This window comes from Streptomyces sp. NBC_00090 (assembly GCF_045160815.1).
Classification (GTDB): Bacteria; Actinomycetota; Actinomycetes; order Streptomycetales; family Streptomycetaceae; genus Streptomyces.
In genome coordinates, this window is record NZ_CP108224.1 from 9020858 (window position 1) to 9076721 (window position 55864).

At 72.0% G+C, this 55864-nt stretch carries 53 protein-coding genes, 1 tRNA gene and 1 pseudogene (2 of these 55 cut by a window edge); 31 read left to right on the forward strand and 24 right to left on the reverse strand.

Going from position 1 to position 55864, the window contains the following annotated elements:
* The 10 genes from OG361_RS39965 to OG361_RS40010 form a co-directional block, all read left to right on the forward strand.
* A protein-coding gene (locus OG361_RS39965; RefSeq protein WP_405862690.1) for a Rossmann-like domain-containing protein crosses the window boundary here: on the forward strand, positions 1-202 show its final stretch. 701 nt of this gene lie to the left of the window's left edge; 202 of the gene's 903 nt are visible here — the last part of the coding sequence; its start codon lies beyond the left edge, outside the window; its stop codon occupies positions 200-202.
* Positions 199-1407, forward strand: coding sequence for a PLP-dependent cysteine synthase family protein (locus OG361_RS39970; protein ID WP_405861641.1), 1209 nt, complete (start codon positions 199-201; stop codon positions 1405-1407). The genes OG361_RS39965 and OG361_RS39970 overlap by 4 nt, the downstream gene beginning before the upstream one ends.
* Positions 1404-2462, forward strand: coding sequence for a dipeptide epimerase (locus tag OG361_RS39975; RefSeq protein WP_405861643.1), 1059 nt, complete (start codon positions 1404-1406; stop codon positions 2460-2462). The genes OG361_RS39970 and OG361_RS39975 overlap by 4 nt, the downstream gene beginning before the upstream one ends.
* Positions 2459-3841, forward strand: a complete 1383-nt coding sequence (locus tag OG361_RS39980) for an MFS transporter (RefSeq protein ID WP_405861645.1) — start codon at positions 2459-2461, stop codon at positions 3839-3841. Before OG361_RS39975 ends, OG361_RS39980 begins: the two co-directional genes overlap by 4 nt.
* Positions 3838-4707 (forward strand): class I SAM-dependent methyltransferase, encoded by an 870-nt coding sequence (locus OG361_RS39985; protein ID WP_405861647.1) that lies wholly within the window; start codon positions 3838-3840, stop codon positions 4705-4707. The genes OG361_RS39980 and OG361_RS39985 overlap by 4 nt, the downstream gene beginning before the upstream one ends.
* Positions 4704-6287: an ABC transporter substrate-binding protein gene (locus OG361_RS39990; RefSeq protein ID WP_405861649.1), complete on the forward strand. Its 1584-nt coding sequence runs from the start codon at positions 4704-4706 to the stop codon at positions 6285-6287. The genes OG361_RS39985 and OG361_RS39990 overlap by 4 nt, the downstream gene beginning before the upstream one ends.
* A complete protein-coding gene (locus OG361_RS39995; RefSeq protein ID WP_405861651.1) occupies positions 6284-7231 on the forward strand; it encodes an ABC transporter permease in 948 nt (315 codons plus the stop codon). Before OG361_RS39990 ends, OG361_RS39995 begins: the two co-directional genes overlap by 4 nt.
* Positions 7228-8037, forward strand: coding sequence for an ABC transporter permease subunit (locus OG361_RS40000; protein ID WP_405861653.1), 810 nt, complete (start codon positions 7228-7230; stop codon positions 8035-8037). The genes OG361_RS39995 and OG361_RS40000 overlap by 4 nt, the downstream gene beginning before the upstream one ends.
* Positions 8034-9575: an ABC transporter ATP-binding protein gene (locus OG361_RS40005; protein ID WP_405861655.1), complete on the forward strand. Its 1542-nt coding sequence runs from the start codon at positions 8034-8036 to the stop codon at positions 9573-9575. Before OG361_RS40000 ends, OG361_RS40005 begins: the two co-directional genes overlap by 4 nt.
* A gap of 44 nt (positions 9576-9619) precedes the next feature.
* Positions 9620-9707: transfer RNA gene (locus tag OG361_RS40010), tRNA-Leu, on the forward strand.
* 218 nt (positions 9708-9925) lie between these two features.
* Here the strand turns inward: OG361_RS40010 and OG361_RS40015 are convergent.
* The 7 genes from OG361_RS40015 to OG361_RS40045 form a co-directional block, all read right to left on the reverse strand.
* A complete protein-coding gene (locus OG361_RS40015) occupies positions 9926-11170 on the reverse strand; it encodes a cytochrome P450 (protein ID WP_405861657.1) in 1245 nt (414 codons plus the stop codon).
* Positions 11167-12396, reverse strand: coding sequence for a cytochrome P450 (locus OG361_RS40020; RefSeq protein WP_405861659.1), 1230 nt, complete (start codon positions 12394-12396; stop codon positions 11167-11169). The genes OG361_RS40015 and OG361_RS40020 overlap by 4 nt, the downstream gene beginning before the upstream one ends.
* Positions 12393-13010 (reverse strand): GTP-binding protein, encoded by a 618-nt coding sequence (locus tag OG361_RS40025; protein ID WP_405861661.1) that lies wholly within the window; start codon positions 13008-13010, stop codon positions 12393-12395. Before OG361_RS40025 ends, OG361_RS40020 begins: the two co-directional genes overlap by 4 nt.
* Entirely contained in the window at positions 12991-13344 is a 354-nt protein-coding gene (locus tag OG361_RS40030) for a DUF742 domain-containing protein (RefSeq protein WP_405861663.1), read from the reverse strand. Before OG361_RS40030 ends, OG361_RS40025 begins: the two co-directional genes overlap by 20 nt.
* On the reverse strand, positions 13341-13742 hold the full coding sequence (locus OG361_RS40035) for a roadblock/LC7 domain-containing protein (protein WP_405861665.1): 402 nt from the start codon (positions 13740-13742) through the stop codon (positions 13341-13343). The genes OG361_RS40030 and OG361_RS40035 overlap by 4 nt, the downstream gene beginning before the upstream one ends.
* Positions 13739-15385 carry a sensor histidine kinase gene (locus tag OG361_RS40040; protein ID WP_405861667.1) on the reverse strand — a complete coding sequence of 549 codons (1647 nt, stop codon included), beginning with the start codon at positions 15383-15385 and terminating at the stop codon, positions 13739-13741. Before OG361_RS40040 ends, OG361_RS40035 begins: the two co-directional genes overlap by 4 nt.
* 280 nt (positions 15386-15665) lie before the next feature.
* On the reverse strand, positions 15666-16037 hold the full coding sequence (locus OG361_RS40045) for a DoxX family protein (protein WP_405861669.1): 372 nt from the start codon (positions 16035-16037) through the stop codon (positions 15666-15668).
* A gap of 172 nt (positions 16038-16209) precedes the next feature.
* Here OG361_RS40045 and OG361_RS40050 point away from each other — a divergent pair, with 172 nt between their 5' ends.
* On the forward strand, positions 16210-16788 hold the full coding sequence (locus OG361_RS40050) for a fasciclin domain-containing protein (protein ID WP_405861671.1): 579 nt from the start codon (positions 16210-16212) through the stop codon (positions 16786-16788).
* A gap of 71 nt (positions 16789-16859) precedes the next feature.
* Here OG361_RS40050 and OG361_RS40055 read toward each other — a convergent pair whose 3' ends face one another.
* Together OG361_RS40055 and OG361_RS40060 are read right to left on the reverse strand one after the other, a co-directional pair.
* Positions 16860-17549, reverse strand: a complete 690-nt coding sequence (locus tag OG361_RS40055) for a hypothetical protein (protein ID WP_405861673.1) — start codon at positions 17547-17549, stop codon at positions 16860-16862.
* A 331-nt stretch (positions 17550-17880) separates the two neighbouring features.
* A complete protein-coding gene (locus OG361_RS40060; RefSeq protein WP_327416995.1) occupies positions 17881-18780 on the reverse strand; it encodes a GNAT family N-acetyltransferase in 900 nt (299 codons plus the stop codon).
* 415 nt (positions 18781-19195) lie between these two features.
* Between OG361_RS40060 and OG361_RS40065 the strand changes: the two are divergent.
* Positions 19196-20434, forward strand: a pseudogene (locus OG361_RS40065) (IS701 family transposase).
* A 139-nt stretch (positions 20435-20573) separates the two neighbouring features.
* Here the strand turns inward: OG361_RS40065 and OG361_RS40070 are convergent.
* Both OG361_RS40070 and OG361_RS40075 read right to left on the reverse strand, forming a co-directional pair.
* The gene (locus tag OG361_RS40070) at positions 20574-21782 is read right to left on the reverse strand and encodes an IS701 family transposase (protein WP_405861675.1); all 1209 of its coding nucleotides are present in this window, start codon (positions 21780-21782) and stop codon (positions 20574-20576) included.
* 122 nt (positions 21783-21904) lie between these two features.
* The gene (locus OG361_RS40075) at positions 21905-22279 is read right to left on the reverse strand and encodes a hypothetical protein (protein WP_405861677.1); all 375 of its coding nucleotides are present in this window, start codon (positions 22277-22279) and stop codon (positions 21905-21907) included.
* Positions 22280-22469: 190 nt separating this feature from the next.
* Between OG361_RS40075 and OG361_RS40080 the strand changes: the two genes are divergently transcribed.
* Positions 22470-24779, forward strand: a complete 2310-nt coding sequence (locus OG361_RS40080; RefSeq protein ID WP_405861679.1) for a SpoIIE family protein phosphatase — start codon at positions 22470-22472, stop codon at positions 24777-24779.
* Positions 24780-24891: 112 nt separating this feature from the next.
* Here OG361_RS40080 and OG361_RS40085 read toward each other — a convergent pair whose 3' ends face one another.
* From OG361_RS40085 to OG361_RS40095, 3 genes are all read right to left on the reverse strand, one after another.
* Positions 24892-27858: a HAMP domain-containing protein gene (locus tag OG361_RS40085; RefSeq protein WP_405861681.1), complete on the reverse strand. Its 2967-nt coding sequence runs from the start codon at positions 27856-27858 to the stop codon at positions 24892-24894.
* A 97-nt stretch (positions 27859-27955) separates the two neighbouring features.
* Positions 27956-28402 (reverse strand): ATP-binding protein, encoded by a 447-nt coding sequence (locus tag OG361_RS40090; RefSeq protein ID WP_405861683.1) that lies wholly within the window; start codon positions 28400-28402, stop codon positions 27956-27958.
* On the reverse strand, positions 28399-28854 hold the full coding sequence (locus tag OG361_RS40095; RefSeq protein WP_405861685.1) for an STAS domain-containing protein: 456 nt from the start codon (positions 28852-28854) through the stop codon (positions 28399-28401). The genes OG361_RS40090 and OG361_RS40095 overlap by 4 nt, the downstream gene beginning before the upstream one ends.
* A 235-nt stretch (positions 28855-29089) precedes the next feature.
* Here OG361_RS40095 and OG361_RS40100 point away from each other — a divergent pair, with 235 nt between their 5' ends.
* Genes OG361_RS40100 through OG361_RS40110 form a run of 3 tightly spaced genes read left to right on the forward strand, consistent with a single transcriptional unit; the run spans position 29090 to position 30596 of the window.
* Positions 29090-29629: a hypothetical protein gene (locus OG361_RS40100; RefSeq protein WP_405861687.1), complete on the forward strand. Its 540-nt coding sequence runs from the start codon at positions 29090-29092 to the stop codon at positions 29627-29629.
* 6 nt (positions 29630-29635) lie between these two features.
* Positions 29636-30127, forward strand: a complete 492-nt coding sequence (locus OG361_RS40105) for an STAS domain-containing protein (RefSeq protein WP_405861689.1) — start codon at positions 29636-29638, stop codon at positions 30125-30127.
* Positions 30111-30596, forward strand: coding sequence for an ATP-binding protein (locus tag OG361_RS40110; RefSeq protein ID WP_405861691.1), 486 nt, complete (start codon positions 30111-30113; stop codon positions 30594-30596). Before OG361_RS40105 ends, OG361_RS40110 begins: the two co-directional genes overlap by 17 nt.
* Here the strand turns inward: OG361_RS40110 and OG361_RS40115 are convergent.
* Entirely contained in the window at positions 30532-31473 is a 942-nt protein-coding gene (locus OG361_RS40115; RefSeq protein ID WP_405861693.1) for a SigB/SigF/SigG family RNA polymerase sigma factor, read from the reverse strand. The genes OG361_RS40110 and OG361_RS40115 overlap by 65 nt on opposite strands.
* Before the next feature lie 176 nt (positions 31474-31649).
* On the opposite strand from OG361_RS40115, the gene OG361_RS40120 reads away from it, so the two are divergent.
* The 11 genes from OG361_RS40120 (at position 31650) to OG361_RS40170 (ending at position 44294) form a co-directional block, all read left to right on the forward strand.
* Positions 31650-32213 carry a type 1 glutamine amidotransferase domain-containing protein gene (locus tag OG361_RS40120; RefSeq protein ID WP_405861695.1) on the forward strand — a complete coding sequence of 188 codons (564 nt, stop codon included), beginning with the start codon at positions 31650-31652 and terminating at the stop codon, positions 32211-32213.
* Between the two features lie 56 nt (positions 32214-32269).
* Complete coding sequence (locus OG361_RS40125) at positions 32270-32479, forward strand: CsbD family protein (protein WP_405861697.1); 210 nt, start codon at positions 32270-32272, stop codon at positions 32477-32479.
* A gap of 175 nt (positions 32480-32654) precedes the next feature.
* Positions 32655-34058 (forward strand): FAD-dependent oxidoreductase, encoded by a 1404-nt coding sequence (locus OG361_RS40130; RefSeq protein ID WP_405861699.1) that lies wholly within the window; start codon positions 32655-32657, stop codon positions 34056-34058.
* A gap of 57 nt (positions 34059-34115) precedes the next feature.
* Positions 34116-36752, forward strand: coding sequence for an MFS transporter (locus OG361_RS40135; RefSeq protein ID WP_405861701.1), 2637 nt, complete (start codon positions 34116-34118; stop codon positions 36750-36752).
* A gap of 211 nt (positions 36753-36963) precedes the next feature.
* On the forward strand, positions 36964-38112 hold the full coding sequence (locus tag OG361_RS40140; protein ID WP_405861703.1) for a chitinase: 1149 nt from the start codon (positions 36964-36966) through the stop codon (positions 38110-38112).
* A gap of 471 nt (positions 38113-38583) precedes the next feature.
* Positions 38584-39504, forward strand: coding sequence for a DUF1684 domain-containing protein (locus tag OG361_RS40145; protein ID WP_405861705.1), 921 nt, complete (start codon positions 38584-38586; stop codon positions 39502-39504).
* Positions 39505-39680: 176 nt separating this feature from the next.
* Complete coding sequence (locus OG361_RS40150) at positions 39681-39884, forward strand: cold-shock protein (protein ID WP_030213732.1); 204 nt, start codon at positions 39681-39683, stop codon at positions 39882-39884.
* Between the two features lie 142 nt (positions 39885-40026).
* Positions 40027-41502 (forward strand): protein kinase domain-containing protein, encoded by a 1476-nt coding sequence (locus tag OG361_RS40155; RefSeq protein ID WP_405861708.1) that lies wholly within the window; start codon positions 40027-40029, stop codon positions 41500-41502.
* A gap of 264 nt (positions 41503-41766) precedes the next feature.
* Positions 41767-41991 (forward strand): hypothetical protein, encoded by a 225-nt coding sequence (locus tag OG361_RS40160; protein ID WP_405861710.1) that lies wholly within the window; start codon positions 41767-41769, stop codon positions 41989-41991.
* A gap of 88 nt (positions 41992-42079) precedes the next feature.
* Entirely contained in the window at positions 42080-43222 is a 1143-nt protein-coding gene (locus tag OG361_RS40165; RefSeq protein WP_405861712.1) for a serine hydrolase domain-containing protein, read from the forward strand.
* Between the two features lie 208 nt (positions 43223-43430).
* The gene (locus OG361_RS40170) at positions 43431-44294 is read left to right on the forward strand and encodes an alpha/beta hydrolase (protein ID WP_405861714.1); all 864 of its coding nucleotides are present in this window, start codon (positions 43431-43433) and stop codon (positions 44292-44294) included.
* A gap of 202 nt (positions 44295-44496) precedes the next feature.
* Here the strand turns inward: OG361_RS40170 and OG361_RS40175 are convergent, their stop codons facing one another.
* Both OG361_RS40175 and OG361_RS40180 read right to left on the reverse strand, forming a co-directional pair.
* Positions 44497-46296: a SpoIIE family protein phosphatase gene (locus OG361_RS40175; protein WP_405861716.1), complete on the reverse strand. Its 1800-nt coding sequence runs from the start codon at positions 46294-46296 to the stop codon at positions 44497-44499.
* A 199-nt stretch (positions 46297-46495) separates the two neighbouring features.
* Positions 46496-46960 carry a MarR family winged helix-turn-helix transcriptional regulator gene (locus OG361_RS40180; RefSeq protein ID WP_405861718.1) on the reverse strand — a complete coding sequence of 155 codons (465 nt, stop codon included), beginning with the start codon at positions 46958-46960 and terminating at the stop codon, positions 46496-46498.
* Between the two features lie 79 nt (positions 46961-47039).
* Here OG361_RS40180 and OG361_RS40185 point away from each other — a divergent pair, with 79 nt between their 5' ends.
* The 3 genes from OG361_RS40185 (at position 47040) to OG361_RS40195 (ending at position 48360) form a co-directional block, all read left to right on the forward strand.
* The gene (locus OG361_RS40185; protein ID WP_405861720.1) at positions 47040-47582 is read left to right on the forward strand and encodes a hypothetical protein; all 543 of its coding nucleotides are present in this window, start codon (positions 47040-47042) and stop codon (positions 47580-47582) included.
* 165 nt (positions 47583-47747) lie between these two features.
* Complete coding sequence (locus OG361_RS40190; RefSeq protein ID WP_405861722.1) at positions 47748-47975, forward strand: hypothetical protein; 228 nt, start codon at positions 47748-47750, stop codon at positions 47973-47975.
* A 13-nt stretch (positions 47976-47988) separates the two neighbouring features.
* Complete coding sequence (locus OG361_RS40195) at positions 47989-48360, forward strand: fic family toxin-antitoxin system, toxin component (protein WP_405861724.1); 372 nt, start codon at positions 47989-47991, stop codon at positions 48358-48360.
* A gap of 42 nt (positions 48361-48402) precedes the next feature.
* Here the strand turns inward: OG361_RS40195 and OG361_RS40200 are convergent, their stop codons facing one another.
* From OG361_RS40200 to OG361_RS40210, 3 genes are all read right to left on the reverse strand, one after another.
* Positions 48403-48861, reverse strand: coding sequence for a MarR family transcriptional regulator (locus OG361_RS40200; RefSeq protein WP_405861726.1), 459 nt, complete (start codon positions 48859-48861; stop codon positions 48403-48405).
* A complete protein-coding gene (locus tag OG361_RS40205; protein WP_405861728.1) occupies positions 48858-49352 on the reverse strand; it encodes a MarR family winged helix-turn-helix transcriptional regulator in 495 nt (164 codons plus the stop codon). Before OG361_RS40205 ends, OG361_RS40200 begins: the two co-directional genes overlap by 4 nt.
* A gap of 99 nt (positions 49353-49451) precedes the next feature.
* Complete coding sequence (locus OG361_RS40210; RefSeq protein WP_405861730.1) at positions 49452-50021, reverse strand: HutD family protein; 570 nt, start codon at positions 50019-50021, stop codon at positions 49452-49454.
* Positions 50022-50170: 149 nt separating this feature from the next.
* On the opposite strand from OG361_RS40210, the gene OG361_RS40215 reads away from it, so the two are divergent.
* A complete protein-coding gene (locus OG361_RS40215) occupies positions 50171-50374 on the forward strand; it encodes a hypothetical protein (protein ID WP_405861732.1) in 204 nt (67 codons plus the stop codon).
* Between the two features lie 6 nt (positions 50375-50380).
* Here OG361_RS40215 and OG361_RS40220 read toward each other — a convergent pair whose 3' ends face one another.
* The 4 genes from OG361_RS40220 to OG361_RS40235 all read right to left on the reverse strand — a co-directional run.
* On the reverse strand, positions 50381-51037 hold the full coding sequence (locus OG361_RS40220; protein WP_405861734.1) for a response regulator: 657 nt from the start codon (positions 51035-51037) through the stop codon (positions 50381-50383).
* Complete coding sequence (locus OG361_RS40225; RefSeq protein WP_405861736.1) at positions 51034-52176, reverse strand: sensor histidine kinase; 1143 nt, start codon at positions 52174-52176, stop codon at positions 51034-51036. Before OG361_RS40225 ends, OG361_RS40220 begins: the two co-directional genes overlap by 4 nt.
* Before the next feature lie 64 nt (positions 52177-52240).
* Positions 52241-54472 (reverse strand): MMPL family transporter, encoded by a 2232-nt coding sequence (locus tag OG361_RS40230; RefSeq protein WP_405861738.1) that lies wholly within the window; start codon positions 54470-54472, stop codon positions 52241-52243.
* A gap of 202 nt (positions 54473-54674) precedes the next feature.
* A protein-coding gene (locus OG361_RS40235; RefSeq protein WP_405861739.1) for an MFS transporter crosses the window boundary here: on the reverse strand, positions 54675-55864 show its 3' portion. It continues 196 nt past the right edge of the window; only the last 1190 of its 1386 coding nucleotides appear in the window; its start codon lies off the right edge, out of view; the stop codon is at positions 54675-54677.

Here is a 55864-nt window from a genome sequence, read left to right on the forward strand (position 1 = left end):
CCTGGGCAACGCCACCTTCCAGCCCCTCCTCGACCATGCCGCCGCCACCGGCAAACCGCTGGTGATGTTCGCGCAGACCGGCAGCGCGATCCTGCCGGGCTTCATCGGAACCGGGGTGAGCGCCGTCTCCGCGGAGCCGTACCCCTTCTTCTGGCTCGACGGCGGTCCCGGAGTCATCCACCGCTACGGAGGCACCCGGTGACCACCGCACCCCCGCTGGACCGTGCGTCGGCCCACCGCGCGAACCCGGAGCTGCTGACGCTGATCGGCCGCACCCCGCTCGCCCGCATCCGCACGGAACTGCCCCACCCGCACCCCGGCTTCTGGGCCAAGCTCGAATGCCTCGGCGGCGGCGGCATGAAGGCCCGGTCCGCCGTGGCCATGCTGCGCGGCGCCCGGGAGCGCGGCGAGCTCCGTCCGGGCGCCACCGTCGTCGAGTCCACCTCCGGAACCCTGGGCATCGGCCTCGCCCTCGCCGGGCAGGCGCTCGGACACCCCGTCGTCCTCGTCGTCGACCGCGAACTCGAACCCTCCATGCGCCAGTTGCTGAGCGCGTACGGGGCGCGGCTGGAACCGGTGGAGCGGCCCGCGGCCGAAGGCGGCTGGCAGGCCGCCCGGATCGCCCGGCTCCGCGAGGTCCTGGCCCGGACCCCCGACGCCTACTGGCCCGACCAGTACAACAACCCCGACAACGCCGCCGGCTACCTCTCCATGGCGGCCGAACTCCGCGAGCAGCTCGACCACCTCGACGTACTGGTGTGCAGCGTCGGCACCGGCGGACACAGCGCGGGACTCATCGGCCCGCTGCGCCGCCGCTGGCCGCGGCTGAAGGTGATCGGCGTCGACTCCGTCGGCTCCGCCATCTTCGGCCAGCCTGCCCGCCCCCGCCTGATGCGGGGACTGGGCAGCAGCATCCATCCGCGGAACGTCGCCCACCACGCCTTCGACGAGGTCCACTGGGTGGGGCCGGCCGAAGCGGTCGACGCCTGCCGCAGACTCGCCCGCACCAGCTTCGTCAGCGGCGGCTGGAGCACCGGAGCCGTGGCGCTGGTCTCCGCCTGGGCCGCCCGCGTCGAGACGGGCGCGGTCGTCGCGACGGTCTTCCCCGACGGACCGCACCGCTACCTCGGCACCGTCTACGACGACGACTACTGCCACGCGCACGGTCTCGACCGGGCCGAACTCGCCGTCCGCCCCGTGGAGATCGCCCACCCGTACGCGACCGAGGTCACCGGCTGGACCCGCTGCCGCACCGTCGTCGACCCGCTCACCTCCCCCCGCCCACACCCACGCACATCGGCCCCGCACCCGCTCACGTCCCCCCGTCCGCCCGTGCCCTCGCCCTCGGCCGTGTCCATGCCCTCGCCCGCGTCCGTGCCCGCTCCCGCCCGAGGAGGTCTCGCGTGAAGCTCACCTGGCGGACCGCCGAACTGGAACTGGCCGAACCGCTGCGCATCTCCCGCTCCGTGATGGCCCGCCGCGACGCCGTCTGGGTCGCCGTCGAGCACGACGGCCTGACCGGCTGGGGCGAGGTCGTCAGCAGCGACTACCTCGGCCTGCCCACCCCGCGCATCCTCCGGCACCTCGCCACGGCGCGACCCGCCGTCGAACGGCTTCCCGACCCCGAGACCGCGTGGAACGACCACCTCTCCGACACGCTGCCCGGCGCGTCGGAGCTGCCGGCCGGGGTACTCGCCGGTCTGGAGGCCGCCCTGCTCGACCTGATCGGCAAACGGGCCGGCAGCCCCGTCCACCAGCTGCTGGGCACCCGTACCGCCCCGGTCGTCCGGACCGCCCGTACGATCGGCATCGTCGCCCCCGGCCCGGCCTCGGCGCAGGCCGCCCGCCTCGCACGGAGCGGCTTCACCGTCCTCAAGGTCAAGGCCGGATCGCCCGATCCGGCGGACGACCTCGCCCGCGTCCGCGCGGTACGGGCCGCGGCGCCCGGGGCGAATCTGCTCCTCGACCCCAACGGCGCGTGGACCGAGCGCCGGGCGATCGAGCTGCTGCCGCGCTTCGCGGACCTCGGGGTCACCGCCGTGGAACAGCCCGTCGCACCCGGCAGCCCCGCCTCCCTCGCCCGCGTGGCGAAGGAGTCACCGGTCCCCGTCATCGCCGACGAGGACGCCGTCCGCCACGAGGACGCCGTCGCGCTCGCCGGACTGGTCCACGGCGTCAACGTCAAGCTCGCCAAATGCGGCGGCGTGCGGGCCGCCCTGCGCATCCACGACGCCCTGCGCGGCAGCGGCACCGACATCATGCTCGGCTGCCTCACCGCCAGCTCCCTCGGCATCGCCCCGGCCGTGCACCTCGCCGACAAGGCCCGCTGGGTGGACCTCGACGGGCACCTGCTGCTCGCCGACGACCCCTGGACGGGCATCGGCGGTGCCGACGGCACGGTACGCGCAGCCGATCTGCCCGGCCTCGGCGTCCGGCGCACCCCCGCGGCGGCCGGGCGGTGAAGATACTCGGCACCCTCCGGGGCTTCCCGCTCGCCATACGGCTGCTCGTGCTCAACCAGCTCGGCGTCAACACCGGCTTCTACCTGCTCGTCCCGTACCTCGCCACCCATCTCTCCGACGACCTGGGGTTCTCGGCCGCCCTCGTCGGCGTGGTCTTCGGCCTGCGCAACCTCAGCCAGCAGGGCCTGTTCCTGATCGGCGGTTCCGCCGCCGACAGGCTCGGCGCGCGCGGAGTGATCATCGCGGGCTGCGCGCTGCGCACGCTGGGATTCGGCCTGTTCGCCCTCGGCGACAGCCTGCCGCTGCTGATCGCCGCGTCCGTCCTCAGCGGGCTTGCGGGGGCCCTGTTCAATCCCGCCGTGCGGACCTACGTCGCCCAGGAGGCCGGCGAGCGCAAGGCCGAGGCCTTCGCCCTGTTCAACGTCTTCGCCACCACCGGCGCACTCCTCGGGCCGCTCCTCGGCAGCCTCCTGCTCCTGGTGGACTTCCGGGCGGCGGCCGTCACCGCCGCCGCGGTGTTCGCCGCGCTGACCGTCGCCCAGCTGCTCGTCCTGCCCGCCCGCGAGGTGCCGGCCCCGGACACCGGCCTCCTCGCCGACTGGCGCGAGGCCGCGGGCAACCGACGCTTCCTGGCGTTCTCCCTCGCCATGGTCGGCATGTACGGCCTGGAGAGCCAGCTGTACCTCCTGCTGCCCCGGGCGGCGACCGACGCCTCCGGCTGGGACGGCTCGGTCGGGCTGCTGTTCCTCGCCGGGACCGTCGCGAACGTGCTGTTCCAGCTGCGCATCACCCGCGCGCTGAAGACCCGGGGGAGCGGGGGCCGCTGGATCGCGACCGGCCTGGCCGTCATGGGCCTCGGATTCGTACCGCCGATGCTCGTGGCGGGTACCGCCACCACCCACCCGGCACGCCTGCTGCCGGTGCTCGCCGGCGCGCTGCTGCTGCACCTCGGCGTGATGGTCGCCCAGCCGTTCGTGATGGAGCTGATACCGGCCTTCGGCCGCGCCAACCTGACGGGAACCCTCTACGGCCTCTTCTACGCCGTGTCCGGGATCGCCGCGGCCCTCGGCGGTACGGGCATCGGCTGGGCCATGGACACCGCCGGACACACCGGCCTGACGTGGTTGCCCTACGTGTGCTGTCTCGCCCTCGGTCTGGCATCGGCGGCAGCCGTCACCCACATCCGGCGCAGAGGCCTCCTCCCCGAGGCGGAGGCATCCGGCGAACCCGCGGCGGAGGGGCCCGACCAGGCCGACCTCCAACTCCCCGACCGGCCCCAAGGCGAGACCCAAGGCGAGACCCGAAGCGAGACCCGAAGCGAGACCCGAGGCGAGACCCGAGGCGCGATCCGAAGCGAGACCCGAAGCGAGATGCGATGACAGCGATCACCAGCGGAAACCTGCTCACCGACCACCCCGAGCTCTACGAGGAGCGCTTCCCCGACCCCGACCGGCTCGCCGCCCGGTGGACCGAGAGCGTACTGGCCCGCCACGGCGCCGGCCCCCGCGTGCTCGACGTCGGCTGCGGCACCGGACGTGACGCCGCCTGGCTGCACCGACGGGCCGGTCGCGACGTCACCGGCATCGACACCTCCGAAGCCATGCTGGCGCACGCGCGCCGCCGCCACCCCGGACCCCGCTACCACCGCGCCGACATGCGGGACTTCGACCTCGGCGCGACGTACGACGCGATCGTCTGTCTGGACAGCGCCCTCCTCTACTGCCGGACCAACGAGGAGCTCGCCGCCTTCCTCGCCCGCTGCCGCGCCCACCTCTCCCCGGCGGGGCTGCTCGTCGCCGAGATGCGCAACGGCGCCTTCTTCCTCGGCAACAACGAGCTCCTCGACGGCCCGCGCTCCCACACGTTCCCCTGGCGCGGTGCCACCTACACCTCCCGCACCACCCTCTGGATCGACCACGGCGCGCAACTCCTGCGCCGCCGAAGGACCTGGACCGTCGACGACGGCTCCGACGATGCCGGCCCCGGGCGGGACGGTTCCGGGCGGGACGGCTCCGCGGGAGCCGAGCAGCACTCCGCGTGGAGGCTGCTGTTCCCGCAGGAGCTCCGGTACTTCCTCACCACCGCCGGGTTCGAGGTCCTCGCGCTGTACGACGGGCCCGGGCCCCGTACCGAACCACCGTGGAGCGAGGGCGCGGCTCCCCGGGAGACCGCGAGTTCCGACCGACTCCACCTCATCGCCCGGCTCATGACCCACCCCAGCGACAACGGAGACACCACCCCATGAACGACGACCGCTCCGGTCTCGCCCGCAGAGGCTTCCTGATCGCCTCGGGCGCCACCGCCCTCGCTCTCACCGCCGCCTGCGGAACCGGCGCCACCACCCCGGACGCCAAGGACTCCAAGGACACCGCGAACGGCTCGAACACCACCCCCAAGCCCGGCGGACGGCTGCGCGCCGCCTTCGCCGGCGGCGGTGCCAACGAGACCCTCGACCCGCACGCCGCCAACCTGTTCGTCGACGCCGCCCGCGCGAAGGCCCTCTTCGACAAGCTCGCCGACTTCGGCGCCGACCTCGCCGCCGTCCCCAGGCTCGCCGCGAAGTGGGAGCCCAACGACGCCCTCGACACCTGGCGCATCACCCTCCGCAAGGCCGCCTTCCACGACGGCAGGCCCGTCACGGCCGAGGACGTCCTCCACAGCTACCGCCGCATCGCCGACCCGCAGGGCACCTTCCGCGCCAAGGCCTCGCTGGAGCCCATCGACCTCGACGCCAGCCGCGCCGTCGACGCTTCCACCGTCGAGTTCAGGCTGAAGCGCCCGTACGCCGAATTCCCCAACGTGCTGGCGGCGTTCGGAGCGTACATCGTCCCGAAGGGCGCCACGGCCTTCGACCGGCCCGTCGGCTCCGGACCGTTCCGCTTCGTCTCCTTCACACCGGGCAGTTCCCTGGTCGTCAAGCGCAACGACACCTACTGGGACGGCGCCCCGCACCTCGACGAGCTGGAGTTCGTCGTCGCGTCCGAGGAGTCGGCGCGCGTGAACGCCCTGCTCGGAGGCCAGGTCGAGTACGCCCACGAACTGAGCCCCGCGACCGCCCGCACCCACGAGGGCAAGGGCAGGATCGAGGTCGTCCGCCTCCCGGGCAGCGCCATGCAGGGCTTCGTGATGAAGACCGACCGCCCGCCGTTCGACGATCCCCGGGTCCGCCGGGCCTTCTTCCTCATCGCCGACCGCAGGGAGCTCGTCGACGGCGCCCTCTCCGGCGCAGGCGACATCGGCAACGACCTGTTCGGCAAGGGGTACCAGTACTACGCGGCCGACCTCCCGCAGCGCGCCCAGGACCTGGAGAAGGCCCGTGCGCTCCTCAAGGAGGCCGGTGCCGAGGGGCTCAGGGTCACCCTCGACACCGCCCCCGCCGCCACCGGCTTCGTCGAGGCCGCCGGCATCTTCAAGGAACAGGCCGCGAAGGCCGGTGTCACCGTGGAGATCAAGGTCGGCAACAAGGACACCTACTGGAAGGACATCCTGAACAACGGCACCTTCGCCTCCTACCGTTCGGGTGCCATGCCGATCGAGTCCCACATCTCGCAGCGCCTGCTCACCGGATCCACCACCAACGCCACCCACTGGCGGCGCAAGGACTTCGACGACCTCTACCAGCAGGCCCAGTCCACCCGCGACGCGACCAGGCGGAGCGCCCTCTACGAGCGGATGCAGCGCCGGCTGCACGACGAGGGCGGCTTCCTGATCTGGGGCTTCGCCGACTGGATCATCGCCACCGCACCCGGAGTGCGCGGGGTGTCGAACCAGGCCCCCGCCAACACCCTCGACTGGGCCCGCTTCGACAAGACCTGGCTCGCGTGACACCGCACCTGTCATGGATCGGCCGCCGCCTCCTCCTCGGTCTGGGGCAGACGGCGGCCGTCGTCCTGTTCGTCTTCGCCCTCACCGAGGCGCTGCCCGGCGACGCGGCGGTCGCCCTCGCCGGCGACCAGCCCGACCCCGACCGCATCGCGCGCATCCGCGAGACCATGGGTCTGGACCGGCCGGCCGCGGAACGCCTCGCCGACTGGGTCACCGGCCTCCTCCACGGTGACCTCGGCACGTCCCTGGTCAGCGGACGGCCCGTCACGGGCTATCTGACGTCCGGACTCGGCCCCACCCTCCTCCTCGCCGGCGCCACCCTCGCGCTCCTCGTCCCCCTCTCGGTGGGGCTCGGGGTGCTGGCGGCCCGCCGCGAGGGCGGACCCCTCGACCGCACGGTGACGGCGCTGACCCTCGCCGTGCACGCCGTACCGGAGTTCGCCGTCGGGATCCTGCTCGCCACGCTCTTCGGGCTGTGGCTGGCCTGGCTGCCCCCCACCGCCCTCGGAGCCGACCCCTTCTCCGAGCCCGCCGTCCTGATCCTGCCCGTCGTCGTGCTGCTGTCCCGACCCGTGTGCACGATCAGTCGCCTCGTACGCGCCGGGATGATCGACGCGTACGCCTCCCCGTACATCGCGCAGGCCCGTCGCTACGGCGTGGCCTGCGCCCGGATCACCTGGACCCACGCCCTGCCGAACGCGCTCGCTCCCGCCGTCCAGCAACTGGCCCGCACCTGCGACTGGCTCCTCGGCGGAGTGATCGTCGTGGAGGCCCTCTTCGTGATCCCGGGCCTCGGCACCGTCCTCATCGAGGCCGTCGCCGCCCGCGACCTCCCGGTCGTCCAGGGCATGGCCGTGGTCTTCGGCACGGTCACCGTCCTGGTCAACCTCGCCGCCGACCTGACGGCCCGCCGCTTCGCGCCCCGAGCCGAGGTGGCGGCATGAAGCGGAAGCCGGCAAGGTACCTCCTCGCCCTCGGGCTGATCGTCCTCCCGGTCCTCATCGCCCTGCTCGGACCCGTCGTCGCGGGCCCCGCGGGCGCCCGCGCGGTCTCGTTCGCCTCCGGCGACGGGCACTGGCTCGGCACCGACTTCAGCGGACGCGACGTGTGGCACCAGGTGCTCCTCGGCGGCCGCCCCGTCGTGATCGTCGCCGTCGCGGCCACCGCCCTCACCTACCTCGTCGCCGTGCCCCTCGGCCTCACCGCGGCCCTCACCCACCGCACCTGGCTGGAGGAGACGCTGATGCGCCCCCTGGACGTGGTCATCGCCGTCCCCTCGCTCCTGCTGGTCCTGCTCGTCGCGGCCACCCTCACCCCGGGGCCCGTCGGCCTGACCGTCCTGGTGGCAGCGGTCGCCGTACCCGACGCGGCCCGCGTCGTGCACGCGGCGGCCGTCGAGGTCTCGTCCCGGCCCGCCGTGGAAGCGCTGCGCATGCAGGGCGAGTCCTGGTGGCGCACGACCATCGGATACGTGGCCCGCTCCCTGCGCCGCACCCTCGCGGCCGACGCGGGGATCCGGCTCACCGGGGCCCTCTACCTGGTCGCGACCGCCGCCTTCCTCGGCGTGGGCGTACCGCCCGACGCCGCCGACTGGGCCGTCATGGTCGACCGCAACCGCACCGGTCTGTTCCTCCAGCCGTGGGCGGTGGTGGTGCCCGCCCTGCTCATCGCGGCCCTGTCCATGGGCACCAACCTCCTGTTCGACGCCGCCCTCCAACGGCCCACCCCCCGGAAGGGAGCGACCCGATGAACCCCGTCGCCTTCGTACGTGACCTGCGCGTCGTCATCGGCGGACGGACGATCGTGGACGGGGTGAGCCTCGCCGCCCACGCGGGCAGGATCACCGCCGTCATCGGCCCGTCCGGCAGCGGCAAGACCACCACGGGACGCGCCCTCCTCGGCGAGCACCCGGCCGGCGCCGTCGTCAGCGGCACGGTCCACACCCCCGCGGGCCCGGTCGGCTACGTACCCCAGCACCCGGCCTCGGTCCTCAACCCCGCACGCCGGACCGGAGCGCTGCTCGCCGACATCGCCGCCCGCCAGGGAGGCGACCGGGCCGAGCGCGGTCGCCGGATCGAAGAGGCCCTGCGCCTCGCCCGGATCCCGGATCCGGAGGACGTGCTGCGCCGCTTCCCCCACCAGCTCTCCGGAGGCCAGCAGCAGCGGGTCGTCCTGGCCCAGGCCCTGCTGCTGGGCGCGCGGGTCGTCGTCGCCGACGAACCCACCACCGGCCAGGACGCCCTCACCAAACAGGGCATCGTGGCGGAGCTGAGCGCCGTCGCCGCACGGGGCATCGCCGTCGTGCTCCTCAGCCACGACCTGGACGTCGTACGGCAGTTGGCCGACGAGGTGGTGGTCATGCGGGCCGGGCGCGTCGTCGACCGGGGTTCCGTGTCAGCGGTCCTGGGGGAACCCGTACCGGCCGGGCCGGGCGCCCCGAGAGTGCCCCGCCCCCGCGGACCGGTGCGCCTGGAGACGCGGAACCTCACCGCACGGCACCGCACCGCACGGGGAACCGTCGAGGTCCTGAGGGACGTCGGAGTCTCGGTCGCGGCGGGGGAGTGCCTGGCCGTCGTCGGCCGGTCCGGCAGCGGCAAGACCACCCTGGGCCGCTGCCTTGCCGGGCTCCACCGCACGTACGAGGGCACCGTCCTGCTCGACGGAGCGCCGCTGCCGCGCAGCCTCCGCTCCCGCCGCCGGGCCGAACTCGCAGCCGTGCAGTACGTGTTCCAGGACGCGAACGCCGCCTTCGACGAGCACCGGCCGGTCCTCGACCAGGTCGCCCGCAGCGCCGTACGGCTCCGGGGCGCCACCACGAGGGACGCGCGCCGCACGGCTCTGAGTACCCTCGGCGAGTTCGGGCTCGACGAGACCCTCGCCGTGCGCCGCCCTCGCGAGCTGTCCGGCGGCGAACTCCAACGAGCGGCGCTGGCCCGGGCCGTCCTGGCCCAACCGCGGATCCTCGTCTGCGACGAGATCACCTCCGGCCTCGACGCGGCCACGCGGACCACGATCCTGGACGCCCTCGCCCGCCTCAGGGAAGGTACCGAACTCGGCCTGGTGTTCATCACCCACGACCCGGCGGCCGTCGGAGTCCTCGCGGACCGGATCGCGGTCCTCGACGGGGGACGCGTGGTCGAGGCGGGCCCGGCCCGTCGGCTGATGGAGGCGCCGCGGGACCCCGTCACCCGGGGGCTGCTGTCCGCCGCGTCGACGTCGCTGCCCGGCCGCACGTCGCTGACCACCGGAAACGCGGGTGAACGACACCCCGGGAGCCTGGTAGATTGATGTCTGTCGCCGCGGGGATCACCCCGCGTCACGACACACACCTGGTCCAAGTGGCGGAATGGCAGACGCGCTAGCTTGAGGTGCTAGTGCCCTTTATCGGGCGTGGGGGTTCAAGTCCCCCCTTGGACACCAGATCTTCTCCCGGCCACCGCCGTAACGGCCAGCGCCGCACCGGCGTGCCGACCCTCCCGCGATGTCACTGCTCGCGAGGCTCGACGAGAATACCCACGTACGCCGTACCCCGTATCCCACCACCCCGCCCGACGCCTCGGGACCGCTGTCGCACCCCGCCGCCCCTCCGGGCGGGCCGTGGCCTGCCCGCCCGGAGGGGCGGTGCGTAACGTGACCCGTCAGGCCAGGTGGACCGGCAGGTCGAACAGGTCGTTCTGCGTGACGACCGGCTTGTTCCGCAGCTCCTCGCGTGGCACGGCGAGCCGGAGCTCGGGGAAGCGCTCGTACAGCGCGGGCAGCGCCACCGACGCCTCCAGCCGGGAGAGCGCGGCCCCCGGGCACACATGCGGACCGTGACCGAAGGCGATGTGCCGGTTCGGCGTGCGGGTCACGTCGAACGCCCCCGCCGTCGTACCGTGCTGCTCCTCGTCACGGCCGATCGCGCCGTGCGACACGATCAGGGCGTCCCCCTTGGGCAGGACCCGGTCGCCGACCTCGATGTCCTCGCTCGCGAACCGGATCAGGACGTGCGAGGTCGGCGTCGACCAGCGCAGCGTCTCCTCGATCACGTTCTCCCACGGCACCTCGCCCTTCAGCACCAGGGCGCGCTGCTCCGGGTGGGTCTCCAGGGCGACGACCGCGTTGACGATCAGGCTGATCGTCGTCTCGTGACCGGCGGCCACCATCAGCTGGAGGGTGTTGGTGATCTCCGCCGTGGTGAGCCGGTCGCCGCCCTCCGACGCCTCGATGAGCGCGCTGGTCAGGTCGTCGCCGGGCGCCGCGGTCCTGGCCGCCACGATCCCCGAGAAGAGGGTGCCGAGGTCGGCCATCATCTGCGGCACCTCCTCGGGCGGGGTCTGCGTCGAGAAGAACTTGTCGAAGAGGGCCTTCATCCGGGGGTGGTCGGCCTGGTCGACCCCCATCAGGTCGCTGACCACGTTCATCGGCAGCGGGTACGCGAACTCCGCCTTCAGGTCCACGACCTCGCCCGCCGGCCGCTCCGCGAGCCGGTCCAGGCTCTCGGTCGTGAGGGCCTCGATACGGGCCCGCAGCCGCTCCACCCGGCGCGCGGTCAGCGCCTGGGCCACCAGCGTGCGCAGCCGGCGGTGCTCCTCGCCGTCGACGGTCAGCATGGAACGGCCGGGGTTGGCCAGGCCGATCAGGGGCCAGTCCATGGGGATCTCGCCCCGCTGCCAGGCACCCCACACGTCGATGTCCTTGACCAGGCGGGAGTCGGTGAGCAGCTTCCGCGCCTCGGCGTGACGGGTGACGGCCCAGCAGGGCACGCCGCCGGGCAGCACGACCCGGGCCAGCGGGCCCGCCTCGCGCAGCCGGGCGCTCTCGCCGTCGAGATCGGTGACGAAGGGGTCGAGGACGATCGCGTCGGTGCCGGGCGCGGCGGTGTGGTCGTACGGGCAGCTCATGCGAAGGCTCCAAGGGCAGGGGTCGGGGTGTAGGTCACGGGGAGCGCGGTGAGGCCTCGCAGCCAGGGGGACGGGCGGCGGGAGAGATCGTTCTCCGCCACCGCGAGATCCACGTCCGGCAGTCGGTCGAGGAGGACCTCGATGCCCGTCCGGGCGATCGTCTCGGCGGCCTCCTGGGCGGGGAAGGGGCAGCGGTGCTCCCCGTGGCCGAAGGCGAGGTGGGCGTAGTTGCCGCCGGTGAGCGCGCCGGAGTCGGCGCGCACGTGCGGGTCGGAGTTGGCCGCGGCCAGACCGAGCAGCAGCAGATCGCCGCGGACGATCCGGCGTCCGCCGAGATGCGTGTCGCGGGAGGCCCACCGTCCTGCGACGTTCTGGGTGGGGGTGTCCTCCCACAGGACCTCGTTCATCGCCTCCCCGACGCTGTGCCGGCCGCCGGAGAGCGAGGCCGCGAACCGGTCGTCGGTCAGCATCAGGCGCAGCGAGTTGCCGATCCAGTCGGCGGTGGGCTGGTGGCCGGCGGCCATCATCACCATGAGGTCCTGGGCGACCTCCTCCACCGTGAATCCGGCGGTGTTGGCGATCATCCGCGAGGCGACGTCGTCGCCGGGCGTCTCGGCCTTGGCCGCGAGCAGCGCGAACATGGACTCGGCCAGATGGCGCTGGCCCTCCAGGGCGCCCTCCTGGCCGTTGACCATGTCGTTCATGGCGGTCACCAGGGCCGGTCCCTGGGCATCGGCGAAGCCGTAGACGCTGGCGAGGACCCGGACCGGCAGCAGCATCGCGTACTCGGCGATGATGTCGCAGGCGCCCTTGCCGCAGAGTTCGTCGATGAGCGCGTCGGCGAAGCGCTCGGCCCGTTCCTTCAGGACGAAGGGGTCGATGGCCTCCAGGGCGTCGGAGACGACGCGCGCCCGCTCGCGGTGCCGCTCGCCGACGGTGTAGAGGATGGACGGCTGCTTGCGGCCGATCATGGGCAGCAGGGGCCAGTCCGCCGGGATGGCGTCCCACTGGTTCCACAGCTCGGAATCGCGCGAGAAGAGGACCGGGTCGCTGGTGACCTGGTGCAGCTCGCGGTAGCCGAGGACCAGCCAGGCGGGTACGTCGCCGTCGAGCACGACGGGGGCGACGGACCCGTGCTCACGCCGTAGCCGTCGGTACAGCTCGACGGGGTCGGTCTGGAACCCGGGGCCGCTCAGCGGGACGGGCTGGGACGCGGGACAGGTCACGGGGTGGGCTCCGGAATCGGCTGCGGGTCCGACGTGAGGATGGTCTGCAGGTGCTCGACGAGCGAGATGAGGACCTGCTTGCCGGACTCGCGCGACCGGGCGTCGCAGAAGACCAGCGGGACCTCGTCGGCGAGGTCGAGGGCCTCACGGATCTGGGCGGGGGAGTGCGCGGGACCGCCGAAGTCGTTGCAGGCGACGACGAACGGGGTGCCGTGGTGTTCGAGCCGGTCGACGGCGTACCAGGAGTCGGCGAGCCGCCGGGTGTCGACGAGGACGACGGCGCCGAGCGTCCCGGAGAACAGCCGGTCCCACAGGAACCAGAACCTCTCCTGGCCGGGGGCTCCGAACAGGTACAGGACGTTGCGCGCGTCGAGCGAGATCCGGCCGAAGTCGAACGCCACCGTGGTCGCGGTCTTGGCCGCCACGCCGCCGGTGTCGTCGACGCTCTCGCCGGCCTGCGTCATGGTCTCCTCGGTGTTCAGCGGACGGATCTCGCTGACCGAACGGACCAGGGTGGTCTTGCCGACTCCGAATCCGCCGACGACGACGATCTTCAGTCCGTTGTCGGCGGTGCTGTGCAGGGTCTGGCGCTGTTCAGAGGCTACGGAGTCCAACGAGCACCTGCTCCAGGATGTCGTGATCGGGAAGGCGGTACGAGGCACGGGGGTGCCGTGCGCTGATCCGGCCGGTGTCGTGCAGATCGGCGAGGAGGATCCGTGTGATCGACACGGGCAGGCCGAGCCGCGCCGCCACTTCCACCACCGCCGTGGGGTACCGGCACATGCGCAGGATCGCGGTGTGCTCGGACTGCATGCCGGGGACCGGATCGCTCTCGGCGACGACGAGGGTCACCACGTCGAAGGCGGTGGATCCGGCCCGGCTGCGACCGCCGGTGACGGTGTAGAGGCGGTCGGGGGAGTCGTCCCGACCCGGCCTGACGCGGCTCATCCCCGGGGCCTGGCGACGAGGTGTTCGCCCAACTGCTCCACCAGCTCGGACATGTTGTGGCCCACGAGGCCGGCGTCGGCGTCCTCGTCGGCGACCAGCGCGAGGTGGGCGCCGTCACCGGCCTCCACGATGAACAGGACGCCGCCGTAGAACTCGGCCATCGCGGAGCGCACCCCGCCCGTGCCGTCGCCGAACTCGACGGAGGCACCGTGCGACAGGCTCTGGATGCCCGCGGCGATCGCGGCGAGCTGGTCGGCCTGGTCGACGGAGAGCTCGGACGTACGGCAGAGCTTGAGCCCGTCACGGGAGAGCACCAGGGCGTGACGGGTGCCCGGGGTGCGTCGCAGCAGGCTCTCCAGGAGCCAGCTGAGCTTCTCGTCGGTGGTGGTGCCGGTCATCGCGGATTGCCTTCCGAATACGGGGAGTTCGAGGACGGCGACGGGTGCGGTGCGGTCGTCCGGCCCTGTGGGTCGGACGACGGTACGGACGCGTCGGCGGGACGGTCGTCGGGCGCGCCGCCGGCCGGAACGACGGGGGCGTCGCCCTTCGGCTGGGCGCCCGCGGCGCGCAGGGCCCGGTGGAAACTGCCGAAGCGCGGAGGGGTCGATGCGGGTGTGCCGGTGCGCGGTGCCGCGGCCGGGCGGGCCTTGCCGGGCGTCTCCTCGGCCTTGAGCTGGGCGGCCAGGGTCTCGCCACGACGGCGGCGCGGCAGGACGATCCCGCTCGGCTCCTCGGCACCGCTTTCGGCCGCGGGCTCGTGGACGGTCCCGGGCTCGGTCGCCGGAAGGGCGGCGGGGGCGGGAGCGGAGGGCGGCGGCGTGGCGGGGGTCCGGCCGGGGAGCGGGGCGGTCATGCCTCGGCCCGCCACGGGGGGCGACGGCTCGCCCGGGACGCCGACCGGCCCCTCGGGTGCGCTGCTGATGAGCTCCTGAGGCAGCATCAGGATGGCGCCGGTTCCCCCGCGTGCCGAGGGGCGGAAGGAGACGGTCAGGCCGTGCTTGCGCGCCAGTCGGCCGACGACGTGGAGACCCAGACGGGTTCCGGAGAGGCCGGCCAGGTCCTGGGCCGCCGATCCGACGGCGGCCTCGGCGCGCCGCAGCTGCACCTCGCTCATCGCCAGCCCGCTGTCCTCGACGGTGATGACGATGCCGGCCGGGACCTCCTCCACGTATACGTGCACCTCGGCGCTGGGTGGGGAGAAGTTCGCCGCGTTGTCGAGGAGTTCGGCCAGTGCGTGCATGACGCCCTCGGCGGCGTGGCCGGTGACGGCCGCCTCGCTGCCGGAGTGCAGCCGCACCCGCTGGTAGCCGCCGATCCGGCCCATCGCGCCGCGCAGGATCGATTCCATGACGATCGGGCGCGTCCAGCGCCGGCCGGACCGGGCTCCGGTCAGTACGGCGATGGAGTCGGCGAGCCGGCCGGCCTGGGCGGTGCGGTGGTCGAGGTGGAGCAGGTCGGTGAGGACGTCCTCGTCCGCGTGCCGGTGCTCCATCTCCCGCAGGTCGGCCATCATGCTCGTCGCCAGTGCCTGCATCCGTCCCGCCGCGTTGGCCGCGGCGGCCATGGCCGCGGACCGGCCGGACTCCGCACGGCGCAGGCGGGCTTCGAGACGTTCGACGTCGGCGGCCCGCGCGAGGGCGAGGTGGGCCGCCTCGGCCCGGTGGGACCGGTCGAGCTCCTCGGCGCGCGCCGCGTGGCCGGCGGCCACGGCTGCGGCCTCCGCCTCGTACCGCTCCCTCAGCGCCTCCGCCTCGCGCTCGGCGGTGGCCTTGAACCGGCCGACGTAGGCCTCCCGCGAGGAGAGTTCGGCGGCGAGGAGCTCGGCCCGCCGGCCGAGCACGCGTGCGGTGCGTGCGTACCAGGTGACGGCGAAGGCGGCGGCGGACAGGAGCAGGACGCCGCACACGGCGAACCAGCCGAGCGCGGGGCGGACCTCGGTCGGTGCCGCGGTCGTCGCCGCCGCGGCGAGCGCACCACCCGCGGCGAGTGTGAGCAGCGAGGAGATCAGGGCAGGGCGGAACGGGGTGGGTGACGCCGTCATCAACCAGACTCTCGAGAGCAGGCACACGGGGAAGGGGGCGGAACGACGGAACTATAGGGCCGCTCTTGATCGGTTCGGAACTCTCGTGAACGGATTGGTATTCAGATCACTACAGAGTCATCCACCAATGCGACCAGCAAAGACGGAAATTGCGCGATCTGCGTCCAAGTCGCAGGTCGGAGGCGTTCTTTGCCGACCAGTCAGCCCATCCACCCATCCACCCATCCACCCATCCACCCATCCACCCATCCACCCATCCGCCCACCCCGCTCCAGACGGGTCAGCGCTCCGCGCGGGCCGCGTGCCTGGCCCACAGGATCAGGGGGACCTGTAGGGGAAGGCGGGCGTAGGCGAGGGTCCTGGCGGCGGTGGTGCGGTCACGCCAGTCGTAGGCCATCTGGACGTTCGCCGGGAAGACGGCCGTGAGGAAGAGCGCCGTGGCGCGGGCGCTCGTCCGGCGCGTCGCCGGGAGGGCGAGGCCGACGGCCAGTGCGAGCTCGACGACCCCGCTGGCCTGCGTCCAGGCCCGCGGGCTGCCCGGGAGGGCGCGGGGGATGGTGGCGTCGAACTGCTTCGGCGCGATGAAGTGAGCGGCACTCGCGGTGGCCATGAGGCCGGCGAGCAGAAGGGCGGGACGGGCCGAGCGGGACATGAGGGCGCTCCAGGAGTAGATGTCGCGGACAACTTACCGGCGAGTAGGGATCTCCGTAAGTCGGCCGGTCGAGCCACCAATCCGGCGCGGGGGCAGCACCGAATACCTCCCGAGGACGTCATTCCCGCCCATGGCCGGGCCCCCGGGTCCGGACCCAGGAGGAGGAAACATCATGAACACCTCGCACCTCATGCGCCGCGTGGCGGCCGTCGCCGCCGCTGCCGTACTCCCGGTGTCGCTGGGCGTACTGGCCCCGCAGGCCTTCGCCGAGGACACGGACGGGCCGTTCGGCCCGGGCTGTGCCGCGGTACCGGCCGAGGGGGAGGGCAGCCTCGACGGCATGGCCGACGACCCGGTGGCGACCGCGGCGGCCAACAACCCGGAACTGTCCACGCTCGTCACGGCCGTCAAGAAGGCAGGTCTGGTCGACACGCTGAACAACGCCCAGGGCATCACCGTCTTCGCGCCGACGAACGACGCCTTCGCGAAGATCCCGAAGGCCGACCTGGACAAGGCCCTCGCCGACAAGGCCACCCTCACGAAGATCCTCACGTACCACGTGGTGGGCGAGAGGGTCGACAAGGCCGCGCTCGCCGACGGCTCGTTCGAGACGCTTCAGGGCGGCACGGTGACGACCGACGGCTCCGGCGACTCCTTCGAGGTCAACGACACCGCCAAGATCGTCTGCGGGGACGTGCCGACCTCCAACGCCACTGTCCACATCATCGACACCGTCCTGATGCCGAAGTGACACGGCTGGAAGGAGACGTGACGCGGTTGGGATCGGCATGAACGCGATGCACTCGACGTCGGTCCTTGCGGTCAGCCCTGTGCCGTCTGGAGGCGGGTGATCTGCTCTGTGATGAGCGCGGGCGGGAAGGCACGAACGTCGTGACCTGCAACCGACAGCTTCGTGAAAGTCGCCACGGTGCTTCCGGTCCTGACCACCGTCCACTCGGTCACGTGTGCGCCGAGCTTCACCGGGGCGGTGATCTCGAACCGCACCGCCTCGTCGCCGAATCGCGGGGCAGGGTGGACGGTGACCGTTGCCTTGTAGAGGCCGGCCGGGCCTTGCCGCTCGAAGTAGCGGCAGGTCTTCAGGCCCTCACGCACCTTCGCGAACGTTTCCTTGGCACCGGAACCCTGGTACGAGGTGAGCACGGAGGTTCCGCCGTACCCGTCGTCCTTCCAGTCGAACTGCTGAATGGCCGCGGCTGGCACTGGTGTCTGCCGGCCGTCTGCGGCATCGAGCATCTGGCGGCATGCAGGCGGCCCAGCCGTGTACTGGACTTTTGTGTCGTCCGGTGTGGGTTGGAAGACGGAGGCTGGGTTGCCGATCAGGTTGAGGACCGCGTCGACGGGCAGCGCTGCCTCCACCAGTTCCTCGGCCGTCAACTGCCGAGCGACCCGGGCCGGGGCCGAGGAAGAAGCCGACGATGACACGGAGGGCTGGGGGTCGGCCGCGCAGCCGGAGGCGGTGAGCACGGCGGAGACCGCCAGCACGAGGAACACGGCAGAACGACGGAAGGAGCGTATGTGCATGAACTGGCCTCTGAGCGAAATGAATGATCAGGGGACAGTACCGGCCGCCCCGCCGTCACTGGCCGTCTCTATTGGATCGTTCCCCTAGTACTCCAGCTGTAGATCGTGATCTTGCTGGTGGGGCCTGTAAGGGAACGGGCGCGGCCGCTGTTGATCATCGTCGGTGTGGACTGACGACGAGACGGTGGCCACTCCGCAGCGTAGATCCTGCACGTTCACTGTCGGCCGGCATGCCGTCGGGCACCAGCAAGCGGTCCGGACCTGCCCTCGGACCGGACCGCTCACCGCGTGCTACTCCTCGCTAGGCCGCTTGGCCCGCCGGGTGGAAGTTGATGCGTTCACGGATGACGGGGAAGCCAGCCTTGGCGAAGTTCGCGGCCATGGGGAAGTTGGCCTGGTCCGTCGCTCCGCTGACGAACTCCGCGCCCTGCTCGACGAGGAGGTGGGTGCACTCCGCAAGGAGGTCGTAGGCGTAGCCGCGACCGCGCTGTTCCGGGACGACTCCGATGAAGCCGATCGTCGGGCCGGAGGGGTTGTGGGCCGGGATGTGGATGCCGGCCAGGTCGCCCTCCGGCGTGTGTGCGATCTGCCACCATTCCCGTGGGGAGGGGCACCAGTGGAAGAAGTCGAGTTCCTCCTGGGCGGCCTGGTCGAGGCCGCCCTCCTCGATGGCCCTGAGCGCGTGGGCGTCCAGGGTGGCGGAGTGGATGCGGCGCAACGCGTCGAAGAACACGGTGTCGTCGGGTTCGGCGCTGAAGCGCAGGCGTCCGGGCCGCTCGGGCAGACCTCGCTCGGGGGTCCAGCGGTACAGGAAGCGTTCCACCAGGAGTTCGTATCCTGCGGCTCGTGCGGCGGCGAAGCGCGCCTCGGCTCCGGCGCGCAGGTAGGTCTTTTCCCGCCAGCCGCCGGGCAGGTTGATCTCGAGTTCGACCTGCCAGGGAGCGGAGCGCAGGAGTTCGGCCCCGGCCTCCTCCTCGCCCTCGGCCACGTCGAACCAGTTGATGTTGACGGGCTCCGAGTCGTCGGGGCCGCCCCACCACGCGCCGCGTGCGACGACCTCGCCGTCGCGCAGGGCGACGCGCTTCCAGTCGGGGCGGAACCGGGTACGCCGGTGGCCTTCACCGGCGCCGAGGGGGTCGGGGTGTGCGTCGAAAAGATGTGCGTCGCTCGCGGAGAGCGCGCGGATGACCGTATCGGTCATGGATTCCTCCGGGATACAGGCTGCTTGGAGCGCTCCCGGTCAGAACTGACGAACCACGCCGGGATAGCGGAAGAGGGAGCGCTGGAAAGGTGTGAACTGCACGGCACTCGCCTCCTTCCATCCATCTCAGGGCGTGAAGCCACACAGTACGTGATCTTCCGCGGGTCCGTCCACGGATTTCCGCGCCCCTTGAAGGAGGGGTTCGCGGGACGATGCAGAGCGCTCTCAAAGGCCCGCGGGGCCGTAAGCGGACTGTAGTGCTCCAGCTGTGTGGATTGTGATTTTGCCGGTGGAGCCGGTACGGGAATAGGTGCGCCCGCCGTTGATCATCGTGGGTGTGTGGACTGACGACGATACGGTGGCCACTGGTCACAGCATAAATCCCGCACGTTGGCGGGAGGCGTTTGAGGTGGCCATGGGGCGCATCGCGGGCCGGTTCGCCCGCTATGAACCTCGCCTACGGGCCGGGCGGTTGGTGCTGGGCCTGCTGTCGGACCTGCCGCGCAAGAACTGCTGGACGATCGCGGAGTGGGCCGGCGAGGCAACCCCGCACGGCATGCAGCACCTGCTGTGCCGGGCGTCCTGGAACGCCGATGCCGTCCGCGACGACGTCCGCGAATACGTCGTCGAGCACCTCCACGGCGAGGCCGCGGTGCTGGTCGTCGACGAGACCGGCGACGTGAAGAAGGGCACCCACACCGTCGGGGTCCAACGCCAGTACACAGGCACCGCGGGACGGATCGAGAACTCCCAGGTCGCCGTTTACCTTATCTATGCCGGCGCCCGGGGACACGCGGCGGTGGACCGGGAGCTGTACGTCCCGCGCTCCTGGACGCGCGACCCGGACCGCTGCCGGGCGGCAGGGCTCGGCGAGGAAACCGTCTTCGCAACCAAGCCGGAGTTGGCCCGCACCATGATCGAACGGTTCATGGATGCCGGACACCGCGTGGACTGGGTGACCGGAGACGAGGTCTACGGAGGCAACCCGAAGCTGCGATCCGCGCTGGAAGAACGCGGCATGGGGTACGTCCTGGCGGTGGCCTGCTCGACCGAAGTGACCACCAGCGCGGGCATCATCCGGGCCGACGCGCTGGTCCAGAAGGTGCCCAGGCCTGCCTGGTAGAAGCTGACCGCTGGACGCGGCGCGAAGGGACAGCGGTTCTACGACTGGGCTGTCATCGAGCTCGCCAACCCGACACCAGGCCACCACCAGTTGCTGATCCGCCGCAACCGCACCACCGGCGAACTCGCCTACTACCGTTGTCATTCCACCCGGCCAGCGCCACTGACCACCCTGGTGAAGGTCGCCGGATCAAGGTGGCGGGTGGAAGAGACCTTCCAAAGAGAGAAGGGGCTGGCGGGGCTCGACGAGCATCAGGTTCGCCGCTACCCCTCCTGGGCCCGCTGGGTCACCCTCGCGATGCTTGCCCACGCCTTCCTCGCAGTGGTCCGCGCCAACGAACACGGCCGCGGCCAAGGACCAGCCGACCTGATCCCGTTGTCCTGCAACGAGATCCAGCGCCTGTTCATCACGGTCGCCGTCCAGCCTCTCCACGACGTGGCCCACCGGCTCAGCTGGTCCGACTGGCGACGCCGCCACCAGGAGCGATCACGGGCCAGCCATTACCGACGACAAGCCGCACCCCAGAAATGAAGATCACGATCTACAGCTGCAGTACTAGTAGTGCTTGGTCATGTTGGTGCGGGGTCTGGCATGTCGCGGTGACAGGTGGGGCAGGCGCCGGTCCAGATCGCGAGGAGTAACTGCAGCTCGCGAACGACTCGGTAGAGGCTCAGACCGACGCCGTCTCTTTTGGGGATCGGCTCAGTCGCTGCGAGGTGCAGAAGGCGTGGGCGACCGAGACGAGGGTGACGTGGTGATGCCAGCCTGGCCAGGTTCGGCCTTCGAAGTGGGCCAGGCCCAGGGCCTGTTTCATCTCGCGGTAGTCGTTCTCGATGCGCCAGCGGAGCTTCGCGGTGCGCACGAGGACGGGCAGCGGAGTGGTCTCGGGCAGGTTGGAGAGCCAGAACTGCACGGGCTCGTCCTGGTCGGCAGGCCATTCGGCCAGCAGCCAGCGGACCGGAAGCTCGGCGGTGGCCGTTGCCTTGTGGATCTCACGTCCGGCGGGCCGGATCCGCAGGGCCACGAAGCGCGAGTACATGCGTTTGTGTCCGCTGCGGCCACTGCCCGGCCGCGATCCCTCCCGCCGCTGCACCGGCCGTGCGGCGCGTTTCCCGGCCGCGATGACCAGGCGCTTCACGGTCTGCGCCGGCTCGGGGTAGGCCGGGACCGGCCGTCGTCCTCGGCCTGTGTAGGCCGGGGTGCAGGGCTGTGCGTCCTCGGGGTGCGCGGTGGTCGTGGTCGAGACGCCCACCACATAGTCGAGACCGCGTTCCTCCAGGCCGAGCCGGAAGGCAGCGGTGTCCCCGTAGCCGCCGTCGGTGATGACCTGGGGCACCTCGATGCCCCAGGAACGTGTCTCGTCGATCATGTCGATGGCCAGTTGCCACTTCTCGACATGGCCCACCTCGACGGGGATGGCGCACTTGGAACGGCGGGCCACTTTGGCCGGATCGGCCTTCGGCGAGGCGGGATCCCAGCTCCCGGGCAGGAACAGACGCCAGTTCACCGCCGCCGAGGCGCCGTTGGAAGCCAGGTGCAGCGAGACCCCGGCCTGGCAGTTGGTGACCTTGCCCGCCGTGCCGGTGTACTGCCGGGTCACGCACGCGGACGCGTCCCCGTCCTTGAGGAACCCGGTGTCATCAATGATCAACGCGGTGGGCTTGATGACCGGCTGCATACGCCAGGCCAGACGGGCCCGCACATGCACCGCATCCCACGGGCTGGAAGTGACGAAGTGGGCCAGGGCCTGCCGGTTTCCGTCCTCGCCCAGGCGGGTGGCCATCGGCTCCACCGACTTGCGCCCGCCGTCCATCAGCAGGCCCCGCAGATAGACCTCGCCCCGCCGTCGCTGGTCCGCTCGCGCGAACGGCTCGAACATCTCTGCCGCGAAGTCCTCCAGATCACACCGGACCGCAGCCAACTCCCCACCCAGCACATCCGGTCAACGACACGACCGATCAAGAAGACACGCCATCACAGAACACACATGACCAAGCACTACTAGTACTTCATCAGTGTCTCGAAGCCCACCGCGGAGCAGTACGCCGACACCCGCCCCTCCGCGTCTCGGTCGTCGTGGGAGACGGCCTGGGCCGTGTCGTTCAGGATGTGGCTGCCCGCGTGGTCGAGGTGCTCGCGGTCGACGACCTTCGCCGCGGAGATCACCGCCGCGGCGGTGAGCGCGGGCTCGTTGCCGTAGCCCTTCTCGGGCGGGTCGTGGGTGATCCGCTGCCAGGCCGCCAGATCCGAGCAGTAGTCCTCCCGCCAGGCCGCGACCCGTTCCGGATCGGGCTCCTGCTCGCCGCAGGCCGAGAGCAGGCCCGCCAGGACCACGGCGGCCAGAGCCGACACCTTCAGGCCGTTCGTCTTCCGCATCAGCGGCACCCCCCATTGTCAGGGACAGGCTAGGGCAGGCTCGGCCGGTGATCGACAAGACGGTCCCCAGGGCCTGAGCCCGTTCGACGAACTCGGAGGCCGGGCCGCCCGGGCGGAGCCCGCGAGTAGAATTCGGAGCGGACACGGCCGTGTGTCCAGGCGTCCCTGCGACAGTGGGACGGAGGTCGTCTTGACCGGTTCCGCGGGGTCCTCGGGGCTGGTTTCCGGCGCCCTGGTGGATACCGGACTCACCGGCCTCGCCGCCGAGAACCGCTGGCTGCGCACCCGTCTCGCCCACCGTCATCTGGTGGATCTCGCCACCGGTGTACTCGCCGGCCAGCTCCGGCTGGCAGCCAACGACGCGGCCGAACACCTGGTCGCCCTGGCACAGGCGACGGGTCTGGACATAGGGGACATCGCGGCGGACATCGTGAACGCCGCCGCCAAGGAAGAGGGGCCCTGCGTCGTCGCTCCGCCCGGGAGCGACGGCCCCGGCTTCGAGCCGCCGGACGGGCCGGCCGACGATCGGCGGGCCCGCAGGGTGGCCGCGGAGGCGGAGATCGCCGACACGGTCGGTGAGGCGGCCCGGATCCTGCTGGAGACCGGGCTCTCCCCGCTCGGCGCCGACAGCATCTGGCTCTGGGAGCGCGTCGATCCCGGTTGTCTGCGGCTCATCGGACACGCGGGCGTGGGCGCCGCCGAGGCCGCCGCGTGGCAGTGGATCCCCCCGGCGGCTCCGGAGCCGTTCCGCTCCGCCCTCGTGGACGGCACGGCCACCTGGCTCGATGAGGGCCCCACCGATGGAGAACCGCTTCCGGGGCCGTCGCAACACGCGGCCCGCGCCCTGCTGCCGCTGCGACGACGGGGCAGAACCGTCGGCCTCGCACTCGTCGGCTGGCCGGGACCGACAGACTTCGACAGAACGCTGCGGCGGGCCCTCACCGGGCTCATGGAGGTCGCGTGCACGGTGCTGGACACCACCGGCACACCGCCGCCCGCCGACCCCGTACTCGCGGACGTACTCGACTCCCTCACCCATCCGGCGATGGTCCTCCACGCCAACGGAACGTCCCGGAATCCGACGGTGGAACATCTCAACGACGAGGCGATCGCCGCGCTCGGCGGTGCGCCGCCCGCCGAAGACGCCTCCCTGACCGGCGTCTTTCCCGGACTCCACACGGATCTCGCCCGTATGGCCCGACGCGCCGCCGCGACCACGCGGACCCAGCGGGCCGGCCGGTTGCCCGTGTCGGCCCGGCCGGAGGAACCCGCGGCACTGCTCGACGTCCGCGCGGTCCCCGCCGGCGAGGGGCGCACCGTACTCATGTGGCACACCGCCGGCGACCCCGGACTCGCCGCGACCCGCGCGGTCGCACGGCTGCAGAGCGTGGCCCTCTTCCAGGACAGCCTGACCGGTGGGGACACGGTCTGGTCGGAGCAGGCACACGGCTTGTTCGGCATGGGCCCGGACGAGGCGCCGGTACCGCTCCTGGGCCTGCGGGGGAGGGTGCACCGGGACGACGGCGAGGCCCTCACCGACCTCCTGCGGACCCTCACCGAGCGGCAGGCCGGCGCGCAGACGGTGCTGCGGATCGTGCGCCCCGACGGGACAGTGCGCCATGTGCGCGTGTCGGCGGAGCCGCTGATCGCCGACGGGACGGTCACCGCGATCGCCGGCGTGTACCAGGACGTGTCGGACAACCGCCGCACCGAGGCGGCGCTGACGGCGACCTTCGACCGCCTCACGTCACTGCACCACCAGGCCGAGACGCGTCATCAGCTGGCGCTCCAGCTCCAGCGGGCGATCGTGCCCGAAGTCCTCGGTCTCCAGGAACTGCCCGGCGATCTGGTCGTGGCCGTCCGGTACCGGCCGGCCCTGGAGGAGTACCGGGTCGGCGGCGACTGGTACGACGTCCTCGCCCTGCCGAGCGGCAAGGTCCTCGTGACGGTCGGAGACATCGCGGGACACGGGATCGACTCCGTCACCGGGATGGTGGCGCTCCGCAACGCCCAGCGGGCGCTCGCCTTCACCGGCCACTCGCCCCGGCAGCTCATGGGATGGCTCAACGAGGTGACGCTGCGGACCGGGGGCGGCACCACGGCGACGGCGGTGTGCGCCCTGTACGACCCCGATGACCACGGCCTCCTCTGGTCGAGTGCCGGGCATCTGCCGATGCTGCTGCTCCGGGACGGCCGGGCGCGACTGCTCGACCCGCCCCAGGACATCCTGCTGGGCGCGGTGCCCTCGTTCTCCTACCGGGAACAGCGGATCGGGCTGCGTCCGGGGGACACGCTGCTCCTGTACACCGACGGGCTGATCGAGCGCCGCCACGACGGACTGGACGAGGGCCTGACACGGCTCGCCGCCGAGGCGGAGCGGCTCGCGGACCGGGCGCCCGACCGGCTCGTCGACGAACTGCTCAGCAGTGCGACCGGGGACACCGACGACGACACCAGCATCGTCGCCGCGCACGTGCGGGACCTGTCGGCGGCCCCGTGACGGCGCGGGATCCGTCGGCCGTCCCTGAGGGTGCGGGATCCGTCGGCGACCGGTGGCACGGGAGCGGCCCCCGGACCGGTGACACGGGAGCGGCCCCCGGTTCGTGGATCCGTCACCCGGAGAGCCAGGTGCGGATCTTGGCCGTCAGCTCGTGCTCGTCGACCGGCTTGGACACGTAGTCGTCGGCGCCGGCCTCCAGTGCGTGGGCGCGGTCCTCCGGCATCGCCTTCGCGGTGACCGCGATGACGGGGAGGCCCGCGTGGCCCGGCATTCTCCTGATGGCCTTGATGGCGGTGTAGCCGTCCATGCCGGCCATCATGACGTCCATGAGCACGAGCCGGATCTCGTCGTGCTCGGCGAGTACGTCGAGACCGGCACGACCGCCGTCGGCGGTGAGCACACGCAGGCCGTGCCCTTCGAGGACCTCGTTGAGGGCGAAGACGTTGCGGGCGTCGTCGTCGACGACCAGAACGGTCGCGACCTCCTTCCCGGCGCGCGCGTCGTCCGACGGCGACCGGTCGGCGGGGACGGCGGAGCCGGACGTCCGCGGAGCACCGGGAGCGGCGGCCGCGGCCGGTACCGGATCGTGCCCCGGCGCGTGCACGGGCAGATAGAAGGTGAACGTGCTGCCGCGGCCGGGCGTGCTGGCCGCCTCGATGGTGCCGCCGAGGAGGCCGGCCACCTCCCGGCTGATCGACAGCCCCAGACCAGTGCCGCCGTACCGGCGGGCGGTGGTGCCGTCGCCCTGCTGGAAGGCGTCGAAGACGTGCTTCAACTGCTCGGCCGGGATACCGACCCCGGTGTCCGCGACCCGGAAGGCGAGGACACGGCGACCGCCGCGCAGTGCGGGCGGAAGCTCGTCGGAGGTCGCGTACTCCACGGTGAGGGCCACGCGGCCCTTCTCGGTGAACTTGAGCGCGTTGGACAGCAGGTTGCGGAGGATCTGACGGAGCCGTGCCTCGTCGCCGTCGAGCCCGTCGGACACGTCCTCCGCCAGCGAGACGGCGAACTCCAGCCGACGCTCGTCGGCGACCGGTCCGAACGTCGTCTCCAGGTACTCGATCAGCTCACGGAGGGCGAACGGCTCGCGGCTGACGTCCATCTTGCCGGCCTCGACCTTCGACAGGTCGAGGATGTCGTTGATCAGCTGGAGCAGGTCGGAGCCGGCGGAGTGGATCACCTCGGCGTACTCGATCTGCTTCTCCGTCAGGTTCCCCTCGGTGTTCTGGGCGAGCAACCGGGCCAGGATCAGCAGGCTGTTGAGCGGGGTGCGCAGCTCATGGCTCATGTTGGCGAGGAACTCGGACTTGTACATGGAGGTGCGCGACAGCTGCTGGGCCCGCGCCTCCAGCTCCTGCCGCGCCTGCTCGATGACGAGGTTCTTGGACTCGATGTCCTTGTTGCGCTGCGCCAGCAGGGCGGCCTTCTCCTGCAACTCCGCGTTGGAGCTCTGCAGTTCCTGCTGGCGGCTCTGCAACTCCTTCGACCGCGAGCGCAGCTCGTCCGCGAGTCTCCGGGACTGCCCGAGCAGCTCGTCGGTGCGGAGATTGGCGACCAGGGAGCTGAGGACGGCTCCCGCGCTGACCACGAACCGGTCGAGGAACTCCCGTCGCAGAGTCGTGAACGGGTGCAGCGAGGCGAACTCGACGGCGCCGAGGACCTGCTCCTCGACGACGATCGGCAGGACGACGAGCGTGCTCGGCTCACCGGAACCCGCTCCCGAGGCGACGGTGGCGTAGCCCTCGGGCAGGTGCTCGACGAGGAGGGCGCGCCGGTCGTGGGCGGCCTGCCCGACCAGGGACTGTCCGAGGCGGAAACGGCGCGGCGGGCTGTCGGGGTCGTCGGGAGAGCCGTAGGAGGCGGTCATGACGAGCTCGATGCCCCGCTCACCGTCCTCGGCGAGGAAGAAGGCACCGTACTGGGCGGCGACCAGCGGGGGCACCTCGGCCATGGTCAGCCCGGCGATCTCGGGCAGACTCCGGGTGCCCTGGAGGAGGCCGGTGATCCTGGCCAGATTGGTCTGGAGCCAGTCCTGTTCCTCGTTGGACCGGATCGTGGCGCGCAGCGACTCGACCATGGCGTTGATGTTGTCGCGGAGCTCCCCGACCTCACCGGGCGCGTCGGCGGTGATCGAACGGGTCAGGTCCCCTTCGGCGACGGCGCTGGTGACCTCGGCGATGGCACGGACCTGGCGGGTCAGGTTCCCGGCGAGTTCGTTGACGCTCTCGGTGAGCCGTTTCCACGTACCGGAGACGCCCTCGACCTCCGCCTGCCCGCCGAGTTTGCCCTCCGTGCCCACCTCCCGGGCCACCCGGGTCACCTCGGCGGCGAAGGACGACAGCTGGTCGACCATGGTGTTGATGGTGGTCTTGAGTTCGAGGATCTCGCCGCGGGCCGAGACGTCGATCCGGCTGGTCAGGTCGCCCTGGGCGACGGAGGTGGTGACCTGGGCGATGTTGCGCACCTGGTTGGTGAGGTTGCCGGCCATGGAGTTGACGTTGTCGGTGAGGTCCTTCCAGGTGCCGGAGACCCCGTGGACGGTGGCCTGCCCGCCGAGTTTGCCCTCGGTGCCCACCTCCCGGGCCACCCGGGTGACCTCCTCGGCGAAGGAGGACAGCCGGTCGACCATGGTGTTGATGGTCTCCTTGAGCTCCAGGATCTCGCCGCGCGCGTCCACGCGGATCTTCTGCGTGAGGTCCCCACGGGCGACGGCCGTCGCCACCTGGGCGATGGACCGCACCTGCGAGGTGAGGTTGTCGGCCATCGTGTTGACGCCGGAGGTCAGTTCCCGCCACACCCCCCGGGCTCTCGGCTCGCGGATCCGGCCGCCCAGCAGCCCCTGCCCGCCGACCTCACCGGCGACACGGGTGACCTCGGACGTGACGAGCGTGAGCTGGCCGACCATGTCGTTGTAGACCCCGGCGATCTCCCCCAGGATGCCGCCGCCGGCATCGGGGAGCCGGACCGAGAGATCCCCGTCCCGCACGGCGGTGAGCCCGGCGAGCAACTGTCGAAGGCCGTCCTCGCCGAGCTCCGTGGGGAGCCCCGCCGCGTCGGGGCGTGGTCTGCGCTCTGTCATGAGGACCTCGTACCTCGCACTCGCACCTCGCCAGGGCGATCGTGGTGCGGGCCGGGTACGGGGGTGCGCCTCGGCGGCCCCACGCCACCCCTCCACTCTAGGTCCGTGCGCCACTCCCGGCCCGGGACACCACCACCTCGAACCAGACGGCCTTGCCGCCGCCACGTGGGACGCAGCCCCAGGAGGCGGAGAGCCGTTCCAGGAGGTAGAGCCCGTGCCCGGAGGATTGGCCCGCGCGGTGGGGCCCGTGCGGCCGGGGCGGCGTGGGGCTCGTGTCGCTGACCTGGACCCACAGCCGGTCGCAGGAACGGTCGAGGCGTAGTTCGTACGGGACGCCGCCGTGGGTGAACGCGTTCGTGGCGATCTCCGACACCAGGAGCAGGGCGTCCTCGGCGGCGACCCGCCCGGGCGCGCCCGCGGGCCCGAACCACTCGCTCAGCGCCCGCTGCGTGAGGTCACGGCACTCCCGTACGACCCCGGCACCCTCGGCGAGCTCGTAGCGGCGGGTGGGGGCGGTCGCACACTGCACGTCCCGGCCGGTCATACGCCGCGACTGCCCCGCCCGGTCGTGCCGAACCCGCCCGCCCGCGCCGAATCCGGTCGTCCCGCCGCGGACTCGGCGGCGAGCGCGGTGTCGGCGTCCTCGTACACCTGGAAGACCCTCCGCGCCCCGGTGATCTCGAAGACCCGGTCCACCGGCGGACGGAGTCCTGAGAGATCCAGCCGTCCTCCCGCGGCCAGCATCCGCAGCCGCGCACGCAGCAGCAGGTTCAGCCCGGTCGAGTCGCAGAACCGCAGCCGGGAGCAGTCGACGACGACGTGCCGGGCCCCGGAGTTCTCCTGCAGCGCGCGCCGCAAGGGGTCCGCGGTGTCGTGGTCGAGCTCGCCGGCGACGACGAGGACGACGGCGCCGGGTTTCCTCCCGGGCAGGACGTCCAGGACGAAGCGGTCCGGATGTCGATCCCTCCGGCCTCCCGTACGCCGTCCGGCTTCCATGAGGTTCCTCCGCCTCCTCGCTCCCGGGCGCGGGTCCCTCCGCCCAGGCTGCTCCGGGGCCTGTAGGAGCAGGGCGTCCGCCCCGACAGGACGGGCGGGTCCCGCGTCTTCGTGGTGCTGCTGCCCCGCCGGCGCGCGGGCATGCGTGGACGGGATGCGTGAGCGGAGCCGGGCGGGGTAGTCGCGGTCGCAGGTACCGCGGCGACCGCGACTACCGGGAGGACGTGAACGCGTCATGGCGCTGTTCGAGCTGTTGAACGTGGCCCTGACCTCGGAGGAGTGGGGAACCCACATCGTGCCTCCGGACGCGCGGGGCGGCGAGCCCGTCGAACTGCCCGAGGGCGCGGTCCTCACCGTCGCCCTCACGTTCCGCGTGGCGGAAGCGATCGACGGGCTGGCCGTCGAGGAGACCAGACGGTACGGGGGGAACGTGATCGGCACGACGCGGACCGCGCTCGGCGGATTCCGGGCAGGCGGACCGTACGAGATCCAGCTGCCGTCCGAGCGGCTGCCCGTCGGGCGGGCGAGCTGTGGCACCTACGAGGTGACGGCACGATTCGTCGCCGCTGACGGACGCGAACTCGCCCGGGAGAGCCACCGCTTCCGTATCGTGCACAGGCCGTCCCCCGCGGCGCCCGCCATGCGAACGCGCGGAGCGACCGGTCGGCGAACTCCGGAGGGGACCTCCTCCGCCGGCCCGCGGCAGAGCCGTCGCGCGCAGAATCCCCGTCGCTCGGAAATGCTGGGGGAAGGGCACGTCGTCCAAGGAGGCTGAGGGTCCATGCGGGACGGGAAGCCGGCGGAGGTGGGGGCCGAGCCGTCGCCTGAGCGGTTCACGGTCGAGACGCGGCGGCCGGCGGGCACGGACACGGACGTCCTTGTCCTGAGCGGGGAGCTCGACCGTGACACGGCGGCTCCCCTGCGGGCCGCGCTGGAGGAGTGCGCCGGGGAGGGACGGATCATCGTGGACTGTTCCGGGCTGGGGTTCTGTGACTCCTCCGGGCTGAACACCCTGCTCAGGGCACGCCTGCGGATAGTGGAGGCGGGCGGACGCCTGGACCTCGTCGGGCTGCGCCCGCCGGTGGACCGGGCGTTCGAGATCACCGGTGTCCGGGCCGTCTTCCGGACGTACGAGACCCTGAGCGAGGCACTCGCCGAGGGCGGGCATGGCGGGCATGGCGGTCTGGGCGGTCAGTGGAGTCAGGGCGGTCAGCGGGGTCACAGTGGTCGCGACGGTCACGAAGGCGGCGGGAGCCATGGTCGCGAGCTTTGACGGTCTGCCGGACCAGGTGCGCAGGCTCCTCCTCCACGGGACCCGGGGCGTGGTGGCGCGCTGCCGGGACTTCACCGCCGAGGCGCTGGCCGACTGGGGGTGGATCCCGGCGGAGACCGAGGAGGCGGGGGCGCGGGTGGAGGACGTCCTGCTCCTGGTCTCGGAGGTGGTCACCAACGCGTGCCTGCACGCCGGCGGCCCCGAGGAGCTCGTCCTGCGGCACGGCACGGAAGGCCTGCGGGTGGAGGTCGCCGACGCCAACCCCGAACACCCGCGCGTCCAGGTGTCGCGCTCGCCCGCCCTGCCCGGCGGGCACGGACTGATGGTGCTGGACCGGCTCGCCGGAGCGTGGGGCTGTGAGGACAAGACACCGGGGGGCGTGGGCAAGGTGGTGTGGCTGGAGGTCAGCCGCCCGACGCGGCCGTCGTGGGGCCTTCGTCCGAGCCGTCGTCCAGCAGGTCCCGCCTGAGTCCGCCGAGGATCCGGCTCAGCATGCGCGACACGTGCATCTGGGAGAGGCCGAGGCGTCGGCCGATCTCCGCCTGTGTGAGTTCCTCACCGAAACGGAGCTCCAGGACGTGGCGGTCGCGGTCGTCGAGCCGGGAGAGCAGGGGCCGCAAGGCGGTCAGCGACTCGATCAGCTCGTACGAGAGCTCCGAGGAGGCAAGGTGCCGCTCGGCCGTACCGGGGGAGGAGTCCTCGTCGCCCGTCGGAACGTCCAGGGAGAGGGCGGCGTAGCCGTGGGCGGCCAGCTGGCCCTCGGAGACCTGGTCCTCCGTGAGCTGCAGCAGTGCGGCCAGCTCGGCCCGGGTCGGACGGCGGCCGAGGTCCTGCTCCAGCGTGTCGGCGCCCTTCGCCAGGTCGATCCGCAGCTCCTGGAGACGGCGCGGAACCCGTACGGCCCAGCTCGTGTCACGGAAGAAACGCTTCATCTCGCCGACGATCGTGGGGAGGGCGAAGGCCGAGAACTCGACGGCACGGTCGGGGTCGAAGCGGTTGATCGCCTTGATGAGGCCGATCGTGCCGACCTGGAGAATGTCCTCCATCGGCTCGGCGCGGTTGCGGAACCGCCGGGCGGCGAACTTGACCAGGCTGAGGTTGAGCTCCACCAGGGTGTTGCGGACGTAGGAGTACTCCGGCGTGCCCTCGTCGAGTTCGTGCAGGCGCCGGAGCAGCGCGACGGACATCGTGCGGGCGTCGTCCGTGGAGGCGGCGGTGGGACGGGTCGGCTCAGGGAGTCCGGCGAGCGCCGCCCGCCGCGTGGTGGCCCCCGAAATCCCGGCGCTTCCCGCGTCACGGGCGGAGACGGCGGTGTCGGTGACGGCACGGACCCTGACAGTGACCATGAGTGCTCCTTCGACGGTGGCGGTGGACCTGCGCCGCGGCCGCGAAGGGGGCGGCGGCTGAGGGCCGCCGGTCGAGCTTTCTGGAGAAAGGATGCCCGTTATCGGATGATTCGACACTGTTTCTTCGGGAAGTCGCAGGTGTAGGAACCGCCACGGCCGGCAGAGAGGAACGCATCGTGTCGCTCGACGGAAAGCGTGTTCTCGTCCTCACAACGAATTACGGGACGGAACAGGATGAACTGGAGAGACCGGTTTCCGTACTGCGCGAGGCGGGCGCCGCCGTCACCGTGGCCGCGCAGAAGGACGGGCCGGTACACACGCTCGTCGGCGACCGCCGCCCGGGTGCCGTCGTCCAGCCGGACACGACCATGGCACGGACGACGGCGGACGGCTTCGACGCCGTGATCGTGCCCGGCGGCACCATGAACGCCGACCGGCTGCGCACCGACACCGAGGCGCGCCGCCTCGTCGCGGCCTTCGCCGATGCCGGAAAGCCGGTGGCAGCCATCTGCCACGGCCCCTGGCTCCTGGTGGACAGCCACCTGGCGAAGGGCCGCGAACTGACCTCGTACCCGTCGCTCCGCCCCGACCTGGAGAACGCGGGCGGCAACTGGCACGACAAGGAGGTCGTCGTCGACTCCACGGGAGGCCATCCCCTGATCACCTCCCGCAGGCCGGCCGACCTCGACGCCTTCTCCGCGGCGATCCTCCGCGTAATCGACGGCGGGATCCGGCCGTGACGACGGCGTGTTCGACGACGGCGTACCCGACTTCGACACATGAAGGGAATCGACTCATGAGCAAGGGCGACATGGAGAAGGGCAAAGGCAAGATCAAGGAAACGGTCGGCAAGGTGACGGGCGACGAGAGCCTGGAAGCCGAGGGCCAGACCGACCAGATGAAGGGCAAGGCCCGTGACGCCGGCGAGAAGGCCCGCGAGGCCGGCGAGAAGATGCACGAGGCCGCCGAGAAGGCCCGTGAAGCCACGAAGCGGCGCGACGCCTAGTCGTACATGTCCGCATGCGGGGCCCCTGCGATGCGCAGGGGCCCCGCCTCCCTGCTCGCGTGCCCGCGCGGGGCGGCCCGGTCCAACCGGCGGCGCTCGGCGTCCGCACCGCGGGTGACTGGCCGCGGAGGCCGCGGGTAGACGCCTGACGGGCGACCGTCGAGAGGAGTGGGCCATGCACGGAACCGGAAACTCGTACTGGATCGAGTCGGCGCCGCCCCGCCGCGCCCACCCACCGCTGGAGGGAGATCTCGCCGCCGACGTGGCCGTCGTCGGAGCCGGCGTCGTCGGACTGTGCACCGCACGCGAGCTCACCCGCGCCGGGCGCGACGTCGTCGTGCTGGAAGCCGGCCGGATCGCCACCGGAGTGACCGGACACACCACCGGCAAGCTGACCTCGCTGCACGGGCTCCGTTACGCGTCGCTGCGCGACCGCCACGGCGCGGAGGCGGCCGCGAACTACGCCGAAGCCCAGGAGGACGCGCTGCGCCAGGTCGCGCGGTTCTGCGCGGAGCTCGGGGTCGACGCGGAGATCGAGCGTCGGCCCGCCTACACGTACACCCTCGACGAGAACCGCGTGGAGGAGATCCACGCGGAGGCCGCCGCCGCCTCCGAGGCCGGACTGCGGGCCGCCGCCGTGACCGAAACGGGGCTGCCGTACCCGGTCGCGGCGGCCGTCCGGGTCGAGGACCAGCTGCAGTTCCATCCGCGCCGGTTCCTCCTCGGACTGGCGGACGACCTGGTCGCGCACGGTGGCCGCGTCCACGAGAACACCCGCGTCACGGGGCTCCACGAGGGCATCGACTGCCGCCTCTCGCTGGAGGGCGGAGGCACCGTCCACGCCCGGGACGTCGTCCTCGCCACCCACTTCCCCCTCCGCTGCCACTCCTCGCTCGTCGTGCGCCTCACGGTGCTCCGCGAGCTCGTCGTCGCCGCCTCCGTCGAGGAGCGGCACGCCCCCCACGGCATGTACGTGACGGCCGAACACGGCACCCGGTCGGTGCGCACCGCCCCGCTGGGCGAGGGGCGGCGGCTGCTGATCGTCGCGGGCGAGGCGTTCGAACCGGGCAGCGGCGGCGTGCCCGACCGGCTGGACCGCCTGGAGGCCTGGGCGCGCGGGCAGCTGCCGGGCTTCGCCGAGGCGCCGACCGTCCACCGATGGGCGGCCCAGGACGTGCACACGGCCGACGGGCTGCCCTGTGTCGGCCACGAGCACCCCGACACCCAGCACGTGTACGTCGCGACCGGATTCGGCGGATGGGGACTGAGCAACGGCGTCGCCGCGGGCCGTCTGCTCACGGCCCATCTGACGGGCGCACCACGCCCGGCCTGGACGGAGCTCGTCGATCCGCGCCGGCACCTGCCCGTCCGCGAGGTACCCGGAGTCGTACGAAGTCAGTCCACCGTGGCCCGCCACTACCTGGCCGGCCGGCGGACCGGCAGACGCTGTACGCACATGGGCTGCGATCTGGGCTTCAACGAGACCGAGCAGAGCTGGGAATGCCCCTGCCACGGTTCCCGCTTCGCCCCGGACGGCACCGTGCTCCAGGGCCCGGCCACCCGCCCACTGGAAGACTGACCCGCTCGACCCGGGGAATCGCCCCGGGGCGTCGGGTCGCTCAACTAAGTTACTCGCGTGGAACAGTTGATCACCGAAGACCCGACGCGCATAGGCCCGTACCGTCTCATCGCCCGCCTGGGCGCGGGTGGCATGGGACTGGTGTATCTCGGCCGGTCGGAAGCCGGCCGCACGGTCGCCGTGAAGGTGGTGCAGGCCGAGCACGCCCAACACCCGGAGTTCCGGCAGAGGTTCGCTCGCGAGGTGGCCGCGGCGCGCCGGGTCGGCGGCGACTGGACGGCGGCCGTGCTGGACGCCGACACCGACGCGCCGGTGCCATGGGTCGCGACCCAGTACATCCCGGGACCCGATCTGACCACCGTGGTCGCCAAGGACTTCGGCCCCCTGCCCGAACACTCGGTCCGCACCCTCGCCAACCGCCTCGCGGTCGCCTTGCGGTCCGTGCACGGGGCGGGTCTGATCCACCGGGACCTGAAGCCGTCCAACGTGCTCGTGACGGTGGACGGGCCGCGCGTGATCGACTTCGGCATCGCGCGGGCCATGGACAGCCTGGCCGGGGACAGCCTCCACACCCGGACCGGCATGCTGATCGGCTCGCCGGGCTTCATGTCGCCCGAGCAGGTGCGCGGACTCGAACTCACCCCGGCCAGCGATGTGTTCTGCCTGGGCGCCGTCCTCGTGTACGCGGCCACCGGCCGCCTCCTCTTCGGCGCCACGGAGACGGGACTGAACGCTCACCTCTTCCGGATCGCGGAGGAGGAGCCGGACCTGACCGGCGTACCGGAGTCGCTCCTCGACCTCGTACGCGACTGCCTGCACAAGGACCCCGCTCGGCGGCCGACACCCGCCGACGTGGCCGCCCGTACGGTGTCGGACCGGGCCGAGGAATGGCTGCCCGGCGCGGTGCTCGCCCAACTCGGCCGTCATGCGGCCCAGTTGCTGGACTTCGCGCCGGAGACGCGCGCCACGCCGCTGGACCCCCGGATCCCGGCCCAGCCCCAGCACCAGCACGTGGCGCAGCCGCACCGGCCGGGTCCGCCATCACCCGGCTACGTCCCCACCACTCCGGTGGACGCCCGCCCGGCGCCGCCGGGGTTCGGGCCGGCCGAGGGCCTCGCCGTCGGCGCGCCCGGCACCTGGTCGCCGCCCCCGTATCCGCCCGACGCGCAGACCCCGTCCCCCCGGCGTTGGTGGGGACTGGCCGCGGCCGTCGTGGCTCAGCTCCTGGTGGTGATCGGCGCGGCGACGACGACCGTGGCGGCCCCGGCCGTCCAGGCCGACCTGGGACTCCCGGCCGACGATCTGCGCATGATGTTCCTCGCCTACGGGCTCGCCTTCGGCGGGCTTCTGCTGCTCGGCGGGCACCTCGCCGATCTCCTGGGCCGCAAATGGGCGTTGATCGTCGGCCTGGCCGGTTTCGCCGCGGCCTCCGCGCTCGTCGGGTCGGCCGGCGTCACCGCCGTACTCGTCGCGGCCCACGCCCTGCAAGGAGCGTTCGCCGCGCTGCTCTCGGCGGCCGCCCTGGCCCTTGTGACCGGCGGGTTCACCGATCCGAAGGAGCGCGGCAGAGCCCTCGGGATCTATGCCGTGACCGCCGGCAGCGGGCTGACGATCGGCCTGTTCATGGGCAGCTGGCTGGTCGACATGCTGGGCTGGCGCGGGTGCCTGTACGCCACCGTTCCGTTCGCGGCCGTGGGGGCCCTCGTCGCGAGCCGCCTGGTGAACGACCGCGCGGCCCCCGCTTCTGCCCGTTCGGTCCGTCCGGACGTACCGGGCGTGCTGCTCGGCACCGGCGCGCTGGCCGCCCTCGCCTACGGCTTCGACAGGGCCCAGGGCATCCACGCCTCCAGCACCCCCGGTCCGGGCGGCTGGAGCGACCCCCTGACACAGGTTCTCCTCGTGGTCGGCGCCGCGCTGTTCGTGACCTTCGCGTGGTGGCAGACAAGGACGAGCGTCCCGCTCGTCCCGGCATACGTCCTCACGGACCGCCGGCGCATCGGCTCCCTCATCGCCCTGGCGCTCGTCGGGGCGGGCGCGTTCGTCCTGTTCCCCATCCTGTACCAGTACCTGCAGGGCGGCCTCGGCTACACCCCGGCCCAGATCGGCAAGGCCCTGCTGCCCATGGCGGGTGCGGTCCTGATCGGCTCCACCCAGATCTCCGCCCGCCTCCAGCACCGGCTGGAGCCCCGCCACCTGATCGTCCCGGGCCTGCTGCTGGCCTCGGCCGGCCTGGGTCTCCTGGCCCGCCTCGACAGCGGCAGCTCGTACACCGGCCTGGTCCTGCCCGGCACGCTCCTGGCCGGACTCGGTCTCGGCCTCGCCCTCGTACCTCTCGCCGCCACGGCGACCGGGGCGGCGAGCCCGGAGCGGTCCGGCGGGACCGCGGCGCTGGTCCTCACCGCCCAGAACCTGGGCGGCTGGATCGCCGCGCCGCTGATGAGCACCGTCCTCGCCTCGGCGATCTCGAGCCGGCTGAACGACCTCTCGGGCCTTCCGGAGCCCCTGGCCGAGGCGTTCAAGGGCGGCGTCCTGCTCGGTCGACAGGGCCTGCCGGAATCCCTTGCCGAGGTGGTCGAACAGGCGGACGCGGCGGTCCTGAGCGGCTACTCCGTCGTCCTGTGGGGGGCGGCGGGCCTCATGCTGCTCGCGAGCCTCGTCGCAGGCCTGCTGATCACGGGCGAGAGGGGCCGCTGAGCGGGGGACCGCCGAACGCGGGGCCGAGCACCCGGGCCCCGCCGCTGTGACGCAGACCGGAACACCGGCGAAGCGAACGAGTGGCCGTCCCGGCGTGCGGTCCGGCAAGTGACGTGCCTGTGCAGGTGATTGACGAAAGGTCTGGACCAACCTACGGTCTGCTGGAGCGCGCGCCATGCCCAGGACCACCCCCACGTCCCCAGGAGCACGCATGCCAGGCCCTCGGATCACCCGTGTCCTCGGAGCGGGTCTCGTCACCCTGCTCGCGGCCGCCGCCCTCGCGGCCCCCGCCACCCCAGCCGCCGCCGAAGGCGCGAAGCGCACGCGGGCCGCCGTGCCCGTGCCGGCGCCCGTGCCCGCACCCGCCCCGGACGCCGGGGAGCCCGCCCCGACCGCCGCCGCGGATACCTGTGCCCTCAAGACGAGGCCCGCCGGAAAGGTGCTCCAGGGCTACTGGGAGAACTGGGACGGCGCGGCCAACGGAGTCCACCCGCCGTTCGGCTGGGCCCCCATCGACGACCCGCGATTCGCGGCCCACGGCTACAACGTCATCAACGCCGCCTTCCCCGTGATCCGTTCGGACGGCACCGTGCTGTGGGAGGACGGCATGGACAACACCGTCCGCGTCTCCACCCCGGCGGAGATGTGCCGCGCCAAGGCGGGCGGAGCGACCATCCTGATGTCGATCGGGGGTGCCGCCGCGGGAATCGACCTGAGCCGGCGCGCGGTCGCCGACCGGTTCATCGAGACCGTCGTGCCCATCCTGAAGAAGTACAACTTCGACGGGATCGACATCGACATCGAGACGGGCCTGGTCGGCAGCGGCTCCATCGGTACGCTCTCCCCGTCGCAGGCCAACCTGGTGCACATCATCGACGGAGTCTTCGCCCGCATGCCCGCCGGCTTCGGACTGACGATGGCTCCGGAGACCGCGTACGTCACGGGCGGCAGCGTGGCCTACGGGTCGATCTGGGGCGCGTACCTGCCGATCGTCAAGAAGTACGCCGACAACGGGCGTCTGTGGTGGCTCAACATGCAGTACTACAACGGCAGCATGTACGGATGCTCCGGTGACTCCTACTCCGCCGGAACCGTCGCCGGGTTCGTCGCGCAGACCGACTGCCTGAACCGGGGGCTGGTGATCCAGGGCACCACCGTGCGGGTGCCCTACGACAAGCAGGTCCCCGGCCTCCCCGCCCAGCCCGGTGCGGGCGGTGGTCACATGACGCCTTCGGTCGTGGCCCAGGCCTGGAACCACTACGGCGGGGCGCTCAAGGGCCTGATGACCTGGTCGGCGAACTGGGACGGGTCCAAGGGCTGGACGTTCGGCGACAACGTCAAGGCGCTCCAGGGCCGTTAGGGCGTGTGTCGAAAGTCCCGCCTGCTCTTCGGGTAGACGGCGCTACTTTCGACACACGACCTAGCGCGGCTGCGGCGCCCGACCGCGGCGCCCCGGGCCGCCACGGCGGCCGGCCACGGCGGCCGGGCGCCGCTGCGGCGCGCACTGGTGGCGTGCGCGGAAGGTGTGCTTTGCTGGCCGCATGACCTTGCTCGTGACGCGCCGACACGTGGACTACGTGCGCGTCACGACCACGTCCTGTTCCGGCTGATATCGAGGCCCTCGTCCCGCGACGTCCGCCCGCCAACGAGCGGCAGTCGCGCGCCCGTCACAGCCCGAACACCACCCCCTGACGACCGCTCCGTCCTTCCACGCCCGCCGCTCCGGCACGGGGGTAGGTGGGGCACGGGTGTCGGCCTGGTCGGCGGCGTGTGAGCGTGCGGACACCGGCCTCCCGGCGCACGACATCCGCGCACCACGACAGGAGGACACATGAGCGTCCGAGACGTTCCCGACACCCGCGCGACCGACAGCGACAAGGAGGCGGACGGACACCCGACCCCGGGCGGGGTGACGACCCCTGGCGGAGTGACGGGCCCGGGCACGGAGGCGAACGGCTTCGCCGCGGAATGGGAGGAGTGGCACCGGGCCAAGGACGCCCGGCTCGCCGCCGAGCACGGCTTCCTCGCCATCACCGGCCTGCACTGGCTCGCCGCAGAGCCGCAGCGCTTCCCCGACGCACCCGGGGCCTGGTCGACCGGACCCGACGGCGTGACCGTGGAGCTCGACGAGGGGACGGAACTCGTCGTCGACGGCACCGTGGTCCGGGGGCGGCACCTCTTCGGTGTCATCCCGGAGCGGGGCGGCGTCAACGCGGAATGGGGGGACTCGGTGATCGAGGTCGCGAAGCGGGGCGGCCACGACGTCGTCCGGCCGCGACATCCCGGTCATCCCCTGCGGGTCGACTTCGCCGGAACGCCCGCGTACACGCCCGATCCGCGCTGGGTGGTCACCGGCCGGTACATCCCTTTCCCGGAGCCGCGGCCGACGACCGTCGGCGCCAGTGTCGAGGGGCTGCGGCACGTCTACGACGCACCTGGCCGTATCGCCTTCAGCCTCGACGGCCGGGAGCTGAGCCTCACGGCCTTCAACGGGCACGCGCCGGGCAGCCTCACGGTGCTCTTCACCGACGCGACCTCGGGCGTCACGACGTACGCGGCGAACCGCGACCTCCGCGTCGACGCGCCGGGTCCCGACGGCGCGGTGGTACTGGACTTCAACCGCGCCACCAACCTCCCCTGCGCGTACACCGACTTCGCGACCTGCCCGCTCCCGCCCGCCGAGAACCGGCTGCCGGTGGCGGTGGAGGCCGGGGAGAAGATCCCCTACGAGCGGGAGCCGGCCACCACCTGAGCGACGGAAGTGGTCGGAAAAGGACACGCCGGGTGTGGGCCGACGAAAGTTGTCACAAGATCGGACCGGTGAGTGTAGATGAGGGTGGGGCGGGGGAAGACCGGAGTGGGCGCCCGGGGAAGGGCGCTGCGGCGGTCCGACCCCGGGCCGCTGCTGAATTGACCAGAAGGACGAGCATGGCCAGCGGCACCGTGAAGTGGTTCAACTCCGAAAAGGGCTTCGGATTCATCGCCCAGGACGGGGGCGGACCGGACGTCTTCGCTCACTACTCCAACATCTCGGGCAACGGATACCGCGAGCTGACCGAGGGCGAGGCGGTGACCTTCGACATCACCCAGGGTCAGAAGGGTCCGCAGGCCGAGAACATCGTCCGCGGCTGAGACCTCGGCCCCGTTCGACACGCCTACGGCGCCCGCACCACGTGCGGGCGCCGTAGGCGTGTCGTGGGTGTGTCGTGGCACTCCGCACCACGCCGTGTGACGACGCACGACCGGTGTATCGCCGAAGGCATGAGGGGTTGGAGTGGCGGGGGAACGTATCGGGGACTACGTGATCGAGCGTGAACTGGGCAGTGGCGGAATGGGAGCCGTCTACCTGGGACGGTCGCGTTCCGGGCGGCCCGTCGCCGTCAAGGTGATCAAGCCCGAGTTCGCGGCGGACCAAGGCTTCAGGGAGCGCTTCCGCAGAGAGGTCGAAGCCGCCAAGAAGGTGGGCGGCTTTCACGCCGCGGCGGTCGTGGACGCCGATCCCGAGGCGACGCGGCCGTGGATGGCCAGCGCGTACATCGAAGGGCCCACCCTCGCCGACGAGCTCGGCAGTCGCGGCCCCCTCTCGGAGCGCAGGCTCTGGACCCTCGCCGCCGAGCTGGCCGAGGCCCTGGGCGCGATCCACTCCTGTGGCCTGGTCCACCGGGATCTCAAGCCGGCCAACATCGTCCTCGCGGCGGACGGTGTACGCGTCCTGGACTTCGGCATCGCCCGGGCCTTCGAGGGAACCCAGCTGACCGGTGAGGGCGGGGTGATCGGGACCCCGGGCTACCTCGCGCCGGAGCAGGCGCTCGGGCGACCCCTCACAGGGGCCTGCGACGTCTTCGCGCTCGGTGCCGTGCTGGTCGCGGCGGCGGGCGGCAGCGCGTTCGGCGGGGGAGGGGCGCACGGGCTGATGTACCGGGCCGTGCACGAGGACGCGGACGTCTCCGCCGTCCCCGAGCCCCTGCGGCCCGTCGTCCTCGCCTGCCTGGAGAAGGAACCCGCACGGAGACCCACGCCACGCCGGCTGCTGGACCTGTGCGCGGACCGGATCGGGCACGTACACGACCGCGCGTCGGAAGTGGCGGAAGAGGGGGATTCGGTCGGCCCGTCGGCCGAGGCGGCCGAAGCCTCCGAGGCAGCGGAGGAGGCCGAGCCCACAGCGGCGTACGCGACCTACTCCCCGACCGTCCCCGACGACCGCACGAAGCCCGCCCCACCCCCAGCACCACCGATGCGCGTGGCCGCCTACCGGCGCCGACGAGCGAGCTGGCTCGCGCAGGTCGGGCGCAACGCGTTCGTGACACTCGGCCTCGCCACGGTGGGCGTCAAGGGCACGGCCTTCGGCTTCGGCGACTCCGTGGCGGCGGGCGCCGGGGTCGCCGCGTTCTTCCTGGCCGTACGACTCGTCGGCCTCCTGACAAGTGCCAAGGACGGCCTCGTCCTCGCAGACCTGGGCATTGGGGTCGGTCCGGGGAACGACCTGGTGGTCCTCCGCTGGGACAAGGTCAGGTCCGTGGACCTGGTGACCACCGCGAAGGAGACCACGGTGGCCGTGCGACTGGACGCGGAACAGCGCCTGCCCAACGGCTTCCAGCATCCGGCGTGGGTCCGCAGTGGCCGGGACGGCGTGATCCGGATCCGTACGAAGGGCCTCGTACCCGTCGGCGACTCGCCCCCGCTCACGGACGCGATCCGCGCCCGTGCCAGGCGCCACCACGTACCTCTGACGCCGCGCGAAGAAAGCTGATCGCTTCGCGGAGTCGGCCCTCGGCCGGGAGCCACCGTACGCGGAGCGACCTCCGCGCCGGCGACCTCGGCAACGCCCTGGTCAGCGTCGTCGCCGCCGGTGGCCAGGGCATGACCCCGCTCCCGGAGCGCACCTCGTAGGGCGTCCGCGGCGACAGCTGAGCGCCACTGTCACTCCGGAAGGTTCCGGGTGCCCCTCCCCGGGTGTCCGCGCCTAGCTTGTGGCCCGTCCTTCCCACAGAGCACGAAGGAGACGACGGAACACATGTCCGGCACGAGAACGCTTCTGCTCGGCGGAGCCCTGGCCTTCGCCTCCCTCGTCCCGGCGAGCGGAGCCGTGGCAGCCGCCTCCGGCACCCACGCCCCGGCGCGAACCCAGGACGTCGTCCAGTCCTTCCGGAACCAGGCCACGGACCGGTGCATGGACGACACCAGCAACGGCTTCCGCACCTGGCCGTGCAACAGCACTCCCTACCAGAGCTGGTTCTGAGCGCCCGCGTCCCGGCCGGGGCCGGACGACGCACGGCGAAGCCCCTTCCCCCTTCGACAGACGATCCCGTCCACAAGGAGCAGGTTCCATGAAGCTGAGCACGTTACGGTTCACGGTCGCCCTCGGGGTGGCCGGTGTACTCCTGGCGATACCCACGGCCGCTCAGGCGCGGACGGCACCGCTGGAGACCGCCGAACACGCCACCACGCTGGCCGCCCTCAAGGAGCTCCGGGCCAACGGCGGCCCCGGAGCGGGCGTGTACGCGGGGACCCGCGACGCCTCGTGGAACCTCTCCACCGGCACGGCCACCGTCAACGTCGACGATCCGATCGGCATCGACGAGCACTACCGCGTCGGGAGCCAGTCGAAGACCTTCACCGCCGTCGCCGTACTGAAACTCGCGGAGGCGAACCGGATCGGCCTCGACGACCCCGTCGAGCGGCACCTGCCGGGCGTGGTCTCCGTCAACGGCTACGACGGAAACAGGATCACCGTCCGACACCTCCTCCAGCACACCAGCGGCATCCCCACGAACGGCCTCCCGCTCGCCCAGGCGCGCCCGGACGGCACGTACACGCTCGCGGCGCTCGTGAAGGACGGACTGCGCTTCGCACCCGCCGGCGAGCCCGGCGCCGCCTTCCACTACTCGAACACCAACTACGAGATCCTCGGCATGCTCATCGAGAAGATCACCGGCCTGCCGGTGCACGAGGCCGTCACCCAACAGGTCATCCAGCCGCTCGGCCTGACGGAGACCCGCTTTCCCGCTCCCGGGGACCGCGCCGTGCCCAGCCCCCTGATCCACGGCTACCGGGGCACCCGTATCGGGTCGTTCTTCTTCTGGACGGACGGGACCGCGTTCGAACCGTCCACCTTCTACGCCTCCGGCGCCGTCATCTCCACGCTCCGCGACATGACCGCCTTCTACCGGGCGCTCGTCGACGGCACGGCGCTCTCGCCCGAGAGCCTCGCCGAGATGGAGAAGACCGTCGAGCTCGGGCAGCCCGGCTCGGGAGCCGGCTACGGCCTCGGTCTGGCGAGGATCCCGCTGCCCTGCGGGGGATCGGCCTGGGGACACGACGGAGCCGTGCCCGGCTACTACTCGCAGACGCTCGTCACCGAGGACGGCCGTCACGCCTCCGTCGTGACCAACGCCCATCTCGTCACCAACATCCCGGCCGCGCAGATGCACAAGACCCTGACCAGCGCGCTGTGCGAGACGCCGTCCTGATCCTGTCGCCGGCCCCGGGCGCCGCCGGTGGCGCGCCCCTGGAACCTTTTCGGTTTTCCGGACGAATGTTACGGTCGTCATCATGAGTTCCGTCATCCACAACTGGCAGTCCTTCCGCATCCGTTCGACGTACTGACCGTGGTGTCGGCAGTCGCCGGCGCCCGGTCCCGCGTCCACCGTTCGCCTCAGGATGACGAGGAACCTCACCATGCGCGCAGACTCGCGCCCCACTTTCGTATTCGTTCACGGCGGCTCCAGCAACGCCCGGGCCTGGAGCCCGTTGCAGAACGAACTGGCCCTGCTCGGGCACCGTTCGCACGCCGTGGACCTGCCCGGCCACGGCGACCGGGCCGACAGCCCCGCCGCCTACTACCGGCAACCCCAGGACGCCACGGCACTGGCCGCCGCCCCCTCCCCGATGCGCGGAATCACGCTGCGGGACAACGTGCTCCATGTGGTCGACACCCTGCGCCGGCTCGCCGAACGGGGGCCGGTCGTCCTGGTCGGCAACAGCCTCGGCGGTCTGACGATCAGCGCCGTCGCCAACGCCGTACCGGAACTGCTCGACCGCGTGGTCTACCTCTCCGCGCTGTGCCTGAGCGACCCGGCCATGCTCACCGAACCGTGGGAAGTCGTCGACGACAACCTGCTGGACGCCGCGGCGGCGCGGATCGCCGTGCCCGGCGTACGCGATCCCGGCGTGGTACGGCTCAACTGGCGCAGCGCCCACGCCGACCCGGCCCTGTTCGCGGAGCTGAAGGCCGCCGTCATGGCCGACGCCACCGACCACGGGTTCCGCATGCTGCTGGACTCTTTGGACCCGGACGAGAACTACTCGGTGATGGAACCGGGGGCGTTGGTCCGGGCCGACGGATGGGGACGGGTCCCGCACACCTACGTCCGGTTCTCCGAGGACCGCGGCATCACCCCGGCCGTCCAGGACCACATGATCCGCAAAGCGGACGAGCTGACCCCGCACAACCCCTTCGAGGTGCACACGCTGGCCTCCTCGCACGTCGGCTACTTCAGCCGGCCGCGGGTCTTCGCCGACCTGTTGGCCGGCCTCGCCTGAGGTGTTTCCCGCGCCCCGGTGCCCCCGTCCCCTCCCTGTGGGGGAGGGGGGCACCGGGGCGCGACCCCTCGCGGGAACCCGTCTGAGTGGTCACGCCGTCCTCGTCTGCGCCGCGCCGGTGGTGGCGGGAGCCGCCGGTACCGTCCACGAGATCCTCGGGTACGCGCTCGTGCGGCATCCGCCGGCGAGGACGTCGTGGTCCTCAGGACGGCAGGTTCTGCTCCGCCCAGACGACCTTGCCGGCCACGGTGCGGCAGGAGCCCCATCTGCGGCAGAGCATGTTGATGAGCTGCAGGCCCCGCCCGCCCTCGTCACTGAGGTCCGCGTGCTGGATCTGGGGCAGGTCGGGACCCGTGTCCGAGACCTCCACGACGAGGCGTTCACCGCGCAGGATCCGGAGCTCGCCGGGCCCGTTGCCGTAGCGCAGGGCGTTGCCCACGAGCTCGGAGACGACGAGTTCGCACACATCGGCGAGCTCGGCCAGATCCCACGCGGCCAACTGGTCCGTGACGAGGCCCCGGGCCACGGAGGCGGCGCGGCCTTCCCGCGGCAGCTGCCACACGCGCAGGTCGGCCGGCGTACTGGGGGCGGTCGTCGCGGAGAGCAGCACCGCCTCGTCGAAACGGGCGGTCCCGGCCGGGGCGCGCTCCACGAGGACACCCCCTTCGAGCGCCTCGGGTCCCAGTCCGCGCGCCGCCGCGCGCAGGAGGTCCAGCTGGAGGTCGAGGTCGGCGTGGCGGGACTTCACGAGACCGTCCGTGTACATGACCAGGCTGCCGCGCTCCGGGACTTTCAGACGGACGGGGTCGTACGGAATGACGCCGGCGCCGAGCGGGGCGCCCGTCGGTACGTCCACGAAGTCGGCGGCGCCCTCTCCGTCGATGAGGAGCGGGGGCAGGTGCCCGGCGCTGGCCAGGGTGTAGGTGGCGTCGACGGGATCGTAGACCGCGTAGAGACAGGTGGCGACCTGTTCGTCCTCCAGGTCGCGCGTGGCGAGGTCCAGCCGGGCCAGCACGCGCTCCGGAGCCATGTCGAGGGTCATGAGGGTGCGGGCCACCGCCCGCAGGCGCCCCATCGTCGCCGCGGCGGGCAGCCCGTGCCCCATCACGTCGCCCACCATGAGGGCCGTACGGCCACTGGGCAGGGCCATGACGTCGTACCAGTCCCCGCCCACCCCGTGGTGGGCCGTGGAGGGCGCGTACTCGGCGTGCACCCGTAGACCGGGGGTCACCGGGGTCGCGCGCGGCAACAGACTGCGCTGCAGCGACACGACGTGCTCGTGCTCGCGCCCGTACAGCCTGGCGTTGTCGATGAAGACGGCCGCCTGTGAGGCCAGCTGCTCCGCGAGGGCGACGTCCGTGGAGGAGAACGGGGGCGTTCCGGGGCCGCGCACGAAGTCGGCGCTGCCGAGCAGGAGCCCGCGGGCGATGAGCGGTACCGCCAGGTAGCTGTGCACGCCGGCGGCGCGCATCTTCGCCGCGGCGCTCTTCGTCGGCGCGACCCGGATGAAGTCGTCGTTCCGCATGCGGCTCACCAGAACCGGCCTGCCCTGTCGCAGGCAGTACTCATGGAGCAGCGTCTCGTGCTGCTCCTCGGCGCGGACGAACGTCTCACCCACCGGTGTGGGCTCCAGGCTGGACAGCTCCTCGACGGCGCACACCGCGATGGCCCGCATCGAGGGGACACCGGTTCCCGTCCACCGAGAGCCCTCGTCGCCCCTCAGGACACTTTCCAGGATGTCGACGGCGGCCCCGTCGGAGAATCCGGGCACGGTGAACTCGGCCAGCTCCTGCGCGGTGCGTTCCAGGTCCAGGGTCGTGCCGATCCTGGAGCTGGCGGAATTCAGCCAGGCGAGCCGCCCGCGCGTGGACAGCCGGTCGAGGGACACACCGCCGTCGCTCCGGCCGATCCGCCCGCGGGCGGCGGCCGAGCGGTGCCCCGTCGCGTGCCTTCCGGCCGAAGCCCGGCTGGTCAGGCGCCGTCGCCGGCTGCCGTCGTTCACTCTTTCGGCCTCCAGACAGAAACTCGACGCCTCCTGGTGCACAGCATGCACCGGAAGTGGTCGCTGTGCACCAGGCATGCGGAATACGGATGTGCAAGTACGGGTGCGGCCAGGACCGGCGAGCGGCGTCGAGGCGGTCGAACCGCCGCCGCCCGCCGTCTGCGGCCGCGGGAGGCGCGGGAGCGTCGCAGTCGGTCTCTCAGCTGCCGGGCTCGCGTTCGTCCGCTCTCAGGGCGAGCGTGGACTCGCGCATCACGGCGACGGTTCCCATGAGCCAGCGGCCCACGGTCTCCAGCTGGGCCTGGTCGAAGCCCGACACGACCCGTTCCATGCCGGCCAGCATCGGTGCCATGGCTTCGGCGACGGTCCGCTGATGCGTGACCGTGGCGGTCAAGGTGAAGCGGCGTCCGTCCGACGGGTCCCGGGTGCGGTCGACGTAGCCGAGAGTGACCAGCCGGTCGACGATCTTGGTGATGGCGGCGTTGCTGAGCCCCGTCGAGGCCGCCAGGTCGGCCGGGTGGGTTCCCGGGGTGCGGCCGATGATGCCGAGCACCTTGTGTTCCGTCGCGTTGACGTGCAGTCGCGCGGCGAGGGCTTCATGGAAGAGCACGATCCACAAGCTCAGCTCGTGCCCCAGCGAGGCTCCGTCCCGGTCCGTACTCATGGGGCGAAGCCTACGGGTGTTTCACTTCGGTGAAGAAAAGTACTTCACTGGAGTGAAGGAACATGCTTGGCTGGGACCCATGAGAACCGCGCAGACCCAACTCCGCTCCCGTTCTTCCCCCTTGGCCCTCCTGCGGCGTGTGTACCTGACCGTCCTGCTCACCCATCTGCCCATCCTGGCCGTGCTCCTGCTTCCCCAGGGGCGAAGCCGGGTCAGCTCCGAAGCCGTCGCCGGGGTCGTGACGATCCTGCTGGTCTCCCTTGTCGTCGCGGCGCTCGTGCTCTCCCCGGTGGTTTGCGCCTGGGTCGCTCCGGACGGCGCCCGCTGGCGCGCGGGAAACGCCCTCTCGCGGGTGAAGGCGCTGATCCGCACCGACCGGCGCGACTATCTCCGAAGGCTGGGCGAGTTCGCGGCCCTCTACGTCCTCGCCCAGTGCCTGGGCGGGCTGATGGCCTGGCTCGTGCCGTACATCGGGGAGAACCCACTGCACGGAACCGACCCCGCGGCTGAGCGCTGGGTCTTCCGCTACTGGCCCTTCGCCCTCCACGCGGCGACCCTCTACACCTCCATCTGCGCCGCGTTCGCCTGGTACGCCTGGCGGCTGAGGCAACTCGCCGCCTGAGCGCCGTACGCCCCGCGCCCCGCGCTGTTCGGACACCAGCTCGGCCATCACGCCGACGGCGGCGACGGGTCGGCGGCGTCCTACCCGTACGGAGGCGAAGAAACCGGCGGGTTTCGACCTCGGCGGCCCCTGCCGCCGGCGGCGACGGGCCGCTACCGTGGTGGCATGGCACGGGAGATCCGGATCGAGATGAGCGACGAGGCGTACGAGGCGCTGGAGCGCGCCGCGGCGGAGAAGCACGTGCCCGCGGAGGACTACGCGGGCCGGGTGCTGGACGCCGACCTCACCCGCACACGGTTCCTCGAAGGCGCGCGCTCCTTCGTGGCCCAGCACGGCAAGGCCTTCGGAGAGCACTTCGGCCGCCCCACGAGCCCCAGCGCCGACGCGGCCTGAGTCCGGGCACGACGTGATCCTCCAGATCGATCTTTCCTGGCTGCTCGACATCGCCCAGCAGGAGATACCCGGCGACCCGGAGATCTCCGACTGGGGAGCGCTCGAAGCGGCCCGCGCCCGTCATGCCTTCCGGGTGATGGACATCCCCGTGTACGAGCAGCCGCACCACCGCGCGGCCGCCCTCCTGGAGCAGCTCGTCCGCGTACCGTCCCTGGAGCATTCCAACGAGCTGTACGGCGTGGTCGTGGCCGCGGCCTACCTCCACGCCTGCGGGTACCCGGTCAGCGTGACGGCGGACGAGGCCATCGACCTCGTCGAGCGGGTGGCCGAAGGCCGTATCGACGTCCGTGCGGTCGCCGCGGTCCTCAAGGAATGGGCCGGCTGACCAGCGCAGGCTCGGCAAGCGCCGCTCCTCGGCGCGGGTCGGTCAGGCGGTCAGGGCCGCGAGCTCCGCGTCGGCGCGCTCGGTGATGAGCGTGAGGACGCGGCCGGCGGCGATCAGGTCCTCTTCGGGGATCCCGCCCCAGATGCGGGCGGAGATGGGGCCGGAGTCCGCGCCGATGGCGGCGAGCAGCTCGTGGGCCGCGTCCGTGGGACGAAGGTGCGCGCCGTCCTCGACGAGCAGCTCCTTGGCCAGCAGCTCGTCGAGAGTGGCGCGGATGTCGGCCGGGTCGGCCTTGAGGGAGCCCCGGACCTGGTTGACGAGATCGTCCGACGTCTGCGGGGCGTCGGCGGTGGTGGCGGCGCGCAGGGCGATCTGCTGCTGGAACGTGGTGCCGTGTTGGGCCAGTACGTGCTCCAGGACGCCGCGGGCGGCGTAGTGGGCCAGGCCGAGGGCGCGGGCGTTGGCGGCCGGCGCGGTGGTGGTGGAAGCGGCAGTGGTCATGGTGTTGTCCCCTGAGTGCTCTCGTCGGTCGCTACGGATGGAGCGAGAGGTGCGTTGAGCAGGGTCGTCAGCTCGTCGGTGAACGCTCGCGTCCGCTGGGCGTCGAGGCCGCCGAGCGGCTCCAGCAACTGCTGGAGCAGTTCCTGGACCACGGTGACGGCCTGTCGCGTGACGGCCCGGCCCTGCTCGGTGAGGGCGAGCTGCACGGCGCGCGGGTCGCGGGGATCGCGGGCGCGTTCGACCAGGCCGGCCGACTCCAGGGCGCGCGCCAGCTTCGAGACGTAAAGCGCCTCCAGGCCGGTGTGGTCGGCGAGTTGACGCTGACTGGGCCGCTCCCCGGTGCGTTGCATGCCGTACAAAGACGCGACCACGGAGTACTGCGCGTGGGTGAGACCCAGTGGAGCCACTGCGCGGTCGACAGCGACGCGCCACTTGTTGGCGAGTCGCCATACCAGGAAGCCGGGCGTGTGGCCCGGTGAACCCTTGCTCATGATGAATACAGTACATGGCTACTATGTACATGGCTACTATTTCCTAGGTCGCAGCCGAGGACGGCGACCGGACCGCGGCGCCGAACGACTGCCCAGGTGTCAGACCGCCGGTGCGATATCCGCCCACAGGGCGGCTGCGTCGGGCGTGAGCGCTACGACCGGTCCGCCCGGGGCGTGGTCGGCCCCGTCCCACCACACACCCTGGCCGGACGCCAGGACACGCCCGTCGGCACCCGCCTGCCAGCGGCCGCGCAGCACGTACACCACCCCGGCGTGACCGGCGGGCGGCACGACCGTGCCGACGACCTGGTCCACCCGGGCCGTTCGGTGGCCACGCCGCACCATGATGTTCAGCACCCGGCAGGCGCCACCCGGCAGTTCGGCGGTGAGCGCGAGGTCGCCGGAGAACGCGAACGGCTCGCCCGCGCGCGTCAGCAGCTGGTCGAACACCCCGGCGCAGGACAGCCGCACACCGTCGCCCGCCAGCAGGGTGAGCGTCCGGTCGACGTCCGGGAACGCCGAGAACGGCCCGCCCCGGTCGATGTCGGCGACGCTCGCGCGCCACCCGAACCCGTCGGTACCCGCAGGTTGCGAGGTGATCTCCCTGGTCGCGCCGCCGCCGTTGCGCCACCGGCCGGCAGGCAGTGTCTCGACATCGAAGTGGTGCATGGGCGGGACTCCTGACCTGCGCGCGGTACGACTGCAAAGCACACGGAAGCGGAGCACGCGGATGCGGCGACCTCGGCGTACTCGCCGACGAAGTCTATGCGGCCCGCCCGTGAAGGGGTCTGTCAGTGGCGGTGCATAGGGTCGGGCCCATGCCGCCCCGGCGAGGCGTACGGGGCGATCGGGCGTTCTTCGACGAGACCGGGACCGGCTTCGGCCGTGTCGACTCGCTCGGTGCCCTGCTGACGGACGTGGTGGATCGGCTGGAGCGATGCCTGCCGGCCGGGGGATCCGGCGAAGCACCTGTGGTGTGCAACGGGCGGGCTGACGGGGTGGAGCAGCCGGGCGACGCCTGACCGTCATCAGAGCCCAGGTATCACGAGGCCCGACTCGTACGCGATGATGACCAGTTGGGCCCGGTCCCGTGCTGACAGTTTCCCCATGATCCGGCTGACATGGGTCTTCGCCGTGAGGGGCGAGAGGCCCAGTGCCTCCGCGATCTCCGTGTTGTTGAGCCCCCGGGCCACGAGCGCCAGTACCTGGCGCTCGCGGTCCGAAAGCCTGTCCGGACCGCCCGCCACCGGGGTCTGCGGGAGCGCCAGCGCGCGGGCGATCAGCCGGGACGTCGGGCCCGGTGACAGCAGGGCCTCGCCGGCCGCCACCGTACGGATCGCGGTCAGGAGTTCGGCCGGGCGGATGTCCTTGACCACAAAGCCCGACGCGCCCGCCCGCAGCGCTTCCACGACGTCCTCGTCCGTGTCGTACGTCGTGAGCACCAGCACCTTCACCCCGGCGAGGTCCTCCTCGGCGGCGATCAGCCGGGTCGCGCCGATCCCGTCGAGCTCGGGCATCCGGAGGTCCATGACCACCACGTCCGCACGCTCCGAACGGGCCAGCTCCACAGCCTCCTTGCCGTTGGCCGCCTGGCCCACGACGTCCATGTCCGGCGCCGACTCGACCAGCATCGCGAACGACGCCCGGACGAGGGCCTGATCGTCCGCGAGCAGAACCCGGATCACACCACCACCTCCCTCACCGCGAGCGGCAACGCCGCCGTGACCTCGAAGCCCCCGCCGTCGCGCGGGCCCGCGCTCAGTGTGCCGCCCACGCTCCGGGCCCGCTCCCGCATTCCGAGGATCCCGTACCCGGAACCGCTCGTTCCCTCAGAAGCGGCGCCGTCGTTGGTCACCCGAACCGTCAACACCTCCTCCATCAGACCGACATCGACCCGCATGCCTCCGTCCGGACCCCCGTGCCGTACGGCGTTGGTCAGGGACTCCTGAACGATCCGGTACGCCGCCGCGCCCACCGCCGCCGGGACCTTCGCCTCCCCCGTCCGGATCGTCAGGTCCGCGCCCGAGGAACGTACGAGATCGGGCAGCGACGCGAGGTCCGGCAGAGGGCCCTCAGGAGCGGCCCTCAACACGTCCAGGGTCGTACGAACCTCGGCACGGGCCTCCCGGCAGGTCTCGGATATCTGATCGAGGGCCCGGACGAGCGCCTCCCGGTCGAGCCGGTCGGGGTCGGCCACGAGGACATGCGCGGCGACCGACGTCTGCACGCCTATGAGGGTGATCGAGTGTGCGAGGAGGTCGTGCAGGTCCCTGGCTATACGCAGCCGCTCCTCGGTGACCTTCCGCTCCGCCTCGCGCTCCGCCCGCTCCACCACACTCGCCACCAGCTGCCGGTAGAGGCGGATGCTCGCGCCGAACACCAGCATCGCGATCACCCAGCCGGACACTCTCAGCAGCTCCACCAACTCGTGCGGGTTGACGAAGAGCTGCATGGTGAGCGTGATGGAGGTGACCGAGAGCCCCACGATCACCGTGCGCTGCGGCCGGCCGGTGGACGCGACCGTGTACAGCGCGGTCATCGAGGCCGGTATCGGCGCCAGATGCATGTAGTCGAGAGCGTGGTACGGGGCGACGCAGGCCACCACGGCGAGCAGCACCGGCATGGGCGCCTTGCGCCGCCACGCCAGCGGGACATGCGCGGCGAGCAGCAGCACCCAGCCGAGAAGGTCCGGGCGCCGGCCGTCGTCGACGGTCAGCGCGAGGGCGACCGCGACCAACGCGAAGGCCGCGGCGGCCGTCGCGTCGCACCGTACCGGGTACGGCGCTGCCTGCGGGTCACGTGTCAAAGCCGCTGCGAAGTCCATGGTGTCCATCCTCCCTGCGGGCGGGGGCTCCTGACAGTCCGGGGGAGCCCCCACCCGTCCCTGATCAGACCCGTACGGGCGCCGACTCGGACCCGGCCCCAGCCCCAGCCCCGGACCCGGCCCCAGCCCCGGAGTCGGACCCGGAGACGGCCCCAGCCCCAGACCCGGACGCAGCCCCGGCCCCGGCCCCCGCCCCGGACCGCGAATCGGCGGGCACCCCGCCCTTCTTGGCCAACGGGCCCGGCCACCACACCTTCCGGCCGAGCAGCACGCTCGCGCTGGTGACGAGGTACGTGCGGACCAGGAAGGTGTCGAGCAGGACACCGACCGCGATCACGAAGCCCAGCTCCGCCAGTTGCACCATGGGCATGTTGATGAGGACCGCGAAGGTGGCGGCGAGGACGAGCCCCGCCGAGGCGATCACCCCGCCGGTCGTGCGCAGCGCGGTCAGGGCCGCGGCGCCCGGTTCCACGCCGTTGAGGCACTCCTCGCGCATCCGGTGCATGAGGAAGATGCCGTAGTCGACGCCGAGGGCGACGAGGAAGACGAAGGAGAGCAGGGACAGACCCGGATCGGTGCCCTCGAAGCCGAAGAGGGACTCGAACGCGAGGCCACCGATACCGAGGGCCGCCCCCCAGACGGCGACGACCGCCGCGACCAGGATCAGCGGTGCGACGAGGCTGCGCAGCAGCACGACCAGGACGATCAGCACGACGACGAGGACGAGCGGGACGACGACGTTCCGGTCACTGGCGCTGGTATCGGTCATGTCGAGCTGTTCGGCGCTGGGCCCGCCGACGTACACACCGTCGCCGAGCGCGGAGCGCAGCTCTCTGATGGTCGCCGTCTCCGCAGCGGACTGCGGTGAGTGCGCGGCGACGACGGAGATCTCCGTCCAGCCGTTGTCGCTACGGCCGAGCTCGGCCTTCGCGACGCCCTCGGTCGCACGCGCGGTCTCCAGCGCGCCCGAGGAAGCGGCCGTCGGGGCGACGACGGTGATGGGCTGGGTCCCCATCTCCGGGTAGGCGGCGGCCAGCGTCTTCATCGCGCTGACGGCCTCCGGGGTGGAGCTGAAGGAGTCCTCCTGCTTCACGGCTCCGGGCAGGTTCAGCGCGCCGAGCGCGAGGGCGGCCAGGGCGGCGGCACCCGCGAGGAGGACGGCGAGGGGACGCCGACCGGCAGAGGAACCCATGGCCGCGAAGAGGGAACGGCGCGCGGTCTTCGGCTCGCTTCCGTACGCCGGGATCAGGGGCCAGAACACCCGTCGGCCGAGGACGACGAGCAGAGCGGGGAGCAGCGTCATCATCGCGACGAGCGCGCACAGCACTCCGACGGCGGCCGTGGGCCCCATGCCCCGGCTGCTGTTCATGTCGGCGGCGAGCAGGCACAGCATGCCGAGGGCGACGGTCCCGGAGGACGCGAGGACGGCGGGTCCGCAGCCGCGCAGGGCGGCGACCATGGCGTCGTACGGGCGCGGGGTGCGGCGCAGTTCCTCGCGGTAGCGGGAGACGAGGAGCAGCGCGTAGTCGGTGCCGGCGCCGAAGACGAGGATCGTCATGACGCCCGTGCTCTGGCCGGAGACGCTGATGTCGAAGCCCTGGTGGAGGGCGTAGGTGACGGCCATCGACAGGTAGTCGGCGACACCGGCGACGACCAGCGGGACGAGCCAGAGGAAGGGGCTGCGGTAGATGATGATCAGGAGGACGGCGACGACGGCGACGGTCGTGTAGAGGAGCGGACCGTCGAGGGAGTTGTAGACCTCGCTCGCGTCCGTGGCGAGGGCGCCGGGGCCGCCTACCTCGCCGCTCACGGTCTCGCGGATGTCGTGGACGAAGGCGTCCCTGGCCGTTTCGTCGGAGCCGGGCTCGGTACTGGACACGGCGTACAGGAGAGTGGTGCCGTCCTCGGAGGGGACGGCCCGCGGGGGCGAGGTGAGCGGGTGCTCGGCGGCGACCTGCTCCACCTCCCGGGCGGCGGTGGCCTTGTCGGCGGGGGTCAGCCCGCCCTCGCGGTGGTAGACGAGCACGAGGTCGGTGGAGTCTCCGCCGGGCATCTGCTCGGTGATCTTCGCGACCTGGGTCGAGTCGGCACTCGCGGGCAGGTAGTCGACGGCGCGGTCGCGCTGTACGTCGCCGAGTTTTCCGGCGAGGGGTGCGGCGAGGGCGATCACGATCACCCACAGGGCCAGCACCGCCCAGCCGATGGTCCTTCTACCGCCCTTCGTCGAGCCACGACCCTCTGCCGATCCGCGACCCTTCAACGAGCTACGGCCCTTCAATGAAATACGGCCCTTCATCGAGCCTCCCTTCAACGGTTCCTCATCCGGTCGATCCCAGATTCCCGCTGCTCGGAGCCGGATTCGTCGGACTGACGGCCGAGTTGGGGGCTACTGCCGGGGGCGGCGCACGGCGGCCTCTACTCCCCGGGGAGTACGGGCGCGGGTATCGCTGCGCCCATGGCCGGCGGGTCCGGTGCGGACTCCACCGGCGCGGCGGACCTCAGGACGGCAGGCGCGACAGGCGGGACCGATACGACAGCTGCGGCAGCAGTGTCAGGACCGCGAGGAGGAGGAGTACCGCCACGCCTGACCGGAGGTGGGAGATCTCGGTGCCGGGGGAGATCGTCGCGGTGGTCACGGCGAGCCCGATCGCGCCGCCGACCTGGAGCGAGCTCGTGAGCAGGCCGGAGGCGAGGCCCTGTTCCTCGTCGGGGACGCCGCTGGTGCCGGAGACCATCAGAGGGGCGATGGCGAGCGCGAAGCCCACGCCCCAGAGGACGGAGACGGGCAGTAGAACCCACAGGTCCGGGTCGGGACCGAGGAGGAAGAGCAGGCCGTAGCAGGGGAGGAAGGCGAGCATTCCCGCCAGCAGGACCGCTCGGACGCCGAACCGGTTCATCAGCGAGCCGAGCCGGGGGCCGAGGACGACGACCATCAGACCGGCCGGGAGCAGGACGAGGCCCATCTGCCAGGGACGCCAGCCGTTGAGGTTCTGGAGGTAGAGGGCGAGCAGGAACTGGAAGCCCATGGCCGCCCCGTACAACAGGGCGGAGCTGATGTTGGCGGCGAGCAGGGTCCGGTCGCGGAGGATGCCGAGGCGGACGAGGGGCTCCCGTACCGTGCGCTCGACGAGGACGAAACCCGCGAGCAGCAGGACGCCCGAGGCCGCGCTCACCGCGGTACGGAGCGAGGTCCACCCGGCCTGCTCTGCGGAGACCACGGTGAAGACGAGGAGCAGCATCCCGGCGACCAGCGTCACCGCACCGCCGATGTCGGTCCGAGGCCGCTCGGCGCGGGATGGGCGCGGCGGGTCCTTCGGCAGGTAGCGGAGGGCGCCGATGAGGATCAGCACCGCGATCGGGACGGGCAGCAGGAAGATGGCCCGCCAGTCCGCGGCCGCGACCAGGCCGCCGACGAGGAGGCCGGAGGAGAAGCCCGCCGCCTCGAAGACGTTGAAGATGCCGAATGCCCTGTTGCGGTGCGGCCCTTCGGGGAAGGTCGTGGTCAGCAGCGACATGGCGGCCGGAGCGGTGAAGGCCGCGGCCATGCCCTTCACGAAGCGCGAGGCGACCAACAGGACCGGGTCCTGTGCGAACGCGCCGGTCAGTGACACCACGGCGAACACGGCCATCGCCACGACGAGGACCCGCCGCCGGCCGAACAGGTCGGCGCACCGCCCGCCGAGGAGCA

What these genes read in the sequence shown, in the direction of transcription:
- OG361_RS40050 (WP_405861671.1), top strand. Translation starts at nt 16,210, where the DNA reads ATGAACACCTCGCACCTCATGCGCCGCGTGGCGGCCGTCGCCGCCGCT.
- OG361_RS40210 (WP_405861730.1), bottom strand. Translation starts at nt 50,021, where the DNA reads ATGCACCACTTCGATGTCGAGACACTGCCTGCCGGCCGGTGGCGCAAC.
- OG361_RS40085 (WP_405861681.1), bottom strand. Translation starts at nt 27,858, where the DNA reads ATGACAGAGCGCAGACCACGCCCCGACGCGGCGGGGCTCCCCACGGAG.
- OG361_RS40110 (WP_405861691.1), top strand. Translation starts at nt 30,111, where the DNA reads ATGGTCGCGAGCTTTGACGGTCTGCCGGACCAGGTGCGCAGGCTCCTC.
- OG361_RS40015 (WP_405861657.1), bottom strand. Translation starts at nt 11,170, where the DNA reads ATGAGCTGCCCGTACGACCACACCGCCGCGCCCGGCACCGACGCGATC.
- OG361_RS40030 (WP_405861663.1), bottom strand. Translation starts at nt 13,344, where the DNA reads ATGAGCCGCGTCAGGCCGGGTCGGGACGACTCCCCCGACCGCCTCTAC.
- OG361_RS40040 (WP_405861667.1), bottom strand. Translation starts at nt 15,385, where the DNA reads ATGACGGCGTCACCCACCCCGTTCCGCCCTGCCCTGATCTCCTCGCTG.
- OG361_RS40140 (WP_405861703.1), top strand. Translation starts at nt 36,964, where the DNA reads ATGCCAGGCCCTCGGATCACCCGTGTCCTCGGAGCGGGTCTCGTCACC.
- OG361_RS39990 (WP_405861649.1), top strand. Translation starts at nt 4,704, where the DNA reads ATGAACGACGACCGCTCCGGTCTCGCCCGCAGAGGCTTCCTGATCGCC.
- OG361_RS40115 (WP_405861693.1), bottom strand. Translation starts at nt 31,473, where the DNA reads ATGGTCACTGTCAGGGTCCGTGCCGTCACCGACACCGCCGTCTCCGCC.
- OG361_RS40230 (WP_405861738.1), bottom strand. Translation starts at nt 54,472, where the DNA reads ATGAAGGGCCGTATTTCATTGAAGGGCCGTAGCTCGTTGAAGGGTCGC.
- OG361_RS40100 (WP_405861687.1), top strand. Translation starts at nt 29,090, where the DNA reads ATGGCGCTGTTCGAGCTGTTGAACGTGGCCCTGACCTCGGAGGAGTGG.
- OG361_RS40125 (WP_405861697.1), top strand. Translation starts at nt 32,270, where the DNA reads ATGAGCAAGGGCGACATGGAGAAGGGCAAAGGCAAGATCAAGGAAACG.
- OG361_RS40225 (WP_405861736.1), bottom strand. Translation starts at nt 52,176, where the DNA reads ATGGACTTCGCAGCGGCTTTGACACGTGACCCGCAGGCAGCGCCGTAC.
- OG361_RS40200 (WP_405861726.1), bottom strand. Translation starts at nt 48,861, where the DNA reads ATGACCACTGCCGCTTCCACCACCACCGCGCCGGCCGCCAACGCCCGC.
- OG361_RS40005 (WP_405861655.1), top strand. Translation starts at nt 8,034, where the DNA reads ATGAACCCCGTCGCCTTCGTACGTGACCTGCGCGTCGTCATCGGCGGA.
- OG361_RS40170 (WP_405861714.1), top strand. Translation starts at nt 43,431, where the DNA reads ATGCGCGCAGACTCGCGCCCCACTTTCGTATTCGTTCACGGCGGCTCC.
- OG361_RS40070 (WP_405861675.1), bottom strand. Translation starts at nt 21,782, where the DNA reads ATGTTCGAGCCGTTCGCGCGAGCGGACCAGCGACGGCGGGGCGAGGTC.
- OG361_RS40105 (WP_405861689.1), top strand. Translation starts at nt 29,636, where the DNA reads ATGCGGGACGGGAAGCCGGCGGAGGTGGGGGCCGAGCCGTCGCCTGAG.
- OG361_RS39985 (WP_405861647.1), top strand. Translation starts at nt 3,838, where the DNA reads ATGACAGCGATCACCAGCGGAAACCTGCTCACCGACCACCCCGAGCTC.
- OG361_RS40190 (WP_405861722.1), top strand. Translation starts at nt 47,748, where the DNA reads ATGGCACGGGAGATCCGGATCGAGATGAGCGACGAGGCGTACGAGGCG.
- OG361_RS40215 (WP_405861732.1), top strand. Translation starts at nt 50,171, where the DNA reads ATGCCGCCCCGGCGAGGCGTACGGGGCGATCGGGCGTTCTTCGACGAG.
- OG361_RS40180 (WP_405861718.1), bottom strand. Translation starts at nt 46,960, where the DNA reads ATGAGTACGGACCGGGACGGAGCCTCGCTGGGGCACGAGCTGAGCTTG.
- OG361_RS40160 (WP_405861710.1), top strand. Translation starts at nt 41,767, where the DNA reads ATGTCCGGCACGAGAACGCTTCTGCTCGGCGGAGCCCTGGCCTTCGCC.
- OG361_RS40145 (WP_405861705.1), top strand. Translation starts at nt 38,584, where the DNA reads ATGAGCGTCCGAGACGTTCCCGACACCCGCGCGACCGACAGCGACAAG.
- OG361_RS40075 (WP_405861677.1), bottom strand. Translation starts at nt 22,279, where the DNA reads ATGCGGAAGACGAACGGCCTGAAGGTGTCGGCTCTGGCCGCCGTGGTC.
- OG361_RS40130 (WP_405861699.1), top strand. Translation starts at nt 32,655, where the DNA reads ATGCACGGAACCGGAAACTCGTACTGGATCGAGTCGGCGCCGCCCCGC.
- OG361_RS40165 (WP_405861712.1), top strand. Translation starts at nt 42,080, where the DNA reads ATGAAGCTGAGCACGTTACGGTTCACGGTCGCCCTCGGGGTGGCCGGT.
- OG361_RS40205 (WP_405861728.1), bottom strand. Translation starts at nt 49,352, where the DNA reads ATGAGCAAGGGTTCACCGGGCCACACGCCCGGCTTCCTGGTATGGCGA.
- OG361_RS40045 (WP_405861669.1), bottom strand. Translation starts at nt 16,037, where the DNA reads ATGTCCCGCTCGGCCCGTCCCGCCCTTCTGCTCGCCGGCCTCATGGCC.
- OG361_RS40060 (WP_327416995.1), bottom strand. Translation starts at nt 18,780, where the DNA reads ATGACCGATACGGTCATCCGCGCGCTCTCCGCGAGCGACGCACATCTT.
- OG361_RS40090 (WP_405861683.1), bottom strand. Translation starts at nt 28,402, where the DNA reads ATGACCGGCCGGGACGTGCAGTGTGCGACCGCCCCCACCCGCCGCTAC.
- OG361_RS40095 (WP_405861685.1), bottom strand. Translation starts at nt 28,854, where the DNA reads ATGGAAGCCGGACGGCGTACGGGAGGCCGGAGGGATCGACATCCGGAC.
- OG361_RS40000 (WP_405861653.1), top strand. Translation starts at nt 7,228, where the DNA reads ATGAAGCGGAAGCCGGCAAGGTACCTCCTCGCCCTCGGGCTGATCGTC.
- OG361_RS40185 (WP_405861720.1), top strand. Translation starts at nt 47,040, where the DNA reads ATGAGAACCGCGCAGACCCAACTCCGCTCCCGTTCTTCCCCCTTGGCC.
- OG361_RS40150 (WP_030213732.1), top strand. Translation starts at nt 39,681, where the DNA reads ATGGCCAGCGGCACCGTGAAGTGGTTCAACTCCGAAAAGGGCTTCGGA.
- OG361_RS40035 (WP_405861665.1), bottom strand. Translation starts at nt 13,742, where the DNA reads ATGACCGGCACCACCACCGACGAGAAGCTCAGCTGGCTCCTGGAGAGC.